We start from the raw sequence: 57671 nt of genomic DNA on the forward strand, positions 1-57671 counted from the left end.
GCGGGCTACGGTGGTAGTTCAGCAGCGTGGTCTCCTGCTCGCTCACCTCCAGGATGACCGAGCCGCCATTGCCACCGTCTCCGCCATCAGGGCCGGCCAGCGGCTTGAACTTTTCACGCTTAATCGAGGCAACGCCGTTACCGCCGTTGCCACCCATCGCATGCAGAGTCACGCGATCCACGAAGTCTGCCACTGTTGCTCCTGACGACTGAAAATGAATGTTGAAAAGGGCGCCCGGCAACGCCGGACGCCCTTTATGCGCGCGGTCTCAGGCAGAGACCGGCGAAACGCTGACGACCTTGCGATCGCGCTTGCGGCCGAACTCGACCGCACCGGCGCGCAGGGCGAACAGGGTGTCATCCTTGCCACGGCCAACGCCGTCGCCAGGGTGGAAGTGGGTGCCGCGCTGACGAACGAGGATCTCACCAGCGTTGACCAGCTGGCCGCCGTAGCGCTTCACGCCGAGGCGCTGCGCGTTCGAGTCGCGACCGTTACGGGAGGAACCAAGGCCCTTCTTATGTGCCATCAGTTGCTACTTTCTGCTCGTGGGAACGTCGGGTTCAGGCGATCTCGGTGATCTTGACGACCGACATCTTCTGACGGTGTCCCTGGCGCTTGCGGTAGCCCGACTTGTTCTTGTACTTAATGATGGAAATCTTGGGGCCCTTGGCCGAGTCAACAACCTCAGCCTTGACGGAAACCTTGCCCAGCTTGGCTGCGTCAACGGTGATGGCGTCGCCATCCACCAGCATCAGCGGCTGGAGCTCGATGCTCGAACCGATTTCTTCTGCCAGCTTGTCGACGACGACGACGTCACCGACGGACACCTTTTCCTGCCGGCCGCCAGCCTTGACGATCGCGTAGACCACGTTGGAGCTCATCTCTTCTCGTATTCGTAACCGGAATCGCGCCTCGAAACTGCCGAGGACTTGTCTCATTGTCATGATTCCGTTGGCGCTTGTTGCGCCGACGATCAAATTTAGCCGATTCGCACGCCGGATTGCAAGCCGGCACGGTCACGGGCGGGTGTGAAGTGCTGTGCGATTCCACACCCTACGCTCGGGGGAGGGACGATCACCCCTCCCCCGGCGCCTGGAGCATTAACCGGCGTCGACGATGCCGGTCGATGCGGCGCGACGACGGCGCTTGACGCGCGGCTGATCGCTCGCCTCGGGAAGCGCAATGTCATCGGTCGACTTGGTCGGCACCGCCGGGGTGCTCACCTCGGCGCGCGCGGGCAGGTCGATGACGACAGGAGCAGGGGCCGCGTCGGGCTCGACGATGCCGGTCGAGACGGCGGCGCGACGCTTGCGAGTCTTGCGCGGCGCGGCGGGTGCCTGGGCGGGAGCCTCCTCCAGGGCCGGCGCGCTCACCGGCGCGGTGGCCGGAGCCTCGTCCGTCTGCACCTCGGGGACAGCCGTCTGCGCGGTGGCGCGGCGACGGGTCTTCTTCGGTGCGGGAGCCTCGGCCGGTTCTTCGGACGAGGCCGTGGCAGCCTTGCGGGATGCGCGGCGACGCGTGGCCGGAGCCTTCTCGCGATGCTCGGGCAACTGAATCTCGGAAGCATCCTTGGCGGGGGCCGCAGGCTCGTCCGAGTGATCGACCGGCTCGGGAAGGTCGATGTGCACGGGCAGTTCGGGCAGCGGAGCGGACTCGGCGACGCGGCGGCGACGACGAGGGCGCTTGGTCGCGCTTTCCTCGGCCTTCTCGGCGGCGGGCTTGGATGCGGATTCCTCAGCGGGGGCCTCGGGCGCTGCAACCTGCTCGACGGAAGTAGCCTCGGGTTCCTTGGCCTCGGTCGAAGCGGCGCGCGTGCGGCGCTTCTTGGTGGGAGCGGCCTCCTCAGCCGTGCTCTCCTCTTCCTTACGGGTCGAAGCGGCGGCGATCGCGCTCAGGGCCTCCTTGGCGCGCTCGTGATCGGCGTTGTCCTCGATACGGCGAGGCTCAGCCTTCTTCTGCTGCTTCTTCGAACCCTTCGAGCCCTTCGAAGACTGTTCGGCTCCGGAGGTCTCCACCGGGTGCTGGTGAACGATGAAGCCGCGGCCCTCGCAGGCCTCACACGGGGAGGAGAATGCCTCGACGAGGCCCTCACCCACGCGCTTGCGGGTCATCTGGACGAGGCCCAGGGACGTAATCTCGGTGACCTGGTGGCGCGTACGGTCGCGTCCCAGGCACTCCACCAGGCGACGCAGCACGAGGTCACGGTTGGATTCGAGGACCATGTCCACGAAATCGATGATGACGATGCCACCGATGTCGCGCAGGCGCAGCTGGCGCACGATCTCTTCGGCAGCTTCGAGGTTGTTACGGGTCACCGTCTCCTCGAGCGTGCCGCCGGCGCCGATGAACTTGCCGGTGTTGACGTCGATGACGGTCATCGCCTCGGTGCGGTCGATGATCAGGGTGCCGCCCGAGGGCAGCCACACCTTGCGGTCCATGCCCTTGGCGAGCTGCTCGTCGATGCGGTGCGCGCGGAAGACGTCCTCCGTGCCCACCCACTGCTCGACGCGATCGGAGAGCTCGGGGCTGAGCTCGTCGACGTATTCCTTGACGGTCGCGTAGGTGTCGCGCCCCTCGATCACGAGCTTCGAGAAGTCCTCATTGAAGATGTCGCGCACGACGCGCACGGCCAGCTCAGGCTCCCCGCGCAGCAGCGTCGGGGCGCTCTTCGTGTTGGTGCGCTTCTTCTCGATGTCCTCCCACTGACGGGTCAGGCGAGCGACGTCGTCGCGGATCTGCTCCTCCGTCGCGCCTTCCGCGGCGGTGCGCACGATGACGCCAGAGCCCGACGGCACGACAGCCTTGAGGATCTTCTTCAGGCGAGCGCGCTCCTTGTCCGGAAGCTTGCGGGAGATGCCCATCATGGATCCACCGGGGATGAGGACCAGGTAGCGGCCGGCCAGCGTGATCTGAGAGGTCAGGCGGGCGCCCTTGTGGCCGATCGGGTCCTTCGTCACCTGAACGAGGACCGGATCGCCAGACTTCAGCGCCGCCTCGATACGACGGGGCTTGCCCTCCATGCCGACGGCGTCCCAATTGACCTCGCCGGCGTACAGGACGGCGTTGCGTCCGCGGCCCACGTCGACGAATGCCGCTTCCATCGAGGGAAGCACGTTCTGGACGCGGCCCAGGTAGATGTTGCCAACCATCGAGGACTGCGTGCGACGCGCGACGTAGTGCTCGACAAGCAGGCCGTCTTCGAGGATCGCGATCTGGTCGAGGCCGTCCTGGTCACGGATGACCATCGTGCGCTCGACGGACTCACGGCGCGCGAGGAACTCGGACTCGGAGATGGAGTGGCGACGGCGGCCTTCGCGGCGGCCTTCGCGGCGGCGCATCTTCTTCGCCTCCAGGCGCGTGGATCCCTTCAGGGCCTGGACCTGGTCCGCGGGATCACCGCCTTCCTCGGAGGAAGCGGAGCTGCGCGCGCGACGGCGACGACGGCGACGACCGGAGGTTTCCTCCTCGTCCGAGGAGTCGGAGTCCTGCGCGGGCGCGTCGGCCTTGTCGGCGTCTTCCTGGGCGGGGGCCGAGGCCTCGTCCGTCTTCTTGGAGCGACGGCGACGGCGGGTCTTCGGTTCGGCGGGCGCCTCCTCAGACTCGGAGGCGGGAGCCTCGGGGGCTTCCGCAGTCTCGGCCTCGTCAGCGGCCTTCTTGGAGCGACGGCGACGCTTCGGGGCAGCCTCTTCGCGAGGAGCAGACTCCTCATCGGTGGCAGCGGACTTACGGCGACGCTTAGGCTCGGGTTCCTCGACAATCGCGGGAGGAGCGACCTCGGGGGCAGCCTGGAACACGGGCGCCTGGAACAGCAACGACGCGGCGGGTGCCACGGGCGTGGTGGATTCGGTTGTCACGATTCTCCAATGGCGGGTGCGCGCCCCGTGCCTGGACGCACCCTTTTTCATCGCCCGCATGGGGCGGAAACCTAGTGGAGCGCTGATGCGCAGCGGCCGGCGGCATATGAATACGTCATCGCTCGGCTCTCGTCGCGGGGGCACTCCCGCGACATCCATTCACGTCTATTGTCGCACAACAGGGCCTCGTACCGACGATGGGGTGATCAGGACAACGCAACACGGAGCGATATCTCACGGAAGAACCCGTAAAAATTATTCGGACGCGTATGTCACAAAACGGCCTCTGAACCAGCATTTCAACCAATCCGACCGAGCTTTTTGGGCTACATTAATATCAACCCGTGACATAGGTCCCACGGACTTTGGACACGGGACAATCGACCCCAATCCCAACACGAGAAGGTCCCATCATGACCCTCGCGCAGACAGCGCTTGACGCGGTCACCGTCGGACGATGGCAGTTCGGTGTTACCACCGTCTACCACTTCGTCCTCGTGCCGCTGACGATCGGCCTGTCCCTGCTGGTTGCCATCATGCAGACCGCGTGGCACCGCACCGGCAAGGAATACTGGCTGCAAGCAACTCGCTTCTTTGGCAAACTCCTCCTCATCAACTTCGCGCTCGGTGTCGCCACCGGTATCGTGCAGGAGTTCCAGTTCGGCATGAACTGGTCCGAATACTCCCGCTTCGTCGGCGACATCTTCGGCGCCCCCCTGGCCGTTGAGGCCCTCCTCGCCTTCTTCCTCGAGTCCACCTTCCTGGGCCTGTGGATCTTCGGCTGGGGCCGCCTCTCCAAGGGCATGCACCTGCTGACAATCTGGTGCGTCGCCCTGGGCACCATGTTCTCCGCGGCCTGGATCCTCGCGGCCAACGCATGGATGCAGCACCCCGTGGGCGCCCGCTTCAACCCCGAGACTGGCCGCGCCGAGCTCGACGGCGTGAGCGGCTTCATGGAGCTCATCACCTCCGGCGTGTACCTGAGCGAATACGCACACGTCATCACCTCCGCCTGGCTGGTCGCCGGCTCCTTCGTTGCCGGCATCTCCATCTGGTGGATGGTGCGCACCGCCCGCGAGGGCTCCGAGGAGGCCATGGCTCAGTCGCGTAACGTCTGGCGCCCGATCGCCCGCTTCGGCCTGACCGCCGTCCTCATCGGCGGCCTCGGCACCGCTGCCTCCGGCCACATCCAGGGCCAGGAGATGGTTGAGGTCCAGCCCATGAAGATGGCTGCCGCCGAAGGCATCTGCATGGACACCGACGGCGCGGCATTCACCGTTGCCCAGTTCGGCTCCTGCCCCCTCGGCGATGACGGCGCGCAGCCGACCCAGTTCATCAAGGTCCCCGGCGTCGCGTCCTTCATGTCGCACAACTCCTTCACCGCCACCTCCGAGGGCGTCGCTGACGTCCAGGAGCGCATGGTGGAGCTGCTCAACTCGGATGCGAACTTCACCGCCAAGTACGGTGACGCCTCGCAGTACGACTTCCGTCCTCCGCAGATGGTCGCCTTCTGGTCGTTCCGCTTCATGATCGGCCTGGGCATGCTGGCCTTCCTGCTGGCGGCATGGGGCCTGTGGGCCACCCGCGGTGGACGCACCTCGTCCAACAAGTGGCTGAGCGTCCTCGCCCTGGTCAACCTCCCGCTGCCGTTCGCTGCCGCTTCCTTCGGCTGGATCTTCACCGAGATGGGTCGTCAGCCGTGGGTTGTCGTCCCGAACCTGCAGGCGCTGTCCGCGGGCTCCGACCTGGGTTCCGTCAACATGATGACCGACATGGGTATCTCCCCCAACGTCCCGGCTGGCCAGATGCTCACCTCGCTCATCCTGTTCACCCTGCTGTACGGCGTCCTCGGCGTCATGTGGTACATCCTCATGAAGCGCTACGCCGTCGAGGGCATCCACTCGTCCAAGGCCGACAAGGCTGAGGCCGATGCTCCCGCCGACCTGTCCTTCGGATACTGAGAGGAACACCGATCATGACTCTGTCTATCCTGTGGTTCATTCTCATCGCCGTTCTGTGGACGGTCTACCTGATCCTCGAGGGCTTCGACTTCGGCGTCGGCATGCTCCTCCCCTTCGTCGCCAAGGGCGACCGTGAGCGCACCCAGACCGTGCGCACGATCGGCCCCCACTGGGACGGCAACGAGGTGTGGCTGCTCACCGCTGGTGGCGCGACCTTCGCCGCGTTCCCCGAGTGGTACGCGACCATGTTCTCGGGCATGTACCTGGCCCTGTTCCTGATCCTCGTCTGCCTGATCATCCGCGTCATGGCTCTCGAGTGGCGCTCCAAGGTCGCCACCGAGAAGTGGCGTCACGCCTGGGACTGGGCGCACACGATCAGCGCGTGGCTCGTCCCGATCCTGCTCGGCGTCGCTTTCGCGAACTTCGTCCAGGGCATGCGCATCGAGGTCGTTGACGTGGCCACCGGCACCGTCATCGACCCGACGCTGGTCAACCAGTCGCTGGCAACCGCGACGCACCAGCTGACCGGCGGTTTCTTCTCGCTGCTCACGCCCTACACCATCCTGGGTGGTCTGGCCGTTATGGCCGTGTGCCTGGCTCACGGCGCGCAGTTCCTGGCGCTGAAGACGACGGGCGAGGTCCGCGACCGCGCCAACGCAATTGCCGCCCCCGCGACGATCGCCGCGACCGTCCTGGCCGCCGCCTGGCTCGTGTGGGGTCAGTTCGCCTACACGACGAACGTCCTGGCGTGGATCCCGCTCGTGGTCGCTGCACTCGCGATCATCGCGTCGACGGCTCTGTCGCAGGCGTCGCTGCGTCGTGAGGGCTGGTCCTTCGTGGCCTCCTCGGTCGCCATCGCCGGCGCTGTCGCGTGGGTGTTCGCGTCGATGGCTCCGGCCGTCCAGAAGTCCTCGATCAACCCGGCGTACTCGCTGACGATTGATCAGGCTTCCTCGACCCCGTCAACGCTGACTGTCATGACCATCGTGACCGTCTGTCTGCTGCCGATCGTCCTGGTCTACGTCTTCTGGTCCTACTGGATGTTCCGCGCTCGCGTGGGCGCCGAGGACGTCGAGACGCAGACGGGTCTGCTGCTCAAGAAGATCCGTGTGGGCGAAAACTTCTTCGCCAACTGATCCTCGCATCACGGCGCGCCCGGTCCCTCGCGCAGGGGCCGGGCGCGTTTGTTGTCACGCCACGAGGATGGGGACCTTTGGCCCATGACGAGGCTTTTTCAGGCACAATAGATACGTGCGTCCCTTTGATCCTCGCTTGTTGCGTTATGCCCGCTCGGCGCGCGGCCCCATCGCTGTGACGGCCCTCCTGGGGACGTTGACTGCGCTGTTGGTTCTCGCCCAGGCGCTTCTCATTTCCGCAGCCCTCTCCCCCGTCGTCTCGGGCACCGCGTCCCTGGCCGACGTCTGGCCCTTCATTGTGGGTATTGCGGCCGTGTTTGCCTGCCGCGCGCTGATCGTCGCCGCCCGTGAGGCGGTGAGCACTCGCGCGGCCGCTGCCGCGGTCAGGGAGCTGCGCGGACGAGTCGTCGATGCGAGCGTCACGCTGGGACCTCGTTGGAGGGCGACCAAGGGCGCGGAGACGACGACGCTGCTCTCGACCGGTCTTGAGGATCTGCGTCCCTACTTCGTGTCCTTCCTGCCCCAGCTCGTCCTCGTGTGCACGGTGACCCCGGCGGCCCTCGGCGTCATTCTCCTGCTCGACTTCTGGTCCGCGCTCATCGCCCTCATCGTTATCCCTCTGATCCCGATCTTCATGATTCTCATCGGGCGCTTTACGCAGGCGGCCTCAGAGGAGAAGCTCGCGTCGATGAAGCGCCTGACCGCCCAGCTCCTCGACCTCATGTCGGGCCTGCCCACGCTCCGCGGCCTCGGCCGTGAAAAGGCACCGCGCACGCACCTGCACGCTCTGGGCACCGCGAATACGAAGGCTACGATGGCCACGCTTCGCGTCGCGTTCCTCTCGGGCGGCGTGCTCGAGTTCCTGACGACCCTGTCGGTGGCCCTCGTCGCCGTCGAGGTCGGTATGCGCCTCGTTTTCGGCAACATTTCGCTGTTCCACGGCCTCGCTGTCATCATGCTCGCGCCCGAGGTTTTCGAACCCCTGCGCCAGGTCGGCGCGCAGTTCCACGCATCGGCGAACGGCGTCACGGCGTCGAAGGCAGCGTTCGACATCATCGAAGAGGCCGAGGCCGTGGACTCCTCCGGAACCGACGAATGCCCCGACATGGCACGCACCGACATCGTTCTCGATGGCCTCGGCGTGCGTGCGCGCGGCGCGTGGGCTCCGGCTCCGACGAGCGGCGTCATCGCTCCTGGCGTCGTGACAGCACTTTCTGGCCCCTCCGGCGCGGGAAAGTCGACCATTGTCGCATGTTTGCTGGCCGACATGACACCGGATGCAGGTCGCATCCTGCTGCGGCCGTCTGTCTCGTCCTCCGAAAGCGGCGAGTCCATCCTGTCGGATATCGATCCCGCCGCGTGGCGTCGCCAGATCTCGTGGGTGCCTCAATCCCCCACGCTGGTTCCCGGTACGATCCTGGACAACATGGGTGCTCTGCCTCTCGACGACCTCAGCGATGCGGCAGCGGCAACCGGCTTCGATGAGGTCCTAGCCACCGCCCCCGACGGGTGGAATACCGTCATCGGCTCCGGCGGCGTCGGACTGTCCGTTGGGCAGCGCCAGCGCCTCGCCCTCACGCGAGCCCTCGCCGCACACTCCCAGGTCGTCATCCTCGACGAGCCCACAGCGCACCTCGATGCCGTCAGCGAAGAAACCGTCGTGCGGGCCATCGACGCGATGCGGGACGCGGGACGCACCGTCATCGTCATCGCGCACCGCGCAGCCATGATGGAGGCAGCTGATGCTGTCATCGACGTTCGCTCGGCCGCTGACGAGGAGGCACGCGCATGAAGCTCTTTCTCACCCGATCCGAATCCGCTGCGCTGCGCCGATGCATCTCCATGCTCGAAGTCTCGCGCTCGGGCTTTGCCCTGTCGTTGCTTCTCGGCGTCACCGCCCTCAGCGCCGCAATCGCCCTCGGCGGCACCGCCGCCTGGCTCATCGCACGCGCCTCCCAGCAACCCCCGGTCCTCTACCTGACCGTCGCTGCGACCTCGGTTCGCCTCTTTGGTGTCTCGCGTGCCCTCGCACGCTACCTGTCGCGCCTTGCTTCCCACAAGGTGGCGCTGACGGGCATGGATAACCTGCGCAACAACCTCTACGACGAATTGGCCGCGGCTCCCGGAACGAAGCTTTCCTCGCTGCGCCGAGGCGATCTCATGACCCGCGCGGGAGCCGACGTTGACGAGGTTGGCAACGTCGTCGTCAAGACTCTCCTGCCGGCTCTTGTCGCGGCGATCGTTGGCGTGGGTACGGTCGGCGTCATCACGATCATCTCTCCGGCGGCCGGCATCATCCTCGCGATCAGCCTCGTCGTCTCGGGCGTCATCGCCCCGGCGCTCATCGCCCGATCGGTGCGCCTGGCCGAGAGCCAGGGCGCCGACGCGCGCACCGACATCGCGGCGACCTCGCTCGCGATCCTCGAGGGTGCCACCGAGCTGTCCATGGCGGGCACGCTGGAGCGCGCGCGCCACTCGCTCAGCGAGTCCGAGGCTGCCCTGAGCGCCGCTCTGGCCCGCTCGGCGCGCCTGTCCGCGTTCGCGCGCGGCCTCGACGTGTGCGCGATGGGCGTCGCGGTGATCGGCGCTCTCCTGATCGGGATCCCGCAGACGACCTCGGGGGTCCTCGCGCAGGTCCTGCTGGCCGTCATCGTCCTCGTCCCGCTATCCGCCTTCGAGGGAGTCGCCGAGCTGACACCCGCCGCCGCCCAGCTCGTGCGCAGCGCCCAGGCCGCGACGCGCATCTGTTCGCTCCTGGACGAGGAGGCACCGGCGCAGCCCCACGACATCCCGGAGGGACCCACCGTCATCGAGGCACGCGATCTCGCCATCGGTTGGCCGGGCGGGCCAACGCTCGCAACGGGAATTTCGCTGGAGCTGCGCCCGGGATCATCCCTCGCGATCGTCGGGCCCTCGGGCATCGGCAAGACGACGCTGCTGGCGACCCTCACGGGCATCATCCCACCCAAGTCAGGCAGTACTCTGATCAACGGCGTTCCCGCGTGGGGAGCCGATCGCGACCAACTCACCTCTCGCATCACGATGACGGCGGAGGACGCGCACATCTTTGCCACCACCATCTACGAAAACCTGCGGGTCGCGCGCGCATCCCTTACCCGCGACGAGGCCTCGGAACTGCTGTCCCGGGCCGGCCTCGCGCAGTGGGTCCAGTCCCTACCCGACGGCCTCGACACCCTGATCGGCTCCGGAGGCACGACCGTGTCCGGCGGCGAGCGCCGCCGCCTCCTCATGGCCAGGGCTCTCGCCGCGCCCGCTCCGATCATGGCTCTCGACGAGGCCTCCGAGCACCTTGATGCGGCGACGGCCGACCGCCTCATGGAAACACTCCTGACACGCTCACCCGAGCGGGCTACCCTGGTGGTCACCCACCGATTGAGTGCCCTGGACCAGGCCGACCACGTCATCGTCTTGGCTGCGCCCGAGCCCGGCCAGTGCGCGACGATCGCTGCGCGCGGCACACACGACGAGGTCATGCAGGCCCTCCCCGCCTACCGCTGGGCCCTCGACCAGGAGGAACAATGAGCACCGACTCCACTGACTTCACGCTGCTGCAAGCGGCCCTGGACCTCACCAGCTCGCTGGATCTGAAGGCCGGCCTGCAGAACTTCGTGGACCAGGCCTGCGCCTTGACGTCCTCTCCGCACGCCACGCTCTCGGTCCTGGACACGTGGGGGGCCACCACCCTGCAACTCGAATTCCACGAGGACGGTCCAGTCCCCGAGGTCCCCGAGTCTCTCATGACGGCGATCCCCGCGAGCGTGCCTCTCCTCGTCAACTCGCCGTCGGACGCACCCGACCTTGATCTGCCCGCTTCCACTCCCCCGTTCCTGGGCGTCTCGATCCTCGTGCACGAGCAGGTTTACGGACGCCTGTACCTGTGCGGGAAGGCGGGCGGGTATTCGTCCGCCGATGCCGCTGTCCTCAGCGCGCTCGCTCCCGCCGCTGGTATCGCCGTTGAAAACGCGCACCTGTACGCGGACTCGAAGCGCACCGAGCGGTGGATCAGCGCCTCTCAGTCGCTGACGACCACCATGCTGGAGGGCGCCGATGAGGAGGAGGCGCTCGAGCTCATCGCTAAGACCGTGCGCGAAGTGTCCCACGCGGACACCGCCATCATCGTCCTGCAGTCCGTGGGCGACACGTGGGCTGCCGAAATCGTCGACGGCAAGAACGCCTCCAGCCTGCTGGGTCTGACTTTCCCGCCCGAAGGCCGCGCGATGAGCGTGTTGCACGAGGGTACCGGCATGATCGTGGACTCGATGTCGCGCGCGCAGACGATGCGTGTCCCCCAGCTGGCCGCCTTCGGATCGGCCCTGTACGCGCCGCTACGTTCACGTGGCGTGTCGTCCGGTGTCCTCATTCTGCTGCGCCAGATCGGCGCACCCGAGTTCGACAGCTCCGAGCTTTCGCTCGCGGAATCCCTCGCCTCCCAGGCCACGCTTGCCCTCGAGCTTGCGTCGGCTCGCCACGCGCAGGACGTGGCCGCACTGCTGGACGAACGCGACCGTATCGGGCGCGACCTCCACGACTTTGCCATCCAGCAGCTGTTTGCGACCGGCATGGCCCTGGATGCGGCCAAGCAGAAGGTCGCAGCCGGCCAGACGGACCCGGCCGCCCTCGAGTCCCTCATCGATTCCTCGCTCGCTTCCATCGACGAGGCCGTGCGTCAGATCCGCACGATCGTGCACAACCTACGCGAGCGCGACAAGGCCGTCGGCCTGGTGGAGAGAATCCGCCGCGAATCGTCGCTGACGCGTTCCGCCCTCGGTTTTGCGCCCTCGCTGCTCATCACGCTTGACGGCAGCGCCATCAACTCGGACCTGGATAACGAGCTCGTCGTCATCGACGAGTTCGACGGTCGCGTCGACCCAGACCTGTCCGACGACGTCGTAGCAATCGTGCGCGAAGGCCTGTCTAATATCGCCCGCCACGCGCACGCGACCGCAGCCGCCGTGTGCGTCGATGTGTCGGGGCGCGGCAAATCGGGGCGCGTGCGCATCACGATCACCGACGACGGTCGTGGCATCGACCCATCGCGTACCCGAAACTCCGGCTTGGCGAACATGGCGGAACGTGCACGACGACACCGCGGCTCGTTCGATGCCGGAAGCGGCCAGGGCGGGGTGGGCACCCAGATCCGGTGGATCGCTCCGCTTGAGGGCTGACCAGACACACACGCACAACACGACGGTGGGGGTGGACGTTCCGATTGGAACTCCACCCCCACCGCGTGCGGACGGGAGTTGTTATCTCCCGGCTCTCAGCTGAGCATCAGCCCAGCCAGCGTCCGTCACTGCCGAAGGTGTACCAGCGCCACCCAATCCAGTGGCCGCCCGTGTACATGTCGCCTCCGGTCCCGAAGTAGTACCAGGCGCCGCCGATCTGCTGCCATCCGGTGGCCATCTGGCCCGAGGCACCGAAGTAGTACCAGGTACTTCCCAGCGGCTTCCATCCGATCGTCATGGCGCCACTGTCGCTCATCAGGTACCAGTGCGAGCCCATCTGAAGCCAGCCGGTGTGCATCGCGCCGGACGGATCCAGGTAGTACCACGCGCCGCCCGTGTAGAGCCAGCCGGTCATCATGACACCGTTAGAGGCGAAGAAGAACCACTTGTCTCCCACCATCTGCCAGCCGGTGACCATCACGCCAGTCTCTGGCGTCAGGTAGAACCACGAGCCACCCAGGTTGACCCATCCGGTGACCTGCGCTCCAGCGCCGTTGTGGTAGCGCCACGCGCCATCCCAGTAGACCCAGCCGGTGAGCATGTAGCCGTTCTGGTCGAAGCGGTACACGTTGCCACCGAGCGTGAGGGTCTCGTTCTTGGCGTAGCCGCCGGCGCTGATCTTCCACCACCAGCCGGCGCCGTCGTTCATCCAGGTGCCCACCGTGTGATCGGGAGCGGGTGCAGGATCCGGGGTCGGATCAGGCGTGGGGGCGGGATCCGGGGTCGGATCCGGGCTGGGCTCGGGCTCGGGTGCCGGCTCCTCGGCCAGGGCGAGGGTCACGAGACCCGATTCAGCGAACCCGGCCTCGTTCATGGCCATGACGCGGATGACCGAGCCGTTGTTCTCTCCGTCGATCGTGAGGGTCAGCTCGGGGCCGTTCTCCTCTTCGACGATGGCCCACGAGTCGGTGCCCTCGCGCTTGATCTGCCAGAACAGGGTCGGGGTGGGCTTGCCGCTCGCCTCGGCCTTGATCGTGACCTGCGTGCCTTCCTTCGCCGTCACGGTGCGGAAGGCGCCATCGCCGGAGATCTGTGCGTCTTCGGCGGGGTTGGCGGTGACGGTCAGCGGCTTGATGACCGGGGGTTCCTGATCGCCGGGATCCGGGGTCGGTGCAGCAGCCGCGAAGGCCTCGACCTCCGCGAGCGCGAACTCGCCGAACTCAGTGGGCTGGATGACGCGGATGAAGCGAGCATCGAAGCCCTCGAAGTCGACCGCGCTCGGGCGGCCGCCGACTCCGTCGACCTTGATCATATGGACGCCGTCAACAGCGCCGGCCGTGGCGGGGTTGAAGGAAGCGTCGAGGCGCGTCTCGGAGGCGACGACCCAGAAGTCGTGCAGGCGCTGGTCGCAGGAGATTCCCTGGCAGTTGTCAGAGGAGGAGCGGTTCCAGACGTTGACGACACCCAGGGGGTGGGTTTCGCCGAGGTCGACCTCCCACCAGGGGTTGGCCTGCTTGCCGGTGTGGGCGACCGAGCCGTTGTCCCACACGCCGTCCGTGTTGCCATCGACGGCGCGCGAAGCGGTACCGCCCCAGCCGGTCGAAGACATGGTGGCCGTCTTGTTGAGTGCGAGGTTGTCGCTGCCCTTGGTGACGGTCAGGGTCGCACGCTGGGAGGTCGTGGAGCCGTTGGCGTTCGTGGCGACGGCGTAGAACTGCGCGCCGTCATCCTCGAGCGTCGTGGTCAGGGTGTACATGGCGTTCGTAGCGTCCGGAATCGCCGTTCCTTCGCTTGCGCCCTTGGGGACGCGGTACCACTGGATGGTGGCGGCCGGTCGGCCCGAGGCGACGACGGTGAAGGTGGCGCTCTCCCCCGCCTTGACGGAGACCGAGGAGGGGTTCGTGGCGATGACGGGCGGCTGGGTGGCCGCGTTCTCGCCGTAAACGTGCAGGGTCGCGCTCACGGAGCGCAGGCCGATCGGGTTGGCGTAGTAGGAGGGGTGTGCCAGTTCGAGGCGCATGGGCGTGACCTTGCCGGGCTCGAGGCTGAGGCCCTCGCCGACTTCGCCGGCCTCAATCTGCGCGCCGGTCACCTCGATGGAGGTGGTCCCGAGGGTGATCTTGTAGGTCGTGGAGGCGTCGAAGTTGCCCGAGAACTTCAGGGCGAGGTCGGTGATGGCCTTGTCCGTCTTGTTCACGAGGTAGGCGTCGTAGGCCTGTGCGCCGGAGTAGCGCAGTGCGGAGGCGCGTCCGAAGAACTGCTCCGAGGAGATGGTCGCGCCGTCGACGGCGGTGACCGTCTGCGTGGGCACATAGGTGGGTGCGGCATCGAAGCTGACCTTGACGACGGGGCGCAGGTTCGGCTCCGGGTTCTCACCCGACATGGTCACCGTGAGCGTGGTGCCGTCCTGAGTGAACTCGAGGGAGCGGTCGGTGCCATCAACGGTCACACCGGTGACGTGGCCACCGACGCTGGGAAGCGTCAGCGTCTTGCCGGGGCTCCACAGCTCGGGGAAGAAGTACAGGTCGTTGCCCTTGGTCATGACCTTGCCCCAGGCGGGGGCGGGGTACCACGTCGGGCGAGCTCCCGTAATGGCGTCGGGGTGACGCTGCATCCACTGGCCGACCTCGGTGACGACGCCGGCGTCGAAGGCCTCGATCGTGCCGTCCCCCTTGGGGCCGATGTTGTAGGCGAACTGGCCGCCCGAGGCGACCGTGCCGATGAGGTTGTTGACCAGCTCGCGTTCCTTGTAGCTCTTCGCGCTATCGTCGCGGTTCGCCCACGAGCAATATCCCCAGCATGCGGGGTAGATCGAGCGAATCGACTCCCAGGGACCCATGTGGAAGTCCGTGGTCACCGAGTTGTCGCCGCCGACCTCGAAGTCGCCGGCCTTGTTCCACACGCGCGAGTTGACCATCGTCTCGGGCTGGAGCTCGTGGACCCACTGAGCCATGCGCTGAGACTGCTCGGCGGTGGGGCCGCCCATGTCGAACCACAGCTCGGCGATCGGGCCGTAGTTGGTGAGGAGCTCGGTCAGCTGGGGCTTGATGACGGTTGTCATCAGGTCCTCATCGATGGGGTTGACGTTGCCGTAGGGCTCGGGGGTCTGCTTGGTCCAGTCGATGATCGAGAAGTAGAAGGCGAGCTTGACGCCGAGCTTGTTGCACTCGGTGGACAGCTCCTTCATCGGATCCTTGCCGTAGTTGGACTGCTTGACGATGTTGTAGTCGGTCGTCTTCGTGTCCCACATGGCGAAGCCGTCGTGGTGCTTCGACGTAATCATCAGGTACTTCATACCCGAGTCGTGGACCGTCTTGCAGATGGCGGAGGCATCGAAGTTCGCGGCCAGATCCTTGGCCTTGAGCAGGTAGTCGTCGGTGGGGATGTTCTCCCAGGCCTTGATCTGCTCGGGGTAGCCCATGCCCTGGCGGTGGCCGTTGTAGTAGCCGCCGTAGACGGAGTAGACGCCGAAGTGCATGAACATGCCGTACTGGAGTTCTTGCCACTTGGCGATCTTGGGGGTGGAGCTCAGTGGTACCGCTGCGGGGACGCCGGTAGGCGCTGGTGCTGCGTCAGCAAAACTGGGGGCGCTCATGGGTGCGAGCACCAGTGCCGTAGCGACCGCACAACCGGCAAGCATTCGCTTGAGGTTCACGGGGTGTCCTTTCAAGGGGTAATGGTGGACGACAGTGTCCGTCCTCAACGGTGAGGATGAGGCGAACGTTACCCCACAGGGCTTTTCCATAAACCAGTTTGATAGTAGCTTTCTCACAAATCAGGGATACCCCCGATTAGCACACAACTAGACGCGCGGGAAATAAGCCGAACGCGGCACACAAAAGCCGAGCGGGCCGGATAATTCCGACCCGCTCGTGTTCGTCTCGCCCCATCCAGGACGAGGCAGTGGCTCAGTTGCGCCAGGACGCCGCCCTCTGCCCGGCCACCCACGCGGCCACCTGCGTGCGGCGCTGCAGGCCCATCTTCGACAGCAGAGAGGTGATGTGGTTCTTCACGGTCTTTTCCGCGACACCCAGCTTCTCGCCGATCTCGCGGTTCGACAGGCCATCGCCGATCAGGTCCAGGACCTTGCGCTCCGACGGCGTCAGGTCGGCGGTCGGATCCTCGTGATCGACGCGGCGACGCGTCAGAGTGCGCTCGTCGAGCAGCACGCGACCGTCAGCGACCGCCTTGATCACGTCGGTGATTTCCGCGCCGCGCACGGTCTTGAGGATGTACGCACGGGCACCCGCTTCGAGGGACTCAGCCAGGGCCTCGTCGTCGTCGAAGGAGGTAAGCACGACGGGGAGGATCTGCGGGTGGGAGGAACGCAGTCGATTCATGATGTCGATACCGGTGCCGTCGGGCAGCTGCAGGTCCACCAGGATCACGTCGGGACGCACCAGGTCGGCGCGACGCACGGCATCAGCAACGGAGCCGGCCTCGGCGACAACCTCGAGGTCGTCGTCGCGGTCGACGATCTCGGCAATGCCACGTCGAACGATCTCGTGGTCGTCAATGATCATGACGCGCGTACGCGCAGACGTATTTTCACTCACGTGTCGATTCTAACCGTCGGGAGGGCAAACGCCCTCGTGTACTTACTACTTCTCGGGAGACAGGCGGCTCATCGCATCCTGCGCGGCCGCGTTCTCCGCGTGCTTCTTCGACGAGGCCTGCCCCGAGCCGATCGGATCGGGGCGCGCGGAGACGAAAGCGCGGGCCGTGAACACGCGCTGATGATCCGGCCCCTCCCCCTCGACCTCGTAGGAGACCTCGCCCAGGCCCTGAGCCTGCGCGTATTCGATAAGGATCGTCTTCCAGTCCTGGTGCTGGCCGCGCGAGGGGGCGTCCACCAGGAGGAAGCTCAGGCGCTCAAGGATGACCCGGCGCGCCTCTTCCAGGCCGCTGGTCAGATAGGTCGCGCCGATGAGAGCCTCGAAGGTGTCGGACAGGATCGAATCCTTATCGCGTCCGCCGTGCATCGACTCGCCCTTGCCCAGGAACACGAAGTCACCCAGGCCGATGCGGCGGGCGGCGGCAGCCAGGGGCTGCTGGGAAACGGTCGCGGCACGCATACGCGATAGGTCCGACTCTGCCACGTCCGGGTACTCCTCGTAGAGCTTCTGCGCGATCACGATCGACAGGACCGAGTCGCCCAGAAACTCGAGGCGCTCGTTATTCGCGATGCCCCCGGCCTCGTTCGCGTAGGAGCGGTGCACGAGCGCCAGCTGCAGGAGTGGGGCGTCGATGCGGGTCCCCCACGCCTCCACCAGCGCCTCCGTGTCGGTACGCGGAGGAACGGGCAGGTGCTTGGAACGACTCATCAGGATCGCCCCGGCTCGGCGTCGTCGCCCAGCAGGGAGGCCAGGGATGCCAGGCGCGGGTCGACGACAAAGTGCTCATGGTCGGAAGGCAGATCCGCCCACTTCTCGCCGCAGACGTCGCACAGGCCCGCGCAATCCTCGCTGCACAGCGGGCGCGGATCCACGAGGGGAACGATCGCATCGCGCAGCTGCGTCTCGATGTCGACGGTGTCGCGCTCGCCGATGACGAACAGGTCCTCGACCTCCTCGTCGTCCTCGGAGGGGGTCAGGGCGGGCGCGTCGGCCTCGAAGTAGACCTCCGCGCTGGAGACGTCGTGATGGTCGCGCACCTCGTCGAGGCAGCGCACGCACTCCCCGATGAGATCCACGGAGGTGGCAAGCTGAACGAGCACGCCGTCCTCGACGCTGGTGAAGTCCACCGACACGTCCAGGGGGACGCCGGGGACGGCCGACATGGAGGGTGTGCCCAGGTCGTCGGGGGTCACCCACACGAGGTCCTGGTGCAGCGTCGATCCCAGGGCGCGCGGCAGGCGCGCCAGGGACAGGGTCAGGGAATTGTCACTCATTGGTCAGATCCACATCGGTAACGTCGACGCCGCGGCGCTCCGCGATCGTGCGACGTCCAGCGTCGGTGCGACGCGCGAGGTCGGAGATGAGGTGGGCAAGCTCGTCCAGCGAGGAGGCCACGTAGTCGTCCGCGCCTTCACGCAGGGAGGCTGCCGAGCGCTTGGCCTCGGAGACAATCTCGCGGGCGCGATCCTCGGCCATGCGCACGATGTTCTCGGTGGAGACGATGCGGGCGGCCTGAGCGTTCGCGTCGGCGATCGTGGCCTCGGCATCCGAGCGAGCCTGCGAAACGAGCGCGGTGGCCTCGTCGTTTGCGCGCGAGCGGGTTCGCTCGGCTTCTTCCTCAGCATCGGCGAGGATCTGAGCGGCGCGCTCGTTGGCCTGGTCGAGGGTCGAGGAGGCGCGCGAGTTTGCCTCGGCGATGCGGGTCTCGGCGGCAGAATCGGCGCGTCCCAGGACGGCGTCCGCGTCGGCGACGACGGCATCGGCGGCCACGAGGTCCTCCGGCAGAGCCTCGCGGGCCTGGTCGAGCAGGTCGAGGATCTCGGCCTTGTTGACCATGATCGAGGCCGACAGGGGCACCGCACGCGAAGACTCGACAAGGTCCTCAATCTGGTCGAGGGCGGCGATCACGGTGGAGGGACCGTAGACGGTTTCCTCGTTCCACTCGTCCTGAGTCTGGTTGTCGGTCGTGTCAGCCATGGCTGCCTCCTGCGTTCCACCGGGCATTATTCAGCTTCTATTGTCGGTCAAAAATCGCTCAATCGCTGGAGGGACATACCGAGAAATATCCTTTTTCAGACCCACGAGTTCGCGCACGGCGCTCGACGAGACGTGTGCAAGGCCCGGACGGGTCGGAATCCACCAGGTGTCGACGCCCCCGATCTCACGGTTGAAGACCGCCTGGGGGGCCTCGTAGTCCACGTCGATCGAGGAGCGCACGCCCTTGACGATAAGCGTGGCTCCCAGGCGCGAGGCCTCGTCCATGGTCGCACCCTGCAGGAGGACGACCTCAACGCCGCCGAGGTGGCCGGTGGCCTCCCGGATGAGCCTGACGCGCTCTTCGGGGGCGATCAGGCCGCGCTTGGCGGGGTTCGCTCCGACGCCGATGATGAGGCGGTCGGCGATGGCGCAGACACGCTCGGCGACGTCGAGGTGCCCGTTCGTGAAGGGGTCAAAAGAACCGGGGAACAGAGCGATCATCAGTCTTCCTCCTCCGCGCTCGACGAGGCCTGGGCGGCCTCGAGGGGCTGCGTGCCATCGGCGGATTCGTCCTTGGGCAGGGGCGGACCGGCGAAGTAGGCGACGGTTTCGCCCCAGGTGCGCTGGTCCTCGAGGACGAGGAAATCCGGCCACGTGGGAGCGGGCGCACGCGTGGAGCGTTCGACGACAACGAGGGCATCGGGACCAATCCAGGGGCCGAGGGAGGCCAGTACCGTCGTCATGTCCTCTTCGGCGATGTCGTAGGGCGGGTCGATGAAGACCAGGTCGATGTCTCCCGCGAGCGCTTCCCCGTTGCGCGCTCCCAGGTAGGTGCGCGCGTCGGCGGTGACGACGCGGGCCGGCAGCCCCGTCGAGCGAACGTTCGCGGAGGCGACGCGGGCGGCGGCCGAAGCCTTTTCGACGAGGGTGGCGTGGGCACCTCCGCGCGACAGGGCTTCCAGGCCGAGGGCACCCGTTCCGGCGTAGAGGTCGAGGACGGTCGCCCCGTCCAGCACGTTCATATGGTCCAGGCGCGAAAAGAGAGCCTCGCGAACCCGCTCGGAGGTGGGACGGGTGCCGGACTTGGGCACGGCGAGGGTACGCCCCTTGGCGCTGCCTGCGACGATTCTGGTCATACCCCTACCCTACCGGGCGCACCTCAGGAGCGTTGCATCCACTCGATCTGTCCGTCCGATGCGGCGCGCAGCGCCCGGGCGAGGTCCGGGTGGCGCTCCAGCGTCGGGTCCTGTTCCAGGAGGGTTTCGGCTTCGCCTTTCGCGCGGCGGATGAGCGCCTCGTCGCGGCGCACTGACAGGAAGCGCAGGTGGGTGGCCGTGCCCGACTGGCCGGCTCCAAGCACGTCGCCTTCCTTGCGCAGGCGCAGGTCGGCCTCGGCGAGCTCGAAGCCGTCGGTCGTGTCCGCGAAGGCCTGGAGGCGTGCCCTGCCCGAATCCGTGAGTTCGTGGCGATGCATGGCGATGCACAGCGAGGGCAGGGAGGAGCGTCCGACGCGCCCGCGCAGCTGATGGAGCTGGGCGAGGCCGAATTGTTGGGCGTCGAGGATAACCATGAGGGTCGCCTCCGACACGTCGACGCCGACCTCGATGACGGTTGTGGCGACGAGGAGGGGCGCGCGCCCGGCGGAGAAATCCTCCATGATCTGCGCCTTCACCGGCGAGGGCGTGCGTCCCGTCAGCTCGTGGATTGCGATGCCGGACAGGGCCGGGTGGGAGCGCAGGTACGCGGCGACCTCCTCAACGGAGGCGAGGGGGCGTGCGCCTTCCTCCTCAGCGTCGGCGACGTCATCGGAGGCGTCGATGCGCGGGCACACGACGTAGACACGACGCCCCTGGGCGATCTCCTCTGCGGCCCGTGCCCAGGTGCGCTCCACCCACGCGGCGTTCGCACTGTCGGCGAGGTAGGTGGCCACGGGGGTGCGCCCCGAGGGCATGCCGCTCATACGCGTGTCGTCGAGGTCTCCGAAGACGGTCATGGCGATCGTTCGCGGAATCGGGGTCGCGGTCATGACGAGTTCGTGAACCGCGCGCCCGTCCTCGCGCGCCCCGCGCAGCGCGGCTCGCTGCTCGACGCCGAAGCGATGCTGCTCATCCACGACGACGAGGGCCAGGTCCGCGAAACGCACGCTCTCCTGGAAGAGAGCATGGGTTCCCACGACGATGAGCGGCTCTGCCGCGTTCATCGCGCTTTGAATCTCGCGGCGGGCGGCGGGCGGCGTCGAACCTGTCAGCAGGCGAACGTCCGGGGCGTCCGCCCTCAGGGGCTCCAGGAGCACCCGCAGGGAGGCGGCGTGCTGCTCCGCCAAGACCTCGGTCGGCGCGACGAACGCACCCTGGTGACCGGCGGCGACCACCTGGAGCAGGGCGCTGAGCGCGACGACGGTCTTGCCCGATCCCACATCTCCTTGCAGGAGCCGCTGCATCGGCACCTCGCCGGCCAGGTCGGCCCCGATCTGGGCGACGGCCTCGCGCTGGGAGTCCGTGAGTTCAAAAGGCAACGACGAGCGGAAACGCTCGCACAGCGGCGCGTCGATCGGCGAGGCCAGCGCCGCCACGGCCCGAGCGCCCCTGCGCTGCGCGGCCAGCCCCACCTGGAGGACGAAGGCCTCGGCGAAGGCCAGGGCCTTGCGCGCCTGCTGGTAGTCCTCGTCCGTCTCGGGCTGATGCAGGGCGCGCAGGCACTCGGCGTGGGAGGCGAAACCAGCGCGCTCGCGGACGTCGGCGGGAACCGGGTCGGGCACATCGGCATCGTCCAGGTGGTCCAGCACCATGCCAACTGCTCGGGCAATCGCCCACGAGGCCAGCGATCCGGTCGCCGGGTAGATCGGGATGGGGCGCGAGGCGATGCGCTCGATGTCCTCCCCGTCCACGCCCTCAAAGGAGGGATGGGTGAGTTGCAGCTTGCCGCGGTAGGCCCCGACCTTGCCGGCGAAGAGGAAGGACTGCCCCGGCGTCAGGAGACGTTCAATGGGGGCGAGCTTGTACTGGTTCTTCGCGAAGAAGGTCGCCGACAGGAACTGAACGCCGTCGGTAAGGGTGACTTCCAAGCGCACGCCCGAGCCGGATCGGTTGGCGACCAGGTGTGCTCCGGCGACCTCGGCGAGGATCGTCACGTCCTCGCCTACGCGCAGGGAGGCCAGCGGCGTGAGGCGACCCCAGTGGTAGTAGCGCCGCGGCGCGACCAGCAGCAGGTCACCAACCGTCGCCACACCCGCCCCCTCGAGGGCCTTCGCCGTCTTTTTCGGCAGGCGCAGGGACAGGGGGACGTCGAGTGCGCTCACGAGGCGCACCCCGCGACCAGGCTCGGCCCGCTTTGCCCGCCGTCCCAGGTCTCCAGGTCGATCGTCGACGACGCGTCGCGCGTGGAGAGCAGCTGGCGAACGGTGGCCACGGTGTAGGGGCCGTCGTCGTCGCGCGAAATAAGGAGGCGCCAGGAATCACCGCCACTGCGTGAGGCCTCGGCCAGGGCCTCGGCGATGCCCTCCGGGTCGCCGCCAGGGGGCAGCGGGGCGCTCGCGCACGAGGCGAGGGCGTCGTGTGCGCCGTCGCGTAGCATACGCGCCAGCGTCGGAGCGGCCTCAACACCACCCGGCTGGGGCACGAACAGCGGGGCGCAGGCTCGCGCGACGGCAAGGACGTCGAGGTCATCGCGACTACCCGCACGCAAAATCGCCGGAACACCCGGGGCGGGCGAGGGCAGCACCGAGGCCACGGTACCGACCAGGGAGGCACTGGCCTCGTCGCACGTGGCTACGAGGGTCACGCCCGTGCGCGAGGTAGCCGCCGACACGATGCCCGCAGCGTCCCCAGAGCTCAGGTCCAAGAACACGACCGCTCCTGCGCGCGCGAGATCTTCGACGAGGCCGGGGGCACTGGTGCAGGCGATGACGCGGGCACGCTCGACGCGGCGCATCGGGCGGCGCTGCAGCAGGCGCACGCCGCGGTGGCTCAGGCCCTCGTCGGCCAGCTCATCGATACCGATCTGCGCGTCCGGGCGGGCGTCGCAGACCTGGAAGCGAATGACCTGCCCCGAAGTAGGGTGCGCGGCCAGCGGCGCGGAGGTGTCGACGTGCAGCCTCCACTCCCCCATGCCAAAGAGATCAACCCTGCCCACGTAGGACAGGCGCGCCCCCAGACCACCGAGGCGCGCGAGCAGCGCATCCAGGTCCTCCTGGGTTCCCTCCAGGATGATGTCGACCGTGAAGTCGCGGCCGGGCGGAGGGGAGGCAGCCTCGGGCGCACGCGAATGGCGCTCGGCAAGGTCGGCCAGCATGGCGGTGAACGACTGAAGGATTCCGGCGTCGCCTCGCATCGAAGCGTCGATGCAGGCCAGGACCAGGGCGATGAAAGCACCACCGGGGTCGATACGCCCCGTCGCCTCGTTCGTCGCCTCAACGAGGCCGATCTGCGCCTGCGAAGAGAAACGAGAGAAAACGTCGTCAACCTCCGGGAGCGTCGCCCCCAGGTCCTGAAGTTCGCGCACCGCACCGCCGAGCATTTCCACGAGGGCGTCGGACCACTCGATGGAGGAGGCCACGGGGCTCAGGGATACGGCGAGCATGCGACGCAGGACGAGAGGCGTGACATGGTGTTCGTCCCCGAGAGCGCCGGCCCACGCCTCGAAAAGAGCTCCGAGGGCCATGCCGCTGTGTCCAAGGCCGCGGCGGATAATCGTCTCCACGGCCGCTTCAAGCGCGTCGCGCAGGTGAGCACGCGGGTCCAGGGAGTCCATAGCGGCCTCGAGCGCAGCCATCGTCGCCGCACCATTCGAGCCCGTGTCGCAGTCCGCCCCGTCCCATCCGTCCAGGTCATCGAGGAAGGGCGCGAGCCTGGCGGCTTCCTCAGCCCCAGCGCGACACGCCTCGATGATGACAGACGCATTCAGTTCCATGACTCCCCTTTCAGCCCCCTCCCATTGTCCCTGCGCGGCTCGGTGTGTGCGACCTGACACGACCCAGATCGGCTGCGACTTGTTGAAAGCGTGGTTCGTCCGCTATTCTGTCATGGTTGCCTTCGGTTCAAGCACCGAAGGATGCGTTCTCCGCAAGCGCGGAGACAAAGACTGAACTGGAAGACATACCGAGGAGAACATCGTGGCTGCCGTTTGTGACGTGTGCGGTAAGGGACCCGGCTTCGGCAAGAGCGTGTCGCACTCGCACGTTCGCACCAACCGCCGGTGGAATCCGAACATTCAGCGCGTTCGCGCCCTTGTCAATGGGACGCCCAAGCGCCTGAACGTCTGCACCAAGTGCCTGAAGTCCGACAAGGTCGCCCGCGCGATCTGAGTCGACACTGACGTAACGCCGGAGGGACGAGCCAAAAGGCTCGCCCCTCCGGCGTTTATTTCATCTACTCCCCCATTACTTGCGCCCCGAGCGCGTATGGGTCAGCGCCCGCGACTTCTCGTCGCGGGCGCTGACCCATACCTTGTGTGTCTGGATTCCCCGTCCACTCTCAGGAGGCGAGGCTCAGAGGAGATCCGCGGCCAGGTCGAGCGGGGTTCCGAAACGGTGGTTCGTGATCGACACTGCCTGCTCGCGCAGGAACGGCAGCAGCTCCGAGTGCGGCCAGGCCGTGACGGCACCCGTGTACAGGGCGACGTCGGGGCTGCCACCGCTCGCGCGGGTTGCGTCCGCCCAGCGCTGCTGCGAGCTTTCATCGCGCGGCCCCAGGACACGCACGCGCATGCCCAGGCCACCGGAGTTCGCCACCATCGCCAGGCGAGAATCCCACGAGGGCGCGTCTTCGACCGTCACCTCGATATCCCAGCCCTCCAGCAGCTCCCGGATGGTAGCCGGAAGCTCATCGGCAACGGATAGCCCGATGGGGCCACCCGCGAGGACGCCCGCTGCCAGCACACGCACGGTGTCGGCGAGGGCAGTCCCACTCCCGGCGCGCACGAGGACCGGCGTGGAACGGTAACGCAGGACATTGCGCTCGCAGGCCATGCCGGTAACGTCGCGGTTGGCTCCGTAATCGGATGCCCAGGCAGCGCCATCGGCGGCGACGGCACGGCTCAGTTCGGCCGCATCGTCCGCGCTCAGGAAAGGACCAGCCGCACGACACAGGGCGAGCACACTCGGATCGAGCGTCTCCACGGAATGACTGGACTCCCCCGCCATCGCATCGCGGTCGGGCACGACCTCGCCCAGACCCAGCAGGTAGGAGGGACCGCCAGCCTTCGTCGTTGACCCGATCGCGGAGCGCTTCCAGCCGCCGAAAGGCTGACGGCGAACGATCGCGCCGGTAATCCCGCGGTTGACGTAGAGATTGCCGGCCTCGATGCCCTCCAGCCAGGCCGCCAACTCAGCCGTGTCGAGAGTATGGAGGCCAGAGGTCAGTCCGTAGTCGACCTCGTTGACGGCCTCGATCGCGTCCTCGAGGGTGTCGACGCGCATGACGCCGAGGACCGGCGCGAAGTACTCGGTCAGGTGGAACTCACTGCCGGGCACCACGCCCGCGCGGATGCCCGGGGTCCACAGCCCATCACCCAGGTACCGGGGCTTGAGCACCCAGTGCTCGCCCTCTCCCAGGGTGGTCAGGCCTCGCACGGCCTTCTCGTCGTCGGGGACGACAACCGGGCCGACCTGCGAGTCCAAGGATGCCGGCAGGCCCACGCGCAGCGAGGCGGCCGCATCCACGAGCTGGCGAGCGATACGGCTCGAGCGCCCCGCAGATCCGACGAGGATCAGCAGCGAGGACGCCGAGCACTTTTGTCCCGCGTGCGCGAAGGCCGAATGAACGATGTCGCGCACCGCCAGATCGGGGTCAGCGGACGGCGTGACGATGATGGCGTTCTTGCCGCTCGTCTCGCCCAGCAAGTGCATGTCGGGCTTCCACGAACGGAAGAGGCGGGCCGTGTCGTACGAGCCCGTCAAGACAACGCGATCAACCCCCTCATGCGTCACCAGGTAGCGCGATACGTCGCCGTCCTCGAGCGGGGCGAGTGCGACCAGCTCGCGGGGAACCCCCGCCTCGTGGAAAGCCGCGACGAGTTCCGCGGCGCAACGCTTGGCCGGCGGGGCCGGCTTGAGGATCACCGCACTGCCCGCCGCCAGAGCGGCAGCGACGCCGCCCACGGGAATAGCCACGGGGAAGTTCCAGGGCGAGGCAACGACGGTGACGTTCACGGGTACGAATCGGGCACCCGCCATATAGGTCTCATCGGAGAGCTGCAACGAGGCCTCCGCGTAGTGATGACAGAAGTCGATCGCCTCGCTCACCTCGGGATCAGCCTGATCAATGGTCTTGCCAGCCTCAGATCCGGCGACCTCGATGAGCTCGCCCCGGCGCGCGGCGAGGACATCGCCGACGCGATGCAGCGCAGCTGCGCGCTCCTCGGGGTCCAGGGCCTGCCAGGCATGCGCCGCCTTGGTACTCGCCTCGACGAGGGCGTCGACCGCCTCGTGTGTGGCCAGGGCCTGCGCGCCGGCACGCACGGCTTCCACACCTCGCGTCGAGGCGGGGATGGCCGCAGAAATCTCGCGGGCCCACTGGCGATTGGCCGCCAGGGCGGGATCTGAATCCGGTTCGGAGACAAAGGGACGACGCGCGCGCTCGGCGAGGGTCCCCTGCTCAGCCGGAACCCCGGCCTCGCGCTCGGCCAGACGATCCTGGACGCGGTTGGGAACCGGCAAGGGGGCGTCCGGATCAACGTCGGAGAGCGCGGCGAGGAAACGGTCGCGTTCCCGGGCGAAGACGTCCTCATTCGTGGCGATGTCGAAGACCCCGGACATGAAGTTCTCAGGTGCGGCGTTCTCCTCGAGGCGGCGCACCAGGTAGGAGATGGCGACGTCAAACTCTCGGGGGTTGACGACCGGGACGTACAGGAGCAGGGAGCCGACATCGCGACGCACGACCTCTTGAATGCCGGTGGCCATGCCGGAGAGCATCTCGAACTCGACGCTGTCCTCGACGCCGCGCGCTGCCCGCAGCTCGTAGGCGAACGCAATATCGAAGACGTTCTGTCCGGCCACTCCCAAGCGAATCGCCCGGGTGCGCTCGGGCGTCATCGCCCAGTTCAGCATGCGCTTGTAGTTGGTGTCGGTGGCCTGCTTGGACGGCCAGGTCGTCAGCTCCCAGCCGTGAATCTCGGCATCCACCCTCTCCATGGACAGGTTCGCGCCCTTCACGATGCGGACCTTGATGCGCGAACCCCCCGCGTCCACGCGTGCGCGCGCCCACTCCTGGAGACGCTGAAGCGCACCGAGCGAATCGGGCAGGTAGGCCTGGAGGACGATGCCAGCCTCGTAGCCGCGCATATCCGGCTGGTCGAGGATGGCGGTGAACACCGCGATCGTCAGGTCGAGGTCCTTGTAGTCCTCCATGTCGAGGTTGAGGAAGGTCCCGTGATCGCGAGCAAGGCGGTAGAGGGGCAGGAGCGCGCTCACGCCGTGGTCGACAACCTCCTCGAAGCCCCACGGGTTGTGGGGGCCTGTCACCGCGGAGACCTTGATGGACACGTAGTCGACATCCTCGCGGGTCACGAGGCGCGAGACCTCGGCCAGGCGGTGAGACGCTTCCTTCTCGCCGAGAACCGCCTCTCCGAGGAGGTTCACGTTCAGGCGGTGGCCGCCCTGACGCAGGCGGGCGAGCGCGGGCCCCAGGCCCTTGTCGGTTGCATCGACGACGAGGTCACCGACGATCTCGCGGAATACACGTCGGGCCACCGCCGTCACCGTGCGCGGGGCGAGGAGCGATGCTGTCGAGCCGAGGCCCATCGCCGCAGCCAGGGCCGGGGGCAGGAAGTTTTTACGCCCTGCCGACAGGCGTTTCATGGCTGCGCTGGCTACGTCCAGGTCCGCGGGGCGCACGACATCATCGACGAATCGGGTCGTGAAGGTGAGTCCGTCCGGATCGGCGAGGATACGAGACAGGAGTTTGGCCGACTGGGGCGTAGGCTCATGGGCCGACTCGTCGGCCCAGCGGCGGGCTCGAATGATCGCCCGCTCCCCCAAGGCCCATAGGTCGTCGGGGCAGCGTCGAGCGCTGGCATCGTGGTGGGACGGGGTGGGAACAGCGGCGTTCGCCATGCGTAGACCTCCAGGCGTGGATGAGCGACGGATTCTCAGCCTCGCGCGGAGCATCAACGCTGGACACGCTCGGCAAAACTCCCGACGTTGTGAAGGATGCTGGTTTGTCCATCGTAACGCGCATAAGGCTCACCTGTGCGGGCATCGCAAGACGACGCGACGATCAAGCAAGGGACCTAAGCCCCAAAACGCAAGAAACGCCCACAAAGTCAGATATCAAGTGTCGCTTCTCACACACGAGCCGTGGCCCTGCACGGCGACACCCCGCCTCACTCGGGGCGAACGAGCCACCGCTCCTTCATGTCGACGGCGACACCAGCCATGACCTCGTGCATATTGAGCGCACGGCCACCGTCCGCGCGCGAGCAGAGCCACTGGACCTGGAGCCCATCCGATATCGCAACGAGGCGGCGCGCGATCTGCTCACTCGGAGCGTCCTCACGCACCTCGCCCGTGGTCTTGCCATGCTCGAAAGCCTCAACGAGGTAGGAAATCGCACCGATCAGGTGCTCGCGGAACCACGGATGCGCCTGGTGCTTCGAATCAATGACGGCAGCCGACATCGCCGTGTAGAGCGCCACTCCGTCGGGATGGCGCTGATTGTGTGCCACCATGTCCACCCAGGCATCCAGCGCGGCCTCGGCCCCCTCCTCGGGGCGCGGGAGTCGGCTGACAATGCGGCGATCACGCTCGTCCAGGACGGCCGCGAGCAGCTGATCCTTCGAGGAGTAGTGATGCAGGAGCCCCGCCTTCGAAATATCTGAGGCACGCGCGATGTCTGCAAGCGAGGTTGCCACGTAGCCCTGCGTCGAGAAAAGGGTGAGTGCCTCCGACAGGATGCGTGCCTTCTTATCCTCGCTACCGGCTTTCGGACGGCCGGGCCGACGGGTGCTCGTTGCCTTAGTAGCATCGTTGCTCATGCGGGCTGCTCCATGTTCGGTGTGACAGAGTTACCAACAACCCATCATAGCGCGCAACCGTTTATGCGCCACCGGGTATGCGAACTTCTTTCGTCAAGTCCGCATACCCGGTGCATCAATGGCGTGATTCGGGGCCTTAGTAGCCGAATCGAACCTCGAACTGGGGCTTGCCCGAAGCGTCCAACTCGAGCTTGCCATCCTTATCGGTCTTCACGGTCGCGGTCACCCGGGACGTCACGTCACGCTGCTTGTCCCAGCTCTCCATGCCCTGGATCGTGAACGTTGCCTCGCCGGTATAGACACCGCCTTCATCCGTCGTCGCCTTCATGGCCGTGGGCATCGTCTTGACCTGCAGGAGGGCCAGGGTCCGGGACTGAACCGCGCTCGGGCAGGCGGTGTCAATGTTGCCCGGGACGGTCGCGCACGAGTTCGTGAGCGCAGCCGCAGCATCGAGCGCGGCGGCAGCCATCTTGTCGTTGTAGGTACCCTTCAGCTCGACCGTTCCACCGTAGTAGGAGCTGTCGTAACCCGTTGCTGCCTTGACCGAAATGGTCTTGGGCGCAGCATCGATGTACTCGCCCGTCTCCTCCGGGGTGAACGTGTAGACGCCCGGGTAGAGCACGATGGAGCTACTCGGGGCTTCCTTCAGCGTCGCGACCGACATCTTTTCGCCGCCGATCGAGAAGTGCGTGACGTTGTCTGCCTGCACATCCACGCGAGCGACCATCGCATCCTGGATCTTCCAGTTCTTCAGCAGCCCAAAGGTCTTCTTCGCTTCACTGACGCGGAAGGATCGGGTGAAGCGTTCGCCGTCGAGGCGCATCGTCGCCGTCACCACCCGTTCCTTCGAGTGCTCCGCATCATCCACGGTCACGTCCTCAACCTCAATGCGGGCGCTCGACGAGGCCATGACCTCGTCGGAGAGGAAACCGCGCTGATCGTTGGGCAGCCCCGGATCGACCATCGCAGTCGCAGCGGCGGCCTTGCCGTCCGCGAGCAGATCAAGATACTGGCGAACCTGCGCCTCGGGCGTGCGCGTCCAGTTCGCGATCGCCAAGGCGACGGTTGCGACAACCCCGAGCACAACGAGGGCCACAACGCCGACGACGATGCGCTTGATGCGACGGCGGCTCTTATCCGACATCGGCGTAAAGGTCACGCCCGCCTGCGGGACTGCGACAGCCGGAGCAACCACATTCTGGGGGATCGGAGCGGGCGGAGGCGTCGGGCTCTGGGAAGGGGCCGGGGGCGGGGGCACCGCACCCTGATTCGCATCGTAGTGCTGCTCAGACATCTCTCAATCCTCACTGTTGTACGCGCCGATGGGGAGGCGCTGCGGTGCCGCTGCTGAGGTTGGCCACACCGAAACCGCTAAATTTTCTCACACGGTATTTTCTTCATCAAATAAACAATTGCGGCCGCCATATGCTGGACGATCACGCCGCACACCACTTCTACGGTGCGACCGTCGCAAACATGCGGACGTACCACATACTGCTTCCCAGTGAGGCAAGACGCTGACCGGCGTCAGGCGTCGACGTCAGTCTCCGCATCGACGACGGGCAGGGCCTTCGTCGGCGGAACGCATGCGTCACCCTGCAGCGCGGGCAGGGACAGTCCGGCTGTCGCCGGAATCTCCTCCGACGACTCCGCGAGCTTGCGCGCCACGCGCGACATCGGTCGAGACGAGGCCGGGGTGCCCTCAGTCAACGCGGTCATCCTGATGTACTCCAATCGTTGGTCGTCACGCCGCTTCACTTCCCCGTCTACAAACAAAGACTCCGGCGGCCCACATCACACTAGTCTACGGAATCGGCAGAGAAATGATCCCACGCCCCGCGCAGGACCGCCCCATCCATCATCGCCTGCGGCTCCTCATCGGGCAGGCACGCTCGCACCGCGCCGACAACGCGGAATCCCTCGGGCAGCTGCGCATCCGGCGGAAAAACGGCGATCATCCCGTGTTCCTCTCCCCCTTGCAGGACCCACCGCACCGGATCGACCGCGCAGACGCGGGCGGCGGGAGCCAGCCGGCTCGCCTCCGCCTCGATGGCGTCTCGATCGAACTCGATGACGACACTCGAGGCCTTGGCAATGCGCGCCGCGTCAGTTGCGGGCCCATCCGACAGGTCCATCATGGCGCGAGCGCCCGCAGCCGCAGCGGCCACGCCGGAGCCCAGCGGAGGCCTCGGCGCACGGTACGTCTCAATGAAAGGTGCCAGATCGCCCAGCTGCTCAACTCCACGCGACGAGGCATCGACGTACCCACCTTCCAGGAGATCGAGGCCGGCGTAGGAGTATCCGAGGGTGCCGCTGACCGCCACGACATCTCCGGGGCGCGCGCCGTCACGGCGCACCACCGGACCCGGGCAATAGCCGAAGGCCGTGATCGAAATGACGAGCTTCTCCCCCGCGCTCAGATCGCCGCCAACCACACCAGCTCCAACCTCGCGCGCGCGGTCCCCCAGGCCTCGGACAACATCCAGGAAGACGTCCGCGTCCATGTCGCGCGGCGCCACCACCGAGGCAACGAGCGCCGAGGGGCGTCCTCCCATCGCATCGATATCCGCGAGGTTCTGGGCGGCAACGCGGGCACCGACCTCGTAACCGGTCGACCACGACAGGTGGAAATGCTGGTCCTCCACCATGACGTCCGTCGTCACGATAAATGATCCTTCGGGAGCCGCGACCTGGGCGCAGTCGTCACCAATACCGATCATAGTGCGCTCGCCGCGCGGGAAAGACTCGCGGAAATGAGACACCAACTGTGCCTCGGACAGCTCAGCTAACTTCATAGGAACCAGACTAGTCGCGGGCGCAGCACCGCGCCGCGAAGGCGCCTCAGTTTTCGACGCCTCGCACGGTCTGGGAGGCAAAGAGGCAGGTCGCGGCCGCGCTGGCCACGTTCAGAGATTCAGCATCACCCGTCATCGGGATAGACACGAGCGCGTCGCACAGGCGCATTTCATCGCCAGACAGGCCCCGCGCCTCGTTGCCGAACACCCACGCGTGCGACTGGGACAGGCGCGAGCGGGCCGACACTCCCTGCACGAGGAGGTCGGAGAGGCTGATCGAACCGGCGCCACCGCTGGTGCCCAGCAGGGCCGCACTGCGACCGTGAATGAGAGCGCGGGCTTCGGCAAAGGACGGAACCACGCACACGGGAATGTGGAAGACCGAGCCGGCGCTCGAGCGCACGACCTTCGGGCTCGCGGCGTCCACCGTGCCCGCGACGACCACGACACCGACCGCGCCGAATGCGTCGGCCGTGCGAATGATCGTGCCAACGTTGCCGGGGTCGCGCCCCTGAGCGAGCACGACGATCGTCTCGCCAACGCTCGGCTCAGGCAGTTCGCGCGACAGCGCATCCAGGGAGGCGACTGCGCAGATGCCCTGCGAGTCCCCCGACAGGGCCGCCGAGACCTCGGCGGTCACCGGATGCACCCAGCGCGTGGCGCGGCGGGCCACGTCCACGACGTCCGCGTGCGTCTCCCACGCGTCCTCGCGGACGTACACGTCACGCACCGCAAACGGTCGGTGCGCAGCAAGTTCACGCACTGCCTGAGGCCCCTCGACAAGCATCAGACCCGAGCGCGAACGCGCCGAGCGCCCGACCAGACCCGACACCCTGCGCACGCGATCGGCGCGGGGATTATCGAGGACGGTCAGGCGCTCGGCGGAAAAGCTCACCTATCAGGCCTTGGGGGCGTTGATGTCGGCGGGCAGCGCGTCCTTGGCGACCTTCACCAGGGCGTTGAACGCGTTGATGTCGTTGACGGCCAGCTCGGCCAGCATGCGACGGTCGACCTCGACGCCAGCCAGGTTCAGGCCCTGGATGAGGCGGTTGTAGGTCAGGCCCTGGGCGCGGGAGGCAGCGTTGATGCGCTGGATCCACAGACGACGGAAGTCGCCCTTCTTAGCCTTGCGGTCGCGGTAGGAGTAGACGAAGGAGTGAGTGACCTGCTCCTTGGCCTTGCGGTACATGCGCGAGCGCTGGCCGCGGTAGCCGGAGGCCTGCTCGAGTACGGTACGACGCTTCTTCTTGGCGTTGACAGAACGCTTAACACGTGCCATTTTCTACTGTTCTCCTCTAACTCGAGCTCACTTGCCCAGCAGACGCTTGACGCGCTTGACGTCAGCGGTCTCCAGGACCTGATCGGTCGCCAGACGACGGGTCTTACGGCTGGACTTGTGCTCCAGCAGGTGGCGGGCGCCGGCCTGCTCGCGCATGATCTTGCCCGAGCCGGTCGTGCGGAAGCGCTTCTTAGCACCGGAATGAGTCTTGTTCTTCGGCATTTCTATTCCTTCGTTGTGAGGCGATGGGTATCGCCGTCAGTCCTGTTCGGCAGCCTTGTCGGCTGCCACTCGGGCCTGGTCCTTGCTGGCGCGCTCCGCGCGCTTGCCCCGGCGCTCAGCGCGCTCGGCCTCGCGGCGCTTGCGCTGCTCAGTCAGGGCGTCAGCCTTGCGCTTGGTGGGGGCCAGCACCATCGTCATGTTGCGCCCGTCCTGACGGGGCATCGACTCGACGGTGGCAAGGTCACCAATCTCCTCGGCGAGGCGCTGCAGGAGGCGAACGCCAGCCTCGGGGCGAGACTGCTCTCGACCGCGGAACATGATCATGACCTTGACCTTGTCGCCGGCGGACAGGAAGCGCTCCACGTGGCCCTTCTTGACGCCGAAGTCGTGATCGTCGATCTTCAGTCGGAAGCGGATTTCCTTCAGCTGCGTGTTCGCCTGGTTGCGGCGAGCATCGCGGGCCTTCTGGGCGGCTTCGTACTTGTACTTGCCGTAATCCATGAGCTTTGCGACGGGCGGCTTGGCGTTCGGCGCAACCTCAACCAGGTCGAGCCCGGCCTCTTCGGCCAGACGCAGCGCGTCCTCAACTCGGACGACGCCGACCTGTTCACCTCCGGGTCCCACGAGGCGAACCTCGGGGACTCGAATACGCTCATTGATGCGAGTCTCGCTGATGAGCGGCTCCTTCCACAGAATCCTTATGCGTGTAACGAAAAGCCTCCGTTACGCGACGCGCACGGAGGCTTCCATAGGTCAACACACACGGGTGTTGACCGTCGTACCCGATCCCCTGCGCGGCGCCCCTGATGGGCGGCATCCTCTCTGTCGAGAGGCGGGTATCCAGGTGGGATTTCTCCGCTTGCGTTCCAGGCTTTCGCCCAGACGGTCGTACCAACTGTACCAGAAACAGCACAAGAGCGCCAGATCAGCAATCATTGCGCGCCTCACGCTTTACTGGGAGCGCGCGATGCTGGTTCAGCGCAGGACGGGCGCGATCTCGACCCGGTCGGCCGAGGCGATAAGGCGAGGGTTGGAACCCAGGGCGCTCAGGGCGCCCGACAGGTTTTCTTTCATCGCCGAGGCATCCTCTGCCTGCGCAAATCGCTCGCGGTCCACGGACACGACGACGCGCGTGAGACCGTCGCCCGCGTAGGCGATCTCAACGTCGACGATGGCCGGGCATGCCGCAGAGGCCTCGGCGAGCAGGAGCTCGCGCAGGGCCTCGTCGCGCCAGGCGGGCAGCCACTCATCCCCCTGCGCGAGCGCTGCGACGGCGGGGCGCGGTAGCAGCACTGCGTCGGTACCCGGGTTGACGACGATGCGCCCGCCCGTCTCCACGAGGGCGGTCAGACCGATCGTGCGGAAGTCCAGGGCCATCGGACGGTCGCCGGGGCGGTGAGCGGACAGTGCCTGCGCCGACGAATAAATCGCGAGCGCCTCCCCCGCGGGGGTCTGCGCGCGCACGAAGTCGATCGGATTATGACCGTTTTCGCCGGCATGAACGCCCGTCACGCGCGGGTCGGGCTCTACGTCGATGGGAACGATCACGCGCTCAAAAATGAGAGCATCGACGAGGGCCTCAAGCCGGGCCGCTCCCCCGTCGCTCCCCTGCCCCAACGCGAGCGCCCGGGCGGTCCGAGGAAGCCCCTGCCCCACGTCTGCGCGGTCGTGGCTCATCATCGACAGGCGCTGCGCCAGTCGGTTCTTCTGTTCCTCGGTGAGAGAAGGTGGCGTGGGAGTCATGAGAGTTCCTCGTATCCGGCAACATCCAGCGCATCGGCCAGAGTGAATGCGCCCTGGTACAGGGCCTTTCCGACGATTGCACCCTCGATACCGAGGGCACGCAAGGCTTCGATATCGGCCAGGGAGTTGACCCCACCCGAGGCGATGATGCGTGCGGGAGTCCGGTCCGCGACGCGGGCCAACAGTTCTCGATTGGAACCGTTCATCTGACCGTCACGAGTCACGTCCGTGACGACCAGGCGGGCCACACCCGCCTCGTTCAGGACGCGCAGAGCCTCCCAGACGTTGCCGCCCTCGCCGCTTCCGCCGCGCGCGGCCAGGCGATCGCCGCGCACGTCGAGGCACACGGCGACGCGCTCGCCGAAAGCGTCAACGGCCTCGCCCACGGCGTCGATGTCATCGAGGGCTTGCGTCGCGATGTTGACTCGCTCGGGGCCCATCGCCAACCCGGTCTCGATGGAGGCTCGGCTCGTGATGCCTCCCGACAGCTCGACGCGCACGGGAACCTCGCGGATCACCCGGGCGAGCATCTCAGAGTGTTCGCCGCGTCCAAACGCCAGATCCAGGTCCACGAGGTGCACCCAGCGAGCCCCGGCCTCGTCAAACGAACGGGCGACATCGAGGGGACTCCCCCAGGAGCCCTCGTCGATCGATCCGGAGGACAGGCGCACGGCCTGCCCGCCCGTCACGTCGATCGCGGGCAGCAGTTCGAGGATCGTCATGATTGCTTGCGTCGCAGCCAACCGAAGGGGCCGCCGCCCTGGCAGCTGCCGTCGGCGGCCACGGAATCCTTGTAGTCGGCGGGCGTCGTACGCCCCAGCAGGAGGTCCTCCGTCGCCGCGGGCATCGCACCCAGCAGCAGACCCGCGGGAATCGTCTCCTCGGGCTCGCCACCCACGTAGCGCTGGGCGGAGATGCGACCCGAGACACCCGGCTCCACGCCGTCACCTTCCACGAGCCAGCTCATGAGCGCGACCGCCCCGTACTTCGACAGGTTCGAGACGGCCCGGGCGACGCGATCCACCGCGTCGGGCATCGGACGCTGGCCGGTCAGCAGAGCGTCGAGCTCCTCCTCGTCGGTCGGCGTCGTCTCAACGCGCAGCCACACCGCGGTCCACGGCTTGAGACGCACGATCGACTCACGCACGCCCGTCAGAGCGAGCAGCGAATGCAGCGCCTCCGGGTAGGAAATAGGGGCGAGCACGAGGGCAACCGACAGGCGGCCACCCTCCAGGTGCAGGGACTCGTCAACGGGAGTGTCGTCCGGATCGAGGGACGGCAGAGGATCGCCCGCGGCGGGCGTCGATCCCAGCGATGCAACCAGCGACTGGAACTCCGCGTCGATATCGTCGTTGTGAGCGCTCACCGCTCCTCCTTATACTGTGTGTCTCTACCCAAGGATACTGTTCATCCACGCCCTCGCGCGTGATGCGCTCTCCACCAGCGAAAGGATTCACCATGAGCACACCGACGATCCCCGTGCGCGGGGAGATCAAGCTCGGCCAATTCGTCAAGCTCGCCTCCCTCGCGGAAGACGGCGCACAGGCCCGCGAACTCATCCAGGCCGGCGACGTGACCGTCAACGGCGAGGTGGAGACGCGCCGCGGCCATCACCTGAGCGCCGGCGACCTCGTCGAGGTCGACGCACCCTGGGGCAAGGCCTCAGCGATCGTCGGATCCGCCTCCTAAGCACCCCCGTCGACGACGCGAGCCGAGTCCCACCGGGGCCCGGCTCGCATCATGTTAGGACGAGGTGACGACACCACCCGCGCCGACGACTGCCTTGATGTGGCTGAAGAAGGCGCTCGTCTGCTCGACGCGCAGCTTCGGATCCAGCTCGACGACCGTCGTGCGCCCCGGCTCCGTCAGGTGCAGACGCACCGGAGAGCCACCCGGGTAGGATTCGAGGACGCCACGCAGGTCGGTGAGCAGCTCGGGCGTACACCGGGCCGCCGGCAGGCGCAGGTCGAGGGGCAGGTCCGCCCCGCCCGACAGATCCAGGAGAGTCATCGACTGGCCGTAGATGGTCATGCCCTCCTCGCGCACGTTCACCTTGCCCTCAATCTGGACGATGATGTCCTGCGCGAGGTAGGTCTGAATCGACTCGTAGGAGCGCGGGAAGAAGAGCACATCCACCGAACCCGACAGGTCCTCGATCGTTGCGATCGCCCACGCGTTGCCCTGCTTCGTCACCTTCGTCGTGACGCCCGAAATGAGGCCCGCGATCTTCACGATGCGATCCGCCATCGCCCCCTCCGAGCCGACGACCTGCGCGATCTCGTAGTCCTGGTGGCGTGCCAGCGCCGCCTCCACGCCGCGCAGCGGGTGGTCGGAGACGTACAGGCCCAGCATCTCGCGCTCAGCCGCCAGCTTCGTCTTGCGGTCGAACTCGGGCAGGTCCGGGATATCGATCGTCAGGCCAGAGCCCGTATCCTCGTCCTCCCCCAGAGCGCCGAACAGGTCGAACTGTCCGATCGCCTCGTTACGCTTAACGTCGATGATCGCGTCCACGGCCTCGTCGCAGCGCGCGAGGAGGGCGCGGCGCGTGTGACCCATCGAGTCGAAAGCACCGGCGCGGATGAGCGACTGGATCGTGCGCTTGTTGCACACCACCTGGGGCACCTTGTCCAGGAAGTCCTGGAACGAGGCGAAACGCCCCTTCTCGGCGCGGGTTTCCACGATTGCATCGACGACAGGGCCACCCACGTTCTGGATGGCGTTCAAGCCGAAGCGGATCGCCTCGCCGTCAGGCGCAAAGTTACCCATCGACGCGTTCACGTCCGGGGGCAGGACCGTGATGTCCATGTGGCGGCACTCCGCCAGGTACAGGGCTCGACGATCCTTGTTGTCCTTCGTCGAGGTCAGCAGGGCTGCCATGTACTCCGTCGGGAAGTTCGCCTTGAGGAAGGCCGTCCAGTAGGAGACGAGGCCGTATGCGGCCGAGTGGGCCTTGTTGAAGGCGTAGGCGGAGAAGGGAACGACGACGTCCCACAGGGCCTTGATCGACTCCTCGGAGTAGCCGTTATCCACCATGCCCTGGCGGAAGCCCTTGAACTGCTGGTCCAGGACCTCCTTCTTCTTCTTACCCATGGCCTTACGCAGAATATCTGCCTGGCCCAGCGAGTAGCCCGCCAGCTTCTGGGCGATCTGCATGACCTGCTCCTGGTACACGATCAGACCGAAGGTCGTTCCCAGGATGTCCTCGAGCGGCTCCGCCAGCTCCGGGTGGATGGGCGTGATCTCCTGGCGCCCGTTCTTACGCAGCGCGTAGTTCGTGTGGGAGTTCGCACCCATCGGGCCGGGACGGTACAGGGCGCCGACGGCCGAGATGTCTTCGAAGTTGTCGGGCTTCATGAGCTTGAGGAGGTCACGCATACCGCCACCATCCAGCTGGAAGACGCCGAGGGTGTCGCCTCGTCCCAGCAGCTCGTAGGTCTTCTTGTCGTCGAAGGTCAGGTGGTCGAGGTCCGGGTCCGGCTTGCCGTTGAGCGCAATGTTCTCAAGGGCGTCAGACACGACGGTCAGGTTGCGCAGACCCAGGAAGTCCATCTTCAGCAGGCCCAGCGTCTCGCACGTCGGGTAGTCGAACTGCGTGATGATCGCGCCGTCCTGCGGGCGCTTCATGATCGGGATGATGTCGGTGAGCGTGTGGGAGCTCATGATGACCGCACACGCGTGCACACCCCACTGGCGCGTCAGGCCCTCCAGGCCGAGAGCGTACTGGACGACCTCGTGCGTGTCGGGGTTCTCCTCGTAGAACTTACGGAACTCCGAGGCCTCGGCGTAGCGCTTGTCCTTCTCATCGAAGATGCCGTGGACCGTGATGTCCTTGCCCATGATCGCCGGGGGCAGCGCCTTGGTGAGCTGCTCGCCGACCTTGAAGTCCTTGCCGAGGATACGCGCGGAGTCCTTCAGGGCCTGCTTGGTCTTAATCGTGCCGTAGGTGACGACCTGGCTGATGCGGTCCTCGCCGTACTTGCGCTTGACGTAAGCGATGACCTCGTCGCGCCTGCGTTCGTCGAAGTCGACGTCGAAGTCGGGCATCGAGATTCGCTCGGGGTTGAGGAAGCGCTCGAAAATCAGGCCGTGCTCGAGGGGGTTAAGCTCGGTGATCTTCAGGGCGTAGGCAACCATCGAACCCGCGCCCGAGCCACGCCCCGGTCCCACTCGGATCCCCTGAGACTTCGCCCAGTTGATGTAGTCGGCGACCGTGAGGAAGTAGCCGGGGAAGCCCATCTTGATGATGACGTCTTCCTCGTACTGGGCCTGCTTGCGCACATCGTCCGGAATGCCATTCGGGAAGCGATCGCGCAGGCCTCGCTCGACCTCCTTGATGAACCACGAGGTCTTGTCTTCACCCTCGGGCACCGGGAAGTCGGGCATGTAGTTGGCGCCCTCCTTCGTGGTCGTGAAGTGCACGTCGCAGCGCTCGGCGATCTCGAGGGTCGAGTCGCAGGCGCCGGGCAGCTCGCTCCACAGCGCACGCATCTCGTCCGAGGAGCGGATGTAGTAGCCGTCGCCGTCAAACTTGAATCGGTCGGGGTCGTTGATGCGCGAGCCGGAGTTGATGCACAGGAGCGCGTCCTGGATCTTGCGGTCCTCGCGCTTGACGTAGTGCGCGTCGTTGGTCGCCACGAGGGGCGCGTTCATGAGCTTGGCGATCTCGAGGACCTGCTGGTGGGTGCGCCGCTCGATGTCGATGCCGTGGTCCATGACCTCGACGTAGAAGTTCTCCGCGCCGAAAATGTCGCGCAGCTCTGCGGCCTCAGCCACGGCCTCGTCCCACTGCCCCAGGCGCAGGCGCGTCTGCACGGCGCCCGAGGGGCAGCCTGTGAACACGATGAGGCCCTCGTGGAACTGGCTGAGCAGTTCCTTGTCGGCACGCGGCCACTTGCCGAACTGGCCGTCCGTCGAGGCGTAGGACCCCAAGCGGAAGAGGTTGTGCATGCCCGTCGTGTTGTAGGCGACCAGGGTCAGGTGGTTGTAGGAGCCGCCGGCGCTCACGTCGTCGGCGCGCTGCCACGGCTCACCCCACAGGACCTTCTGACGATCGAAGCGCGAGGTCCCCGGCGTCACGTACGCCTCGAGGCCGATGATCGGCTTGACGCCCGCGTTCTTGCAGTTCGTGTAGAAGTCGAAGGCACCGAAGAGATAACCGTGATCCGTCAGGCCGATCGCGGGCTGCCCGAGACGGGCGGCCTCCTCCGCCATCGCTTTCGTCTTCGCCGCTCCGTCGAGCATCGAATACTCGGAGTGGTTGTGAAGGTGCACGAAGGAATCAGCCATGCGTTGATTCTACTGTCCGAGGCCCGCGCACCCACGGTGAACGCCCCGAGCGGAGCGGTCGTTCATCTCACGGCGTGACAGCCACGACGAGGCCGGGGCAGGGAAGCGCGGAAACCTCACCAACGGGGGTCAGTCGCGCGGGTGGCGCAGCTCCTCGAGAGCATCGGCGAGATCATCCGGATAGGGACTGGACACGCTCATCGGCATGCCCGTGCGAGGGTGGGCAAATCCGAGTCGAACGGCGTGCAGCCACTGGCGGGTGAGCCCCAGGCGCTCCGCCTGGGTCGGGTCAGCGCCGTAGAACGTGTCACCCACGCACGGGTGCCCGACGGCGGCCATGTGCACGCGGATCTGGTGGGTGCGTCCCGTCTCCAGGTGCACCTCGGTGAGCTGAGCTCCCGCCATGAGCTCGAGGGTGTCGTAGTGGGTGACGGCGCGCTTGCCACCGTCGATGACGGCCATGCGCCATTCGCGCGAAGGATGACGACCGATCGGAGCGTCGATCGTGCCCGAGGCCGGGTCAAGGTGCCCTGCCACAACGGCGTGATACACCTTTTCGATCGTGCGTTCTTTGAACGCACGCTTCATGACGGTGTAGGCGAGCTCGGACTTGGCGACCATCATCGCCCCCGAAGTACCCACGTCAAGCCGGTGTACGATGCCCTGGCGCTCTGGGGGCCCGTAGCTGGTGATGCGATATCCGGCCGCCTCCAGGTTGCCCAGGACCGTGGGGCCTTCCCAACCGGGGCCGGTGTGTGCGGCGACGCCGACGGGCTTATCGACGACGACGATATCCTCGTCGTCGTAGAGAATCGCCATGTCGGTGACCGGCGTCGGCTTGCTCTCCGGTTCCGGGATGGTGACCTCGATGATGTCGAGGGCCCCGAGGCGATCGGATTTGCCGGCGGCAACGCCGTTGATGAGGACGTGCCCCTCCCCCGCCAGCTCCGCGCAGCGAGAGCGCGACAGGCCGAGCATGCGGGCCAGAGCGGCATCGATCCTCTCACCCACGAGGGCGTCGGGGACGGGAAGCATACGGGAACTCACTGGGCGTCCTCCTTCGACGGTTCACGGGAGAGCGCGAGGGCCAGCAAAGGAGCCCCGAGGACGATCCAAATGTCTGCAACATTGCCGACGAACCAGTTGCCGTAGGCGATGAAGTCGGTGACATGACCGACGCCGAAGCCGGGTTCGGCAGTCAGTCGGTCGATCAGGTTTCCAACGGCGCCGCCCGCCAGCAGCGCGATCGCCAGCAGGGTCGAGGCTCGGTGGACGCGACGCGCCATCACGACCAGCACGCCGATGATGACGACAGTGAAGATCGTGAGAATCCACGTCTTGCCGGCAGCGAAGGAGAACGCGGCACCCGAATTGTGCACGAGGGACAGCGACAGCCACTGCCCGATGAGCGGGCGCGGCCCCTGGCCGTCGAGGGCGGTCCGCGCCCACATCTTTGACACCTGATCGGTGGCAATAGCGGCAGCGAACACGAGGCCCGCGTACATCCACGTCGCGCGGGTGTGGGTCGGGTGCGAGGAGTCAGCCATGGTTCCCTATCTTAAACGAGCGGCGGCGGCGCACCACGAAGTGCACCGCCGCCGGTCAAAGCGATTGCGATCAGTTCTCGCCGTTGTCGACCTCTTTGAGGAGGGTCTCGAGGTGGTTGCGCAGGTTCGAACGGTACTCGGCCTCGAAGGTACGCAGACCGTTGATCTTGTTCTCGAGCAGCTCGCGCTCCTGGTCGAGCTGGGAGAGCAGCGAGTCCTTCTGCTTCTGGGCGTCGGCGATGATCGCGTCGCGCTGGGCGTTGGCCTCGGCGATGATCTTCGCGGACTGCTCTTCGCCGTCGCGCACGTACTCGTCGTGGACGCGCTGGGCGAGGGCCAGCATGGAGGTGGCGGACTCCGCGTCCTGCGGGCCGGTGAGGGCCGGGGCGGCGGGTGCCGGGGTCTCGACGACCGGGGCTGCCACGGGGGCGGGGGTCTCAGCCGGCGCGTAGTCGGAGTTGGACAGCTCGGCAATGCGGCGCTCAGCGGCCTCGAGCTTTTCCTTCAGATCCTGGTTCTCCATCTGCAGGGAGTAGATGGTGGAGACAACCTCGTCGAGGAACTCATCAACCTCGTCCTGGTCGTATCCCTCGCGGAACTTGACGTACTGGAACTTCTTGTTGAGGACATCCTCGGTGGTGAGCAGGGCCATTTCTTCGCCTCTCGGTCGTTTCGATTGGACGCGCGGAAGCCGCACGCCTGGACGACCGGGAAGGTCGCCCGCTATCACGTCACGAAAATAATAACTGAAATTGTCACACTAGCAACATCCATCACGAGGTGAGGGTCGTTTTTGTGGGACCTCTCATCCCCCTTTTTGAGCACTACAGGCTCAAAAAGTACAGGAAAGTAGCGAAGCGCTGCCCAACGATAAGCACCAGGAATAAGAGCATGAAACCGACATCGATTGCCATGCCTCCACCCAGGCGCAGGGGCGGAACGAAGCGCCCGATCCAACGAATCGGAGGATCAGTCAGCGCGTAGAGAACATTCGCGAGGACCAGCAGAATGCCACTCGGGCGCCATCCGCGCGCGAAAAACTGAACCCAGTCCAGAATGACGCGCGCGAACAGCACCATCATGTAGAGGTTGATGAGAACGCTCAGTCCCCACCCGATCCAGCCAAGAATGGCCACGAGCGACCTCAGCCCTGGTTATAGAGGGAACCGCGACGGCCGGAGGTGTTATCGCCCGCAACCTCGACAGTGGCCGGGGACAGGAGGAAGACACGATTGGTGACACGCTCGATGACGCCGTGCAGGCCGAAGGTCAGGCCAGCTGCGAAGTCAACCAGTCGACGCGCCTCTTCCTCACCCATGTCCGTGAGGTTGATGATGACGGGCGTACCATCGCGGAACGCCTCACCGATCGTGACCGCGTCAGAGTAGGCGGTGGGGTGGATCGTCACAATGCGAGTGAGATCCTCGGCCGGCTCGTCACGGCGAATGCTGGTCAGGGTCGGACGGGACACGGGAGTAATGTCGGCCACGGGAGCTACCTCTTCCACCTCGTCGAATTCGTCGAATTCATCGATGGGCTCCTCCGGTGAGTACCAGCCCATAAACTTACGTGCGCGTGCACCGAACGACTCGCTCATTGTTCCTCCTTCAGCCGATGCATAGCCACAAGCTACAGTTACCGAGCGGCATCGCCGAGCAGGGCGCTCGGCGCGTCGCAAGGACCGTGCCGGCGAGCCTCGTCACGGGGTGTTTCCGCGCCGAACCATGGCGCAGGAAAGCAGCCGACTCGCGGCCCATTCGGAGGTGTAGGCCCCAGTCAGGCGGGAACGATAATGAGAGCCTGGCGACCGCAGGACGAGTCAGCGCGATACGAGAAGAGGTCGGCGTCCTCGAGGGTGCAGCGCTCGTCGATATCCACTCGCACGCCCCGGGCTCCCAGGGCCGAGGCTGCAGCGCCTGGCAGGTCGAGGGCAGGGGTGTCCCACGACGTGACAGAACGGATGCCGGGCATGAGTTCTTCGCTCTCATCGGCCATGTCGGCGGGCACCTCGTAGCAGCGCCCGCAGATCGCCGGGCCGATCAAGGCGTTGATCGGGCCGCCGTCGAGGCTACGGATGCGGTCAATGGTCTTGTCAAGGATCCCGCCGAGAAGGCCGCGCCGACCCGCGTGCACGGCTGCGACGATCTGACCGGAGGCGGCGGAGAACACGACGGGCAGGCAATCCGCGGTCTGCACGGCGAGGGCAGGAGCGTCCTGCCAGTCGCGGGCGTCGACGATGATGCCGTCGGCGTCGACGGGCCCCCACTCCCCCGTCGCAGGCTTACCGAGCGTCTCTCCGGAAGCCGCCAGAGTGGGCGCGCTCTCGCCTCGAATGATGAGCTCCACCCGGGTCGAATGAGTCTGATCCATCCAGACAATATCGCGTCCGAGCGTCGCCGCCAGTGCACGCCTGCGATCGCGCACGAGCGGCTCCCGGTCGCCCACATGGAGGCCAACATTGCCGCATAGCGCGCCGGTGCCCGGGTCCACCTCGGTGAGGTGGACCCGGGCACCGGCCCAGAGCTTGTCACTCATCAGCGCAGGAAGGGAGGAATATCCAGCTCTTCCTTCTCGGGCGCCTCGGGGTAGACGCGAGGAACCTCAAAGGAGTGCTCGGACTCGGACTCCTCGTACTCAGCGGCAGCAGGCGTCTCGACGGGGGCCGGAGCGGCCTCACGCACGGGGGCAGCAACATCGGCGCGGTGCTGCGGGCGACGCGTCGACAGCTGGGTGATGCGGGTGGTCTCGGCGGCCGGAGCCTTGGCCTCGGGAGCGGCGGGACGCTGCTGAGCCACCGGAGCGGACACGCGGGCGACGTTCGGGCGCGACAGTGCCGCATCCGCGGCCTCGTCGAAACCGGCGGCGATGACCGTCACGCGGATCTCGTCACCCAGAGCATCGTCGATGACGTTACCGAAGATGATGTTCGCCTCGGGGTGGGCTGCCTCGCGCACGAGCTGCGAGGAGCTGTAAACCTCTTGCAGGCTGAGGTCGGAGCCGCCCTGGAAGAACATGAGCACGCCGTGGGCACCGTCGATCGAGGCTTCCAGCAGCGGGGAGGAGATGGCGCTCTCGACGGCGCGCAGCGCACGATCCTCACCGGTCGCCGCGCCAATACCCATGAGGGCCGAACCGGCGTCCTTCATGACCGACTTGACGTCGTTGAAGTCCACGTTGATGAGGCCGGGGGTGGTGATCAGTTCGGTGATGCCCTGGACACCCGAGAGGAGCACCTGGTCGGCAGCACGGAAAGCGTCGAGCACGGAGATGTTCGCGTCGGAGATCTCCAGGAGACGGTCGTTCGGGATGACGATCAGGGTGTCGACCTCTTCGCGCAGGGTCGTCACGCCACCCTCAGCCTGAGCCGCACGGCGGTTGCCCTCGAACGAGAAGGGACGGGTCACGACACCAACCGTCAGAGCGCCGGCATCGCGGGCGATCTTGGCGACAACGGGGGCCGCACCGGTTCCGGTGCCACCACCCTCACCAGCGGTCACGAACACCATGTCCGCACCCTCAAGTGCGGCGGTGATCTCGTCGATGTGATCCTCCGCAGCCTTGCGGCCGACGGCCGGATCCGCGCCAGCGCCGAGGCCGTGCGTCAGTTCGCGGCCGATGTCGAGCTTGGTCTCAGCATCAGACATGAGCAGAGCCTGCGCGTCAGTATTGACGGCAATGAACTCAACGCCCTTGAGGCCGACCTCGATCATTCGGTTCACGGCGTTAACTCCGCCGCCGCCGACGCCGACGACCTTGATCACTGCCAGGTGGTTTTGCGGTGTCGCCATGGATGTCTCCCTTGCATCAGACCCTCAACCTCTAGTTGAAGGTTGATGTTTAACGTGCTTCGTGTCGGAAAGAACCTAGGGGTCCGCGGGCAATCCTTCAAGCCAACACGCGGACAAAAGAAAAGGCTTAACTGGTCACAGGGTGATTCGGCGAGGACACGTCGTATGTGCTCGCCTGAACGTTCGCCAGCAAAGTGGCCAACACCCGCGCCTTTTGCGGCGCATCTCCGCGGGTTCCCCACTTGACGGTTTGGCCACCGCGCAGCGTGAAGTTCACCTGAGTTCCCGTCGACGTCACGGCCGACACCTGGGCGCGCGTCGCCTCGTCCAGCGCCCCCAGCACGGAGGCAATATCTGCCGCGCCGGTCGCCCGGTCCTCCGGGAGTGTCACGAGCGGGTAATCCCCCGCCGACGGCACCTGTTGGAAGGCGACGCCTTGATCGTCCACCAGCCAGTAGCCACCCGACGCGGCCTCCACAGCCATGCCCGTCCGCATCGTCACCGACACGCGCAGGCTGGTGGGCCATCGACGCGATACGCTCGCCGAGCGCACCGCCACGTTTGACTCCACCGCGCGTGCCACCGCCTGCGTGTTCAGGCGCGTGAGCGGAACCCCCTCGAAGGAGGCGATTGACGATCGCACGGAATCCGCCGTCACCAGCGTGCCATCCTCGCCCGAAACGACGACCGCAGACGACGAGAACGCGAAAACGGGCGAGAAGAACGCGACCCACACGCCTCCCGCTGCGAGCGCGAGCGTCACGAATGTGAGCGCGATACGACGAGCGAGGAGGATACGACGCGCGCGGGTACGCTCACGCAGGCGGCCCCCCAGATCCGTCGCTTCCTCGCCGCCCAGCAGGGATGCGGCATCTGCGACGGGCATAGGGCGATCCACGGTCGTACGCACGCGGCGGCGCTGCGTGAGCGAGGAGGAACGACGCTTCGGCGCCTGCGCGTCCTCATCCGCAGACGGGGACACGATCTCATCAAAAGACGAGGCGGCCTCCTCCACGTGTGACGGCTGCTCCTCGTGAGAGCGAGCACCTCCCGGGCGCCTCGGCGACGGTGGCCTCATGCCTCCATCCGCTTCCACTCATCGAGCACGTCGGACGCACAGTGAGTGATCGAACCAGCGCCCATCGTCAAGCACACGCCGCCCTCGGGGGTCAGCGAAGCGGCCAGGCGTGCAGCCTCGTGCATGTCCTCAACGTAGGACGCGCCCTCGACGCGCGACGAGATGAGGGACGAGTCGACTCCCGGCTCGGGATCCTCCCGGGCGCCGTAGATGCCCGCGAGCACAACGTGGTCCGCGCCCGACAGCGCCTGGGCGAAACGCTCCGCGAAGATGCGCGTGCGCGAGTACAGGTGCGGCTGGAATACGACGGTCACATCGCCCTCGCCCGCCACGACATGCGCCTCGCGGATCGCGGCCTCCACCTCCGTCGGGTGGTGGGCGTAGTCATCGAACAGGCGACGCGAACCGACCTGGCCGCGGGCCTCGAATCGGCGTGCCGCACCGGTAAACTCGCCCAGGCCATCCGCAATCGCCTGAGGCGACAACCCGCATTCGATGCCCGCCACCCACGCGGCAGCCGCATTGAGCACGTTGTGCTCGCCGGGGACGCTCAGCGCCAGCGACGCGCTGAGTTCGCCCCACGTCAGCGACGCGCCAGCCCCGTGCGCTTCCACGCGCACGTCAGCGATCACCACGTCGGGGGTGCACAGCGAACACTCGAGACGACCGTAGGTAACGACTCGCAGCCCTTCGGCGCGCGCCGATTGCGCCAGCCGAACGGCACCCTCGTCCTCGGCGCAGGTTACCAGCAGGCCCCCGGGGACCATGCGGCGCGCGAACTCGACGAAAATCTCCTCGAACTCCTCGCGGGAGTGGTACCGATCCAGGTGATCGGGCTCGACGTTGGTGACGATCTCGATCGCCGGGGTGTAGTTCAGGAACGAGCCGTCCGACTCGTCCGCCTCAGCGACGAACACGTCCCCGCCGCCCAGGTGTGCGCCGGTGCCCAGCTGGGGCAGCACACCGCCCACGGCCACCGACGGGTCGAGCCCGCAGGCCGACAGGCCGATCGCGAGCATGCCCGACGTCGTCGTCTTCCCGTGCGCGCCGGCGACGCCAACAAAGCGCATGCCCGAGGCTGCGAGAGCAAGAGCCTGCGAGCGGTGAATGACGCGCTGGCCGCGCTCGCGCGCAATCGCCAGCTCCGGGTTGTCCTCGCGGATAGCAGTCGAGACCACGACCACCGAGCTCGGGTCCACGTGCGAGGCCTCGTGCCCGACGAAAGCGCGAACGCCCACCGAGCGCAGGTGCTCGAGAACGGCGGACTCCTCACGGTCAGAGCCTTCGACCGTGGCCCCCCGCGAAGTGAGCAGCTCCGCGACGACGCTCATGCCCGCGCCGCCGATACCAATCAGATGGAAACGATCCTGCAGCGTCGGCTCACTCATGGCCGGCCTCCTTCACCTGTTCCAGAGCCAGATCCGCCAGCGCACGGGCGGCTCCCGCGCGACCCAGCGACTGGGATGCGGCCGCCATGTCCGCCAGGCGGGTCGAGCCCAGCAGCGGGAACACGTTGCGGCGCACAAAGTCGGCCGTGAAATCCTTGTCGTCAACGAGCTGGGCGCCACCGGCGGCCACGTGGTCCGCCGCGTTCAGGCGCTGCTCGCCGTTACCAATCGGCAGCGGCACGTAGATGCAGGGCAGGCCCAGGGCCTCCATCTCGGCCACGGTTCCCGCGCCCGAACGACACACGACGAGGTCCGCGACGGCCAGCGCGTCCTCCATCGTCGTCAGGTAGTCGATGACGTGCCAGCGGTCCGACAGACCTGCTGCCTCAACGGCGGTGCGCACAGGCTCATCCTTGCCCCGGCCGGTCAGGTGCACGACCTGCGCGCCTTCCGGCAGAGCGTCCGCGGCACCGGTCATCGACTCGTTGACGTGCAGAGCACCCAGCGAACCACCGGTCACCAGCAGCGTCGGTGCATCCGGATTGACACCAAGACGCTCGGCTGCCTCGCGGCGCGCCTGGGCAGCACCCTCAGCGTCTGCGCGGCGGTCCGCAAGCTCAGCGATCGCCGCACGCAAGGGTAGGCCCGTCACGACCGTGCGGCCGTTGCGTGCCTTCAACGGAGAGGAGGGGAACGTCAGGGCGACAACCTTCGCGTTGCGCGCGCCCACCTTGTTCGCCAGGCCGGGTCGCGCGTTCTGCTCGTGAATGACGATCGGCACACCTGCGCGCTTCGCCGCAATGTACGCGGGCGTCGACACGTAGCCGCCAAAACCAACGAGGACGTCAGCGCCCTCCAGGGCCTGAGCGCAGCGCTTCACGGCGTCCGCGAAACGACCGGGAAGAGTGAAGAACGCCAGGGAGGGACGCCTCGGCAAAGGAACGCGGGGAATTTCCACGAGCGGGAATCCTGCGGCGGGAACCAGATCCGCCTCCAAACCAGCCTTCGTCCCCAGAACGACAACCTCAGCTCCACTCTCGCGCAGCTGCGCCGCCGTCGCCAGCAGAGGATTCACGTGACCGGCAGTACCGCCGCCAGCCATCACAACCTTGACCATATGCGTCTCCTTTACGCGTGTGCGTGACACCAGTGTAGCGAGCCGCGCAGGCCACCAGGTGCCGCAAGCGTCTTAGCGCGCCGAGCGACGGCGAGGGGCGAGGCGGGGATCACGCCCAGCCGAGGCCTCGTCGGGGCGGCCGATCATCCAAATACCCGCGCGTGCTCGAGCGAACGAGGCAACAACGGCGATCGCGGTGATCGTAAACAGGAACGACGAACCGCCGTAGGACACGAGCGGCAGAGGCACGCCGATAACCGGTCCCAGTCCCGTCACGGACAGGACGTTGATAACCGTCTGGATACCGATCCACGAGGCCACGCCCGAGGACACGATCGTCACAAACAGATCCGAAGATTCGCGCGCCACGCGGAACATTCCCCAGATCAGCAGGCCCAGGCACAGGAGCACGCCGAGGGCACCGAGCAGGCCAAATTCCTCGCCGACGATCGCAAAAATGAAGTCCGTGTGCGCAGCCTGCAGGTAGTTCCACTTCTCGCGCGAGGCACCCGGCCCGAGGCCGGTCAGACCACCCGAACCCAGCGCCCACAGCGAGTGGTCGATCTGTTCGGGAGCGGACTCGTCCGGCCCCTTCGACGTGCCCGGGAGAATCGCCAGAATACGGCGGATACGCGTCGGGTTCGACAACACGAGCAGCACCATCGTCGGGACGGCAAGCACGACGAGGCCACCGAACCAGCGTTTAGGCAGACCGGCCACCCACATCGCTCCCAGCGCGCCAACAGCCACGACCATCGCGGTGCCCATGTCTCGGCCCAACATGACCGCGCCAAGCGCCGTCAGGATCGGCAGGCCGACGGCCACACTCATCGCCTTCCAATCGCCGCGCTTCGACGCCGACTTCGAGACCATGAAACCCAAGAACACGATGAGCGCAAGCTTGAGGAACTCCGAGGGCTGGGCCATGATCGGGCCCACCTTCACCCAGTTCGCATTACCGCCCTCCGAGCGTCCCAGAGGGCTGAGGACCAGGGACTGGAAGCCGAGCGCGCCCACAAACATGACGGGAGCCAGGTTCATGAGCCACCGCTGTGGCACGAGGAGGACAATCGTCGCGATCACGAGCGACACAAGAATGATGATGAGCGGTCGAGCGTAGGCCGTATAGGGGTTCTCCCCCTGGGCGATCGCCGTCACGGTCTGCGCGGAGAAACCCATGATGAGGCCAAACACCGACAGCAGCAGGGCCGGCAGAATCACGAGGTAGTACGTCGTCGCCGGGTCATCCTTGCGTTCCTGTCCCGACCCGAAACGGATACGAGGCAGCGTGATCGTCGGGATGTGCCAGCCGCGCTTATTCGTCGCCACCGGCGCTCCCCCACTGGGCCGCCAGGCGCGACACGGCATCGGCAAACGCGTCGCCGCGCTGGCCGTAGTTATCGAACTGATCCCACGAGGCGCAGGCCGGGGCGAGCACGACGGTGTCGCCCGGCATGGACAGTGCCACGGCCTCGTTGACGACCGAGAACATCCAGTCCTCGTGGCCGTCGACCTCGACGCGGGGGACGTCCGGCGCGCCGGCCTGCAGCGCTTCCACGAGGGGCGCACGGTCCTCGCCGATGACGACGACACCGCGCAGCGTCGGCTCGACCTGACGGATCAGTTCCGTGAAGTCCTGTCCCTTCGCGTCGCCACCGACGATCCAGATCGCGCTGCGCGGCGGCAGTCCCGCGAGAGAGGCGCGCGCCGCGTGCGCATTCGTCGCCTTCGAATCGTCCACCCAGGTCAGGTCCGCAGCCTGGGCGATGATTGCGCGGCGGTGTCCAGCCGGCCGGAACGCGCGCAGCCCCGCCTCGACGGCCTCGGGCTCAACGCCGTAGGCGCGGGCAAGGGCCGCGGCAGCCAGGGCGTCCGACACAACCGCGGCGGACGGGTGGGGGCCGTACGCCCCCGCCAAGTCAGAAATGTGCGCGAGGGCGGCAGCGTGACGCGCGCGGTCCTCCACGAATGCACGATCAACCAGCAGGCCCTCGACGATGCCGAACTGAGAGACGCTCGGCGAGCCGAGGGTCAGCCCGATCGCGCGAGCCCCCTCCACGACGTCGGCGTTCTCCACCATCTGCTCCACGCGTCGATCGGACGCGGGGTAGACACATGCGCGGATCGTGTTCTCGTAGACGCGCGCCTTATCGGCCGCGTACGCCTCCACGCTGCCGTGCCAGTCCAGGTGATCGGCATCCACGTTCAGGCAGATCGACGCCAGGGGCGAGACGGTCCGTGCCGTGTGCAGCTGGAAGCTGGACAGCTCCACCGCGAAGACCTCGGCGTCGGAGTCAATCGCCCGCGTAATCGGCGTTCCGATATTGCCGACCTCCTCGGCCTTGGCACCCGCGCAGCGCAGGATCTCACCGAGCATGCCGACCGTCGTCGTCTTACCGTTCGTGCCGGTCACGACCAGCCACGGGCGACCCGCGTGCGGGCCTTCCTCCTGCAGACGCCAAGCGAGTTCAACCTCGCCCCACACCTCGATGCCGGCGGCCTCGCAGGCCGAGAAGACCGGGTGGTGTGCGGGAATGCCAGGAGACACGACGACGAGGTCGGGGCTGGCCTCGACGATCGCGCGTGCAAGAGCCTCAGGATCATCGTCGACGTGAACATCGACACCGGCGACGTCATCGAAGAACAGGGACTGTCCCCCGCGCGCGTCGAAGGCACGCACCTGCCAGTCGCGCGCGAGCAGCGCGCCAGCAGCGCCCTGCCCGGACTTGCCCCAGCCGACGACAGCAGCGAAACGACTCATCGAAGGGACACCCACTCCGCGTAGAAGATGCCCGCGCCAGCCACCGCGATGATCGCGGCGATCAGCCAGAAGCGGATCACGATCGTCACTTCCTTCCACCCGAGCAGCTCGAAGTGGTGGTGCAGAGGCGCCATGCGGAAGACGCGCTTGCCGGTCGCCTTAAAGACGCCGATCTGGATGACGTCGGACAGGACGACGGCGACGAAGAGGCCGCCGACGACGATGGCGAGCAGCTGCGTCTGGGTGAGGATCGACAGGCCCGCGACAGCACCACCGAGAGCGAGGGCACCCGTGTCACCCATGAAGATCTGAGCCGGCGAAGCATTCCACCACAGGAAGCCCGCGAGGGCACCGATCAGTGCGGCACAGAAGATCGCCAGGTCGAGCGGGTCGCGTGTCGAGTAGCAGTTCGCCTGGTTCGCGCCGAGCTGCGTGCACGCCTGGATGCGCTGGAAGTAGGTGATGAACGTGTACGCGCCAAAAACGAAGATCGAGACGCCCGCGGCCAGACCGTCGAGGCCATCCGTCAGGTTCGTCGCGTTCGACCAGGCCGTCACGATGAGGTTGGTCCAAATAAGGTACAGGGCGATGCCCAGGCCGAGGCCCGCAAAGCCCAGGGTCAGGGCCGTGGGACGCGCGAAAGAAATCGCAAGGGTGCCCGGGTACTCACCGAACTCGTTGGGCTTAATGAGCGTGCCCAGAGCAAAGAGCGAGGCCACGGCGACCTGTCCGATGATCTTGCCGGAGGGGTGCAGGCCGAGAGAACGCTGACGCATGATCTTGATGCCGTCGTCGAGGAGGCCGATGACGCCCAGGCCGACGAACAGGAAGATCAGCAGCAAGCCGGACCACGACGGCCCGGCACCGGCAACAAGAGAGCCGATCAACCACGCGACGACCGTTGCGAGGATGATGACGACGCCACCCATCGTGGGCGTGCCGCGCTTAGTGAGGTGCTGGGTCGGCCCGTCCTGGCGGATGAACTGTCCGTACTGGTGCATGACCAGGAAACGGATGAGGATTGGTGTGCCCGTCACGGACAGGGCCATCGCGATAATAAACGCGGCAATAAGTCCAATCACCGGGTCGTTCCCTTCTCCCGCAGGATGTCAGCCACCTGCCACGATTGTGAACCGAAAGAACCCTTGACGAGGACGACTGCGCCGTCCTCGGCGTGTTCCAGGGCGAGCCGCGCGGCATCCTGCGGATCCGCGGCAACCTCGCGGTTGGGCACCTCGGGGGCTCCCTCTAGATAGTAGTGGGCATCTGCGCCAAGACCAATGAGTGTGTCGACTCCCGCATCGGCGATCAACGCGCCCACCTGCTGGTGGAGCGACTGGGAGTCCTCGCCCAGCTCGAGCATCTCACCGAGAACGGCGATGCGCTGGCTGTCGCGACCAATCGAGGCGAGAGCAGCGATGCCCGCGCGCATCGAATCCAGGTTCGCGTTGTACGAGTCATCGATCAGCGTCAGGTCCGTTCCGTCGACGCGCAGCTCGTGGACGTCCATGCGGTGCGGACTCAGCGCACGAGCGAGCGAGAGGACACTCGCCACGGTCTCAAGACCAACCCCGAGGGTGAGCGCACCGGCGGCGGCTGCCAGCGCGTTCGCGACGTGGTGGCGACCCACGATCTTCAGCTCGACGGGGGCCTCTCCTTCGGGGGTCACCAGGGTGAAGGATGCGCGGTCGGCGCGGTCGAGGCGCACGTCGCGCGCGACGACGTCGGCACGCTCGTTGCCCGAGGCCGAGAAGCGGATCACGGGTCCGGTTGCCAAAGGAGCCATGGCCTCGACGTTCGGGTCGTCCGTGTTGAGGATGACCGGACCGCCCGGACGGGTTCCCTTGATGAGCTCGGCCTTCGCGGCCGCAACGCCCTCGAAACCGCCGAAGCCACCCACGTGGGCGTGGCCCACGCACAGCTCGATGGCCACGTCGGGGGCGACGATGTCCGTCAGGTAGGTAATATGGCCGGGCCCTGAAGCGCCCATCTCAAGAACGAGGTGACGCGTCGTCTCGTCGGCCAGCAGCACGGTCAGCGGCAGGCCGACCTCGTTATTGAAGGACAGCTTGGGGGCGACCGTCGGCCCGTCCTCGCTCATGATCTGGAGCAGCAGGTCCTTCGTGGTCGTCTTACCCACGGAGCCGGTCATCGCGATAACATCCAGGTCGCCGCCACTGCGCAGCTTCTCGACGTGCGCGCGGGCCAGTGCCCCGAGTGCCTCGGTCGAATCCTCGACGACGATCTGGGTCACGGCCTCGTCGACCTCGTGCTCGACGATGACGGCGACTGCGCCGCGCGTGGCCGCACCGGACACGAACGCATGACCGTCGGCGCTCTCACCGCGGCGCGCAACGTAGAGCGACCCTGCCTGAGCCTCGCGAGAATCCGTCACCACGGGCCCCGTCACGGGAACATCGTTCCCCACGAGGCGACCCGATACTGCCTCAGCGATCCACTGGGCTGATGCCTGCATGCTTTACTCCTTCAGACTCACGGGGTCGTCGGATACAGGTTAGCCGACCCCGTAGACGCGGGGATACCCAGGTTCGCGACCGCCGTACGCGCAATGTCGCCAAAAAGCGGGGCTGACGAATCAGATGAGACCGACGCCACCCTCGGATTGTAGAGAACCACGGCGATCGCCAGGCGCGGCGCGTCCGCGGGGATAATACCCGCGGTGGTCGACACGAGGCCCGCAGCGCCGTCGATAACGGTCTCAGCGGTACCCGTCTTCACACCGACCCGGTAGCCCGGGACCTTCGCGGCACCAGCGGTACCCAGGTCATCCTCAACGACGGATTCCATCATGGTCAGCAGCTGCGAAGCAGCCTGCGCATCCATGACCTGCACGGGCTGGCTGGTATCGGGAACCTCGACCGTTCCATCCGCGTTCGTCCACGACTTCACGATGTGCGGCGAAATGCGCACTCCCCCATTCGCGATCGTCGCGATTGCGGAAGCCTCCTGCATCGCCGTAATCGCGTAGGCCTGACCGAACATCGTCACGTAGCGATCGCGGCCCTGCCACTGGTCGGCACTGCGCAGCAGACCGGAAGATTCACCGGGCAGCTCGATACCGGTCTCCTGACCAAAGCCGAAGCCGCGCATCATGGAGTAGCGCTGATCATCGCTCATCGTCTGACCGATGAGTACCGTTCCCGTGTTCGAGGACTCCGCCAACACACCCGTCGCCGTCAAGGTCTCACCATCGTGCTCGTGGAAGTCCGTGATCGGGCCACCGGCATCGGGCAGATCCAGCGCGTAGGGAACCTGGAAGACACTCGTCGGGGTGATCGTCCCCTGGTTGAGAGCCGCTCCCACGGTCACGAGTTTGCCCACCGAGCCCGGCTCGAAGGTGTCCTGCACAGCGTGCACCTTCTGAGGCTTGGCGTTGTCGGGTTCCGTTGAGTTCGAATCCGCCATGACGAGGACATGCCCCGTCGCGACATCTTCGATGACGACCGCGCCCCAGTCGGCCTGGTGCTTTGCGACGCGCGCATCCAGAAGATCCTGCACCTGGTGCTGAAGGTCAGCGTGCAGCGTCAGCTCGACGTTGCCACCGTTCTTGGGCTCCACCGTCGTCTTCTTGCCGCCGGGCATGACGGCGCCGTTAGGAGCGATCTCAAAGGCCTGCGCGCCCGGGGTACCCGTCAGAAAGGCGTCGAACTGTGCCTCCATGCCCGAGGAACCCTGTCCTTCGGCGTTCACAGTACCGATGACCGGGGCCGCCACGTTGCCGTTGGGGTATTCGCGTTCGAAGACGGACTCCCACTCAATCCCGTAGATGTCCAATTTACGGATCTCACGGTAGGTCACCGCATCGACGTTTCGCTTGATGTACTCGTAGGTCGAGTCGCCCAGCATCATGCCGCCCAGCTCAGCCTCGTTCATGCCGAGGAGCGGGGCGAGCTGACGAGCGGCCTCAGCGGGGCCGCGCCCGACCTCGTTGCCGTCATCGTCGCGGTGCACATAGGCGCGAATATTCACCTGGTTGACGGCGATATCGTAGGTCTGGATCGAGTTCGCCAGCACCACTCCGGTTGCGTCGGTGATCGTTCCGCGCGCGGCCGCAACTTCCGTCGAGGAAGTGCGCACACGCTGCCCCTGGGCGGCCAGGGATGGGCCTTCAATGATCTGCAGCTGCACGAGCCGCACGGCGCAGATGCTCAGGGCAAAGATGAAGAATCCCAAGACCCAGCGCGAACGCGTGATGACGGTATCCATAGGCACTCGCCTCCGAGTTACTTCGCGGGGGTTCCAGCCTCGACAGTGCCGGTCTCAAGCGTGATGAAACCCGACTTGCCGGCGGGCACCATGCCGTTCGCCTTGGCCGCCTTCTCCAGTTCCGTCGGCGAGGCCTTACGGTCCAGCTCAGCGCGCATGGTCCACGACTGCGCCTCCAGTTCGTTGAGCACGAGCTGCTGCTCGCGGATCTCAAAGGAGGTCTGCGCCATGCGGGTGTTGAGCACCATCGAGGTCACCACGGACGCCAGAGCGACGACGACGAGGAGGGCCACGACGGCCATCAGGGAACGGCGCGGGCGGGTGCCCTGGACGAGACGAAGCTCGTGGACCTCGTCGCGGCGCAGCTCGGGGCGCGCTGCGGGACGTGCCTTCGCGGTTGCTGCACTCATGCGAGGTCCTTCCATTCACGGATGAGCTCCGCGCCGCGCAGTCGCACGGAAGCGGATCGGGGATTGTGGTCTTGTTCGGCCTGGTCGGCCTTGTTTGCGCCCTTTGTCAGCAGGCGCAGGCTGGGAGCCATCTCATCGGGGATGATCGGCAGTCCGGGAGGCGCTGCGGACGTGGAGCCGCGGCGCAGCACATCTTTGACTATTCGGTCTTCGAGGCTTTGGTAGGACTCCACGACGAGGCGCCCGCCGACCCTCAGACTGGACAGCGCCCGCGGAAGCGCCCGCTCCAAGATGGTCAACTCGTCGTTGACCGCAACGCGCAGCGCCTGGAACGTGCGTTTCGCCGGGTTGCCGCCCGTGCGCCTCGCAGGTGCCGGGATTGCCTCGCGAATGATGTCCACGAGCTCTCCTGTGCGAGTGATGGGGGCGTCGTCTCGGCGGCGGATGATGAGCCTGGCGATCCGGGGTGCAAACTTCTCTTCGCCGTAGGTGCGCAGGATACGGATCAGTTCGCCTTCCGAGGCGGTGGCCAGCAGGTCCGCCGCGCTCTGCCCGCTCGTCGCGTCCATTCGCATGTCAAGCGGAGCGTCCTTCGAGTAGGCGAAGCCGCGGTCGGCCTCGTCGAGCTGGAGGGATGACACTCCCAGGTCCATAAGAACGCCGTCCACGCGAGCGCCCGCACCGAGCTGCTCCTCAACGGCCACATCGATGTTGTCGTAGGTGGTGTGAACCGCGCGGAAACGCGTCCCGAAGCGCTCGAGGCGCGCCGAGGCCAACTCGATAGCCTGGGGGTCGCGGTCAATGCCAATGACGGTGAGCCCCTCGAAACGCTCGAGAGCTCCCTCCGTGTGCCCGCCCATGCCCAGCGTTCCATCCACGAGGACGGCACCGGGGCGCTCGATCGCCGGGGCGAGCATGTCGAGGCACTCGCGTAGCAGCACGGGGACGTGACGCTCGCTCGCGGGGCGCGACGAATCGCGCACCGACTCCGATGCATCGCGCATGTCGCGCCTCCTTTACGTTTATCGCCTCGATCCGTCCACCCAGGTCCCCCACCGTGCTCCGCCACCGGGGAAGTGATGTCGGAACAGCGGGCGGAGACCTGGACGTACGGGTCAGAACATCCCGGGAATAATCTCTTCTGCTGTATTGGAGAAGACCTCCTCCTGGACAGCGAGGTATTCGCGCCAGGCCGAGGCATCCCAGATTTCAGCTCGCGAGCCCGCGCCAATGACGGCGAGCTCACGACCCAGACCGGCGTATGCACGCAGGTCTGCGGGGACGCTAATGCGCCCCTGCTTGTCCGGGACCTCCTTATAGGCACCCGAGAG

General features: G+C 66.5%; 51 protein-coding genes (2 of these 51 only partly in view). 7 read left to right on the forward strand and 44 right to left on the reverse strand.

Annotated elements, in window-relative coordinates:
- The 4 genes from obgE to FBF35_RS06340 all read right to left on the reverse strand — a co-directional run.
- Positions 1-193: the 5' end (the start) of a GTPase ObgE gene (gene obgE / locus FBF35_RS06325; protein ID WP_060567439.1), read on the reverse strand. Its footprint begins 1331 nt before the window's first position; 193 of the gene's 1524 nt are visible here — the first part of the coding sequence; it begins with the start codon at positions 191-193; its stop codon lies off the left edge, out of view.
- Positions 194-268: 75 nt separating this feature from the next.
- Positions 269-526 carry a 50S ribosomal protein L27 gene (gene rpmA, locus FBF35_RS06330; RefSeq protein WP_003792637.1) on the reverse strand — a complete coding sequence of 86 codons (258 nt, stop codon included), beginning with the start codon at positions 524-526 and terminating at the stop codon, positions 269-271.
- A 34-nt stretch (positions 527-560) separates the two neighbouring features.
- The gene (rplU, locus tag FBF35_RS06335) at positions 561-881 is read right to left on the reverse strand and encodes a 50S ribosomal protein L21 (protein ID WP_003796298.1); all 321 of its coding nucleotides are present in this window, start codon (positions 879-881) and stop codon (positions 561-563) included.
- 219 nt (positions 882-1100) lie between these two features.
- The gene (locus FBF35_RS06340; protein ID WP_060567440.1) at positions 1101-3905 is read right to left on the reverse strand and encodes an Rne/Rng family ribonuclease; all 2805 of its coding nucleotides are present in this window, start codon (positions 3903-3905) and stop codon (positions 1101-1103) included.
- Positions 3906-4267: 362 nt separating this feature from the next.
- Here FBF35_RS06340 and FBF35_RS06345 point away from each other — a divergent pair, with 362 nt between their 5' ends.
- From FBF35_RS06345 to FBF35_RS06365, 5 genes are all read left to right on the forward strand, one after another.
- Positions 4268-5815, forward strand: coding sequence for a cytochrome ubiquinol oxidase subunit I (locus FBF35_RS06345; protein WP_060567441.1), 1548 nt, complete (start codon positions 4268-4270; stop codon positions 5813-5815).
- A 14-nt stretch (positions 5816-5829) separates the two neighbouring features.
- Positions 5830-6951 (forward strand): cytochrome d ubiquinol oxidase subunit II, encoded by a 1122-nt coding sequence (gene cydB, locus FBF35_RS06350; RefSeq protein WP_060567442.1) that lies wholly within the window; start codon positions 5830-5832, stop codon positions 6949-6951.
- Between the two features lie 115 nt (positions 6952-7066).
- Positions 7067-8743 (forward strand): thiol reductant ABC exporter subunit CydD, encoded by a 1677-nt coding sequence (cydD, locus tag FBF35_RS06355; protein WP_060567443.1) that lies wholly within the window; start codon positions 7067-7069, stop codon positions 8741-8743.
- Complete coding sequence (gene cydC / locus FBF35_RS06360; RefSeq protein WP_060567444.1) at positions 8740-10494, forward strand: thiol reductant ABC exporter subunit CydC; 1755 nt, start codon at positions 8740-8742, stop codon at positions 10492-10494. Before cydD ends, cydC begins: the two co-directional genes overlap by 4 nt.
- Positions 10491-12137, forward strand: coding sequence for a GAF domain-containing sensor histidine kinase (locus tag FBF35_RS06365; protein ID WP_060567445.1), 1647 nt, complete (start codon positions 10491-10493; stop codon positions 12135-12137). Before cydC ends, FBF35_RS06365 begins: the two co-directional genes overlap by 4 nt.
- A 106-nt stretch (positions 12138-12243) precedes the next feature.
- Here FBF35_RS06365 and FBF35_RS06370 read toward each other — a convergent pair whose 3' ends face one another.
- The 9 genes from FBF35_RS06370 to FBF35_RS06410 all read right to left on the reverse strand — a co-directional run bounded on the left by FBF35_RS06370 (position 12244) and on the right by FBF35_RS06410 (position 23638).
- Positions 12244-15792, reverse strand: a complete 3549-nt coding sequence (locus FBF35_RS06370) for an alpha-L-fucosidase (RefSeq protein WP_060567446.1) — start codon at positions 15790-15792, stop codon at positions 12244-12246.
- Positions 15793-16045: 253 nt separating this feature from the next.
- Positions 16046-16660, reverse strand: coding sequence for a response regulator (locus FBF35_RS06375; RefSeq protein WP_060567447.1), 615 nt, complete (start codon positions 16658-16660; stop codon positions 16046-16048).
- A gap of 78 nt (positions 16661-16738) precedes the next feature.
- Positions 16739-17461, reverse strand: coding sequence for a ribonuclease III (rnc, locus tag FBF35_RS06380; RefSeq protein ID WP_060567448.1), 723 nt, complete (start codon positions 17459-17461; stop codon positions 16739-16741).
- On the reverse strand, positions 17461-18027 hold the full coding sequence (locus FBF35_RS06385; protein WP_060567449.1) for a YceD family protein: 567 nt from the start codon (positions 18025-18027) through the stop codon (positions 17461-17463). Before FBF35_RS06385 ends, rnc begins: the two co-directional genes overlap by 1 nt.
- Positions 18020-18730 carry a hypothetical protein gene (locus tag FBF35_RS06390; RefSeq protein ID WP_034464377.1) on the reverse strand — a complete coding sequence of 237 codons (711 nt, stop codon included), beginning with the start codon at positions 18728-18730 and terminating at the stop codon, positions 18020-18022. The genes FBF35_RS06385 and FBF35_RS06390 overlap by 8 nt, the downstream gene beginning before the upstream one ends.
- A 30-nt stretch (positions 18731-18760) precedes the next feature.
- Positions 18761-19231: a pantetheine-phosphate adenylyltransferase gene (gene coaD / locus FBF35_RS06395; protein WP_060567450.1), complete on the reverse strand. Its 471-nt coding sequence runs from the start codon at positions 19229-19231 to the stop codon at positions 18761-18763.
- Positions 19231-19866: a 16S rRNA (guanine(966)-N(2))-methyltransferase RsmD gene (rsmD, locus tag FBF35_RS06400; protein WP_060567451.1), complete on the reverse strand. Its 636-nt coding sequence runs from the start codon at positions 19864-19866 to the stop codon at positions 19231-19233. The genes coaD and rsmD overlap by 1 nt, the downstream gene beginning before the upstream one ends.
- A gap of 23 nt (positions 19867-19889) precedes the next feature.
- Complete coding sequence (locus FBF35_RS06405; protein WP_082632902.1) at positions 19890-22037, reverse strand: ATP-dependent DNA helicase RecG; 2148 nt, start codon at positions 22035-22037, stop codon at positions 19890-19892.
- Positions 22025-23638: a DAK2 domain-containing protein gene (locus FBF35_RS06410; RefSeq protein ID WP_060567452.1), complete on the reverse strand. Its 1614-nt coding sequence runs from the start codon at positions 23636-23638 to the stop codon at positions 22025-22027. Before FBF35_RS06410 ends, FBF35_RS06405 begins: the two co-directional genes overlap by 13 nt.
- 202 nt (positions 23639-23840) lie before the next feature.
- On the opposite strand from FBF35_RS06410, the gene rpmB reads away from it, so the two are divergent.
- On the forward strand, positions 23841-24032 hold the full coding sequence (gene rpmB, locus FBF35_RS06415; RefSeq protein ID WP_003792657.1) for a 50S ribosomal protein L28: 192 nt from the start codon (positions 23841-23843) through the stop codon (positions 24030-24032).
- 183 nt (positions 24033-24215) lie between these two features.
- Here the strand turns inward: rpmB and FBF35_RS06420 are convergent, their stop codons facing one another.
- From FBF35_RS06420 to FBF35_RS06475, 12 genes are all read right to left on the reverse strand, one after another.
- Positions 24216-27779 carry a proline dehydrogenase family protein gene (locus FBF35_RS06420; RefSeq protein WP_060567453.1) on the reverse strand — a complete coding sequence of 1188 codons (3564 nt, stop codon included), beginning with the start codon at positions 27777-27779 and terminating at the stop codon, positions 24216-24218.
- 269 nt (positions 27780-28048) lie between these two features.
- On the reverse strand, positions 28049-28699 hold the full coding sequence (locus tag FBF35_RS06425) for a TetR/AcrR family transcriptional regulator (RefSeq protein ID WP_060567454.1): 651 nt from the start codon (positions 28697-28699) through the stop codon (positions 28049-28051).
- 136 nt (positions 28700-28835) lie between these two features.
- Positions 28836-29993, reverse strand: coding sequence for a hypothetical protein (locus tag FBF35_RS06430; RefSeq protein ID WP_241772581.1), 1158 nt, complete (start codon positions 29991-29993; stop codon positions 28836-28838).
- Positions 29994-30226: 233 nt separating this feature from the next.
- Positions 30227-30418, reverse strand: a complete 192-nt coding sequence (locus FBF35_RS06435) for a hypothetical protein (RefSeq protein WP_187348940.1) — start codon at positions 30416-30418, stop codon at positions 30227-30229.
- Between the two features lie 80 nt (positions 30419-30498).
- Complete coding sequence (gene thiL / locus FBF35_RS06440) at positions 30499-31494, reverse strand: thiamine-phosphate kinase (RefSeq protein WP_060567456.1); 996 nt, start codon at positions 31492-31494, stop codon at positions 30499-30501.
- Between the two features lie 46 nt (positions 31495-31540).
- Positions 31541-32389: a TrmH family RNA methyltransferase gene (locus FBF35_RS06445; RefSeq protein ID WP_060567457.1), complete on the reverse strand. Its 849-nt coding sequence runs from the start codon at positions 32387-32389 to the stop codon at positions 31541-31543.
- 3 nt (positions 32390-32392) lie between these two features.
- Entirely contained in the window at positions 32393-32773 is a 381-nt protein-coding gene (gene rplT, locus FBF35_RS06450; RefSeq protein ID WP_007587751.1) for a 50S ribosomal protein L20, read from the reverse strand.
- A 27-nt stretch (positions 32774-32800) separates the two neighbouring features.
- Entirely contained in the window at positions 32801-32995 is a 195-nt protein-coding gene (gene rpmI, locus FBF35_RS06455) for a 50S ribosomal protein L35 (RefSeq protein WP_005871559.1), read from the reverse strand.
- Between the two features lie 36 nt (positions 32996-33031).
- Positions 33032-33697 (reverse strand): translation initiation factor IF-3, encoded by a 666-nt coding sequence (gene infC / locus FBF35_RS06460; RefSeq protein WP_082632903.1) that lies wholly within the window; start codon positions 33695-33697, stop codon positions 33032-33034.
- 273 nt (positions 33698-33970) lie between these two features.
- Positions 33971-34738, reverse strand: a complete 768-nt coding sequence (locus FBF35_RS06465) for an SseB family protein (protein ID WP_060567459.1) — start codon at positions 34736-34738, stop codon at positions 33971-33973.
- Complete coding sequence (locus tag FBF35_RS06470) at positions 34735-35460, reverse strand: HisA/HisF-related TIM barrel protein (protein WP_060567460.1); 726 nt, start codon at positions 35458-35460, stop codon at positions 34735-34737. Before FBF35_RS06470 ends, FBF35_RS06465 begins: the two co-directional genes overlap by 4 nt.
- Positions 35457-36104, reverse strand: coding sequence for a hypothetical protein (locus tag FBF35_RS06475; RefSeq protein ID WP_060567461.1), 648 nt, complete (start codon positions 36102-36104; stop codon positions 35457-35459). The genes FBF35_RS06470 and FBF35_RS06475 overlap by 4 nt, the downstream gene beginning before the upstream one ends.
- 92 nt (positions 36105-36196) lie before the next feature.
- Here FBF35_RS06475 and FBF35_RS06480 point away from each other — a divergent pair, with 92 nt between their 5' ends.
- Positions 36197-36427 carry an RNA-binding S4 domain-containing protein gene (locus FBF35_RS06480; RefSeq protein WP_060567462.1) on the forward strand — a complete coding sequence of 77 codons (231 nt, stop codon included), beginning with the start codon at positions 36197-36199 and terminating at the stop codon, positions 36425-36427.
- Between the two features lie 54 nt (positions 36428-36481).
- On the opposite strand, the gene dnaE is transcribed toward FBF35_RS06480, so the two are convergent.
- The 19 genes from dnaE to mraZ all read right to left on the reverse strand — a co-directional run.
- Positions 36482-40024, reverse strand: coding sequence for a DNA polymerase III subunit alpha (gene dnaE / locus FBF35_RS06485; protein WP_060567463.1), 3543 nt, complete (start codon positions 40022-40024; stop codon positions 36482-36484).
- A gap of 129 nt (positions 40025-40153) precedes the next feature.
- Positions 40154-41059, reverse strand: coding sequence for an RluA family pseudouridine synthase (locus FBF35_RS06490; protein WP_060567464.1), 906 nt, complete (start codon positions 41057-41059; stop codon positions 40154-40156).
- 8 nt (positions 41060-41067) lie between these two features.
- Complete coding sequence (gene lspA, locus FBF35_RS06495; protein ID WP_034464347.1) at positions 41068-41571, reverse strand: signal peptidase II; 504 nt, start codon at positions 41569-41571, stop codon at positions 41068-41070.
- A 70-nt stretch (positions 41572-41641) separates the two neighbouring features.
- Complete coding sequence (locus tag FBF35_RS06500; protein ID WP_060567465.1) at positions 41642-42223, reverse strand: DivIVA domain-containing protein; 582 nt, start codon at positions 42221-42223, stop codon at positions 41642-41644.
- A 172-nt stretch (positions 42224-42395) separates the two neighbouring features.
- A complete protein-coding gene (locus FBF35_RS06505; RefSeq protein ID WP_003792680.1) occupies positions 42396-42707 on the reverse strand; it encodes a YggT family protein in 312 nt (103 codons plus the stop codon).
- Positions 42708-42715: 8 nt separating this feature from the next.
- On the reverse strand, positions 42716-43168 hold the full coding sequence (locus FBF35_RS06510) for a cell division protein SepF (protein ID WP_034464341.1): 453 nt from the start codon (positions 43166-43168) through the stop codon (positions 42716-42718).
- Between the two features lie 179 nt (positions 43169-43347).
- Positions 43348-44106: a polyphenol oxidase family protein gene (locus FBF35_RS06520; protein WP_060567466.1), complete on the reverse strand. Its 759-nt coding sequence runs from the start codon at positions 44104-44106 to the stop codon at positions 43348-43350.
- On the reverse strand, positions 44106-45359 hold the full coding sequence (gene ftsZ / locus FBF35_RS06525) for a cell division protein FtsZ (protein ID WP_034464337.1): 1254 nt from the start codon (positions 45357-45359) through the stop codon (positions 44106-44108). Before ftsZ ends, FBF35_RS06520 begins: the two co-directional genes overlap by 1 nt.
- A gap of 127 nt (positions 45360-45486) precedes the next feature.
- The gene (locus tag FBF35_RS06530; protein WP_060567467.1) at positions 45487-46374 is read right to left on the reverse strand and encodes a cell division protein FtsQ/DivIB; all 888 of its coding nucleotides are present in this window, start codon (positions 46372-46374) and stop codon (positions 45487-45489) included.
- Positions 46375-46433: 59 nt separating this feature from the next.
- Complete coding sequence (murC, locus tag FBF35_RS06535; protein ID WP_060567468.1) at positions 46434-47825, reverse strand: UDP-N-acetylmuramate--L-alanine ligase; 1392 nt, start codon at positions 47823-47825, stop codon at positions 46434-46436.
- Complete coding sequence (murG, locus tag FBF35_RS06540; RefSeq protein WP_060567469.1) at positions 47818-48942, reverse strand: undecaprenyldiphospho-muramoylpentapeptide beta-N-acetylglucosaminyltransferase; 1125 nt, start codon at positions 48940-48942, stop codon at positions 47818-47820. The genes murC and murG overlap by 8 nt, the downstream gene beginning before the upstream one ends.
- 72 nt (positions 48943-49014) lie before the next feature.
- Positions 49015-50310 (reverse strand): FtsW/RodA/SpoVE family cell cycle protein, encoded by a 1296-nt coding sequence (locus FBF35_RS06545; RefSeq protein WP_060567470.1) that lies wholly within the window; start codon positions 50308-50310, stop codon positions 49015-49017.
- On the reverse strand, positions 50258-51703 hold the full coding sequence (murD, locus tag FBF35_RS06550; RefSeq protein ID WP_060567471.1) for a UDP-N-acetylmuramoyl-L-alanine--D-glutamate ligase: 1446 nt from the start codon (positions 51701-51703) through the stop codon (positions 50258-50260). Before murD ends, FBF35_RS06545 begins: the two co-directional genes overlap by 53 nt.
- Positions 51700-52785, reverse strand: a complete 1086-nt coding sequence (gene mraY / locus FBF35_RS06555) for a phospho-N-acetylmuramoyl-pentapeptide-transferase (protein WP_060567472.1) — start codon at positions 52783-52785, stop codon at positions 51700-51702. The genes murD and mraY overlap by 4 nt, the downstream gene beginning before the upstream one ends.
- Positions 52782-54179 carry a UDP-N-acetylmuramoyl-tripeptide--D-alanyl-D-alanine ligase gene (murF, locus tag FBF35_RS06560; protein WP_060567473.1) on the reverse strand — a complete coding sequence of 466 codons (1398 nt, stop codon included), beginning with the start codon at positions 54177-54179 and terminating at the stop codon, positions 52782-52784. The genes mraY and murF overlap by 4 nt, the downstream gene beginning before the upstream one ends.
- Positions 54180-54196: 17 nt before the next feature.
- Positions 54197-55930: a peptidoglycan D,D-transpeptidase FtsI family protein gene (locus FBF35_RS06565; protein WP_060567474.1), complete on the reverse strand. Its 1734-nt coding sequence runs from the start codon at positions 55928-55930 to the stop codon at positions 54197-54199.
- Positions 55931-55947: 17 nt separating this feature from the next.
- Entirely contained in the window at positions 55948-56340 is a 393-nt protein-coding gene (locus FBF35_RS06570) for a membrane protein (RefSeq protein WP_034464322.1), read from the reverse strand.
- Positions 56337-57344 (reverse strand): 16S rRNA (cytosine(1402)-N(4))-methyltransferase RsmH, encoded by a 1008-nt coding sequence (rsmH, locus tag FBF35_RS06575; protein ID WP_060567475.1) that lies wholly within the window; start codon positions 57342-57344, stop codon positions 56337-56339. The genes FBF35_RS06570 and rsmH overlap by 4 nt, the downstream gene beginning before the upstream one ends.
- A 111-nt stretch (positions 57345-57455) precedes the next feature.
- On the reverse strand, positions 57456-57671 hold the 3' end of the coding sequence (gene mraZ / locus FBF35_RS06580; protein ID WP_003792696.1) for a division/cell wall cluster transcriptional repressor MraZ. It continues 216 nt past the right edge of the window; 216 of the gene's 432 nt are visible here — the last part of the coding sequence; its start codon lies off the right edge, out of view; the stop codon is at positions 57456-57458.

It is taken from the genome of Schaalia odontolytica, from assembly GCF_005696695.1.
In the GTDB taxonomy this organism is placed as follows: domain Bacteria; phylum Actinomycetota; class Actinomycetes; order Actinomycetales; family Actinomycetaceae; genus Pauljensenia; species Pauljensenia odontolytica_C.

What these genes read in the sequence shown, in the direction of transcription:
- rpmA (WP_003792637.1), bottom strand. Translation starts at nt 526, where the DNA reads ATGGCACATAAGAAGGGCCTTGGTTCCTCCCGTAACGGTCGCGACTCG.
- rplU (WP_003796298.1), bottom strand. Translation starts at nt 881, where the DNA reads ATGAGCTCCAACGTGGTCTACGCGATCGTCAAGGCTGGCGGCCGGCAG.
- FBF35_RS06340 (WP_060567440.1), bottom strand. Translation starts at nt 3,905, where the DNA reads ATGAAAAAGGGTGCGTCCAGGCACGGGGCGCGCACCCGCCATTGGAGA.
- FBF35_RS06345 (WP_060567441.1), top strand. Translation starts at nt 4,268, where the DNA reads ATGACCCTCGCGCAGACAGCGCTTGACGCGGTCACCGTCGGACGATGG.
- cydB (WP_060567442.1), top strand. Translation starts at nt 5,830, where the DNA reads ATGACTCTGTCTATCCTGTGGTTCATTCTCATCGCCGTTCTGTGGACG.
- cydC (WP_060567444.1), top strand. Translation starts at nt 8,740, where the DNA reads ATGAAGCTCTTTCTCACCCGATCCGAATCCGCTGCGCTGCGCCGATGC.
- FBF35_RS06365 (WP_060567445.1), top strand. Translation starts at nt 10,491, where the DNA reads ATGAGCACCGACTCCACTGACTTCACGCTGCTGCAAGCGGCCCTGGAC.
- FBF35_RS06375 (WP_060567447.1), bottom strand. Translation starts at nt 16,660, where the DNA reads ATGATCATTGACGACCACGAGATCGTTCGACGTGGCATTGCCGAGATC.
- rnc (WP_060567448.1), bottom strand. Translation starts at nt 17,461, where the DNA reads ATGAGTCGTTCCAAGCACCTGCCCGTTCCTCCGCGTACCGACACGGAG.
- FBF35_RS06385 (WP_060567449.1), bottom strand. Translation starts at nt 18,027, where the DNA reads ATGAGTGACAATTCCCTGACCCTGTCCCTGGCGCGCCTGCCGCGCGCC.
- FBF35_RS06390 (WP_034464377.1), bottom strand. Translation starts at nt 18,730, where the DNA reads ATGGCTGACACGACCGACAACCAGACTCAGGACGAGTGGAACGAGGAA.
- coaD (WP_060567450.1), bottom strand. Translation starts at nt 19,231, where the DNA reads ATGATCGCTCTGTTCCCCGGTTCTTTTGACCCCTTCACGAACGGGCAC.
- rsmD (WP_060567451.1), bottom strand. Translation starts at nt 19,866, where the DNA reads ATGACCAGAATCGTCGCAGGCAGCGCCAAGGGGCGTACCCTCGCCGTG.
- FBF35_RS06410 (WP_060567452.1), bottom strand. Translation starts at nt 23,638, where the DNA reads ATGGAACTGAATGCGTCTGTCATCATCGAGGCGTGTCGCGCTGGGGCT.
- FBF35_RS06420 (WP_060567453.1), bottom strand. Translation starts at nt 27,779, where the DNA reads ATGGCGAACGCCGCTGTTCCCACCCCGTCCCACCACGATGCCAGCGCT.
- FBF35_RS06425 (WP_060567454.1), bottom strand. Translation starts at nt 28,699, where the DNA reads ATGAGCAACGATGCTACTAAGGCAACGAGCACCCGTCGGCCCGGCCGT.
- FBF35_RS06430 (WP_241772581.1), bottom strand. Translation starts at nt 29,993, where the DNA reads ATGTCTGAGCAGCACTACGATGCGAATCAGGGTGCGGTGCCCCCGCCC.
- FBF35_RS06435 (WP_187348940.1), bottom strand. Translation starts at nt 30,418, where the DNA reads ATGACCGCGTTGACTGAGGGCACCCCGGCCTCGTCTCGACCGATGTCG.
- thiL (WP_060567456.1), bottom strand. Translation starts at nt 31,494, where the DNA reads ATGAAGTTAGCTGAGCTGTCCGAGGCACAGTTGGTGTCTCATTTCCGC.
- rplT (WP_007587751.1), bottom strand. Translation starts at nt 32,773, where the DNA reads ATGGCACGTGTTAAGCGTTCTGTCAACGCCAAGAAGAAGCGTCGTACC.
- rpmI (WP_005871559.1), bottom strand. Translation starts at nt 32,995, where the DNA reads ATGCCGAAGAACAAGACTCATTCCGGTGCTAAGAAGCGCTTCCGCACG.
- FBF35_RS06465 (WP_060567459.1), bottom strand. Translation starts at nt 34,738, where the DNA reads ATGACTCCCACGCCACCTTCTCTCACCGAGGAACAGAAGAACCGACTG.
- FBF35_RS06470 (WP_060567460.1), bottom strand. Translation starts at nt 35,460, where the DNA reads ATGACGATCCTCGAACTGCTGCCCGCGATCGACGTGACGGGCGGGCAG.
- FBF35_RS06480 (WP_060567462.1), top strand. Translation starts at nt 36,197, where the DNA reads ATGAGCACACCGACGATCCCCGTGCGCGGGGAGATCAAGCTCGGCCAA.
- dnaE (WP_060567463.1), bottom strand. Translation starts at nt 40,024, where the DNA reads ATGGCTGATTCCTTCGTGCACCTTCACAACCACTCCGAGTATTCGATG.
- FBF35_RS06490 (WP_060567464.1), bottom strand. Translation starts at nt 41,059, where the DNA reads ATGCTTCCCGTCCCCGACGCCCTCGTGGGTGAGAGGATCGATGCCGCT.
- lspA (WP_034464347.1), bottom strand. Translation starts at nt 41,571, where the DNA reads ATGGCTGACTCCTCGCACCCGACCCACACCCGCGCGACGTGGATGTAC.
- FBF35_RS06500 (WP_060567465.1), bottom strand. Translation starts at nt 42,223, where the DNA reads ATGGCCCTGCTCACCACCGAGGATGTCCTCAACAAGAAGTTCCAGTAC.
- FBF35_RS06510 (WP_034464341.1), bottom strand. Translation starts at nt 43,168, where the DNA reads ATGAGCGAGTCGTTCGGTGCACGCGCACGTAAGTTTATGGGCTGGTAC.
- FBF35_RS06520 (WP_060567466.1), bottom strand. Translation starts at nt 44,106, where the DNA reads ATGAGTGACAAGCTCTGGGCCGGTGCCCGGGTCCACCTCACCGAGGTG.
- ftsZ (WP_034464337.1), bottom strand. Translation starts at nt 45,359, where the DNA reads ATGGCGACACCGCAAAACCACCTGGCAGTGATCAAGGTCGTCGGCGTC.
- murC (WP_060567468.1), bottom strand. Translation starts at nt 47,825, where the DNA reads ATGAGTGAGCCGACGCTGCAGGATCGTTTCCATCTGATTGGTATCGGC.
- murG (WP_060567469.1), bottom strand. Translation starts at nt 48,942, where the DNA reads ATGGTCAAGGTTGTGATGGCTGGCGGCGGTACTGCCGGTCACGTGAAT.
- FBF35_RS06545 (WP_060567470.1), bottom strand. Translation starts at nt 50,310, where the DNA reads ATGCCGTGTCGCGCCTGGCGGCCCAGTGGGGGAGCGCCGGTGGCGACG.
- murD (WP_060567471.1), bottom strand. Translation starts at nt 51,703, where the DNA reads ATGAGTCGTTTCGCTGCTGTCGTCGGCTGGGGCAAGTCCGGGCAGGGC.
- murF (WP_060567473.1), bottom strand. Translation starts at nt 54,179, where the DNA reads ATGCAGGCATCAGCCCAGTGGATCGCTGAGGCAGTATCGGGTCGCCTC.
- FBF35_RS06565 (WP_060567474.1), bottom strand. Translation starts at nt 55,930, where the DNA reads ATGGATACCGTCATCACGCGTTCGCGCTGGGTCTTGGGATTCTTCATC.
- FBF35_RS06570 (WP_034464322.1), bottom strand. Translation starts at nt 56,340, where the DNA reads ATGAGTGCAGCAACCGCGAAGGCACGTCCCGCAGCGCGCCCCGAGCTG.
- rsmH (WP_060567475.1), bottom strand. Translation starts at nt 57,344, where the DNA reads ATGCGCGATGCATCGGAGTCGGTGCGCGATTCGTCGCGCCCCGCGAGC.